Genomic DNA, 57,671 nt, shown 5'->3' on the forward strand with positions numbered 1-57,671 from the left:
CCCCAATTCAGTTGCATCACGTTCTGCTAGATATTCGTTTACTGTTGAAACAATAACACCTTTTGAAGAAAGGGCATTTAAATATATTGGAGCGATAGATGTAATAGTTTTACCTTCACCTGTTTTCATTTCTGCTACTGACCCAAGATCAAGCAAAACTCCACCTATCATTTGAACATCAAAAGGCGTTTTATTTAAGACTCTTTTTGTAGCTTCTTTAGATACTGCAAAAACTTCAGCCCTCATTGATTCAAGTTTTTCTCCATGTTTATGACGCTCTTTGAACTCTAGTGTTTTATTTTTAAGTTCTTCATCACTTAAAAGCGATATCTTTGCTCATTCTTTGTTAATTTGTTCAAGCGTTTTTTCAGCAATTCGCATGTCGGTTGATTTAAATAATTTATTAAAGAAAGATTTTATACTCATATTATTTAATTTTATATGATTTTACCTTTTTTCTACAAATATACATATATTAAACTGTTAATATCTTTGTATATTTTATTTAAAAAATAAAAAAAATTCAACCGATAAACTAATAAAGTTTTATCAAATTGAATATTAAAAAAATTAATCTATTTTAATTTTAACACTTGGTCCCATTGTTGCTGAAACTGTTAAATTTTGGATATATGTTCCTTTTACAGCAGCTGGTTTAAGTTTTTTAATTAAAGTAATTAAAGTTTTGGCATTCTCTGTTAATTGCTCGACGCTCATTGTTGATTTACCAATTAATGAATGAACAATACCATTTTTATCAGTTCTATAATTTGCTTTACCTTTTTTAAGCTCTTCAACAGCTTTTTGAGGCATTGGAGTAACTGTACCTGTTTTAGGGTTTGGCATTAAACCTTTAGGCCCTAATTTTTTACCATATTTTCCTAATAAAGGCATCATTTTAGGTTCTGCTACCATAACATCGAAGTTGAATTTATCTTCTTTAATAATTGCTTCCAATTCTAATGAATCAACAACAATGTCAGCGCCTGAAGCAATTGAAGCTTCTTTAAGGGCTGGATTATCTGTCGCAACTAACACACGAACATTTTTTCCTGTACCATTTGGAAGTGTAACTGCTCCTCTTAATTGTTGATCTGCTTTACGAGTATCTAAATTTAATTTAAATGCTAAATCAATTGATCCTGCAAATTTTGTATATGAAGATTTAATTGCTAGTTCAATAGCTTCTGAAAGGTCGTAAATTCTATCTTTATCAACTAATTTACGAGCCGCTTCTAATTTTTTACCAATGTGACGCATAATTATTTAGCTCCTTCTATTTTGCATTTTGCTGAGCCATCAAATCCTTCAATAGCAATACCCATATTTTTTGCTGTACCAGCAATTGTTTTCATAGCAGCATAAACACAATCTGTGTTTAAATCTTGTAATTTGTATTGTGCAATTTCTTTCAATTGTTCTTCTGAAATTGTAGCAACGATATTTGTTTTAGCATTAGCGCTACCTGATTTTAATTTAGCAGCTTGTAATAATTTAAAACTAGCTGGTGCAGTAAATAATCTAAAATCAAATGTTTTATCTTTATAAACTGTAATTTCAACAGGAACTGGTTCTCCAGTTCTTTCTCTAGTCGCATCATTAAATGCTCTTGTAAACTCAGGCATATTAACTCCAACACCGGCAAGTGCAGGGCCTGGTTTCGCTTGTCCTGCTAAGAATTGTAATTTAGCAACACGGACAACTTCTTTTTTAGCCATTATTTTCCTTTCAATACCGTGGTCATATTGATTTCTCTCCCACGCTATATTGCAATAAAAATTGCATTTAAATTATATATAAAAGCAATAAAATTGTTTTAAATAATTTTGGCTAAAATTTTTAAGTTATTTTTATTTAAAAATAATTAATTAAAATAAAAAAATAAGCCTGAAGCTTATTTTCTTTCAGTGTATACTGATGCATATTTACGTTTTCTTTTAACTTCGTATTTTACATATCCATCGATTACAGCAAATAAAGTATCATCTCTACCCTTTTTAACGTTAACACCAGGAAAAATTTTTGTACCTCTTTGACGGTAAATAATTGATCCTGCTGTTGCAAATTGTCCATCACCTAATTTAGCGCCTAAACGACGCCCCGCACTATCACGACCGTTGCTTGTACTACCACCGGCTTTAACGTGTGCCATCTAATTTCACCTACCCTTTAATTTCTGTAATTCTTACTCTAGTATATGGTTGACGGTGACCTAATTTACGTTTGTGTGTTGATTTGGCATTGTGTCTATAAACAATGATTTTCTTTTGTTTTCCTTGTTTTTCAATAATGCCCGTTACTGTTGCTGCTTCTACATAAGGAGTTCCAAATTTATCTCCAACAAGTAAAACCTTGTCAAAAACTACACTTTCTCCTTCGTTACCCTCGATTTTTTCAATGTAAATAATTGCATCTTGTTCAACTAGTAGTTGTTTACCACCAGTAACAATAATTGCTTTCATATACTTCCTTTTCGTGGCTCATCCTTAAGGTGACTATGCTTTAAACCTGTTCGGAATGGTTACTTAAAAATAACATTGTTATTATAACAAAAGGATTAAAAAATTTTAATAAAAAACAAGAATTTAATTCTTGCTCTTAATTATATTTAAATTAGTAATCCTTGATCATCTTTTTGAGCACCAAAAATAGCAAGAATAAAATCTATAATTCATCAAATTCCTAATCCGCCAAATGTGAATAATTTAATTAATCCCAAAATATATCTTCCAGAATAAAATCTATCAATACCTAATTGTCCAAAAAATAATGATAAAAGAATAAGAACAATTCTACTTTTATTGCTTATTTGATTCATATTTGCCTCCGCTTTATGCGTAAATTATTTAAATTATATTTTAATGTTTATCCTTGAATAATTTGTTCAATAAAATCATTCCTTTTATTTGCTCATACTACTTGATCAATTAAAAAAATATTGTAACCTTTTGCTCTTAAAAATAAATTATTATCTCTTAAAGTAATGAATTCTTCTTTATCTTTCAGTTGAGAATAATCAATATTAAAACCAATTATTAACTTAGACTCTTTCAAAATAGCTAGATCTACTTTTTGAAGACCTATTCTATAATCAATCTCTATTCTCATCCCTTTTGGTAAGCGAGGAATAGATTGATGGATGCTGTCAATAATTTTTGTTTTCATTTTTTCTTTTAAATCAAAAATTCGATCAATATTTGGTTCTGGAATTTCATTGTTTTCAGCTTTAAGAAATTCATATCTTTCTTCATCATTCATATCTAAAAATCTTAATCAATTTCTAAATGTTGTTACTTCTTTACTTGTTTCGTGAGTAATTTTAATATGATTTGCTTTTATCGATTTAACAACAATCATCTTGTCAATTGCTCTAGTTATTGCAACATTTAATGAGTGATCACCATTTTTAATACCTACATAGGTAGAACTTATTCTGCTTTGTTCATTATAAACTACAGAGATAATAACTAAATTAGCCTCTTCGCCTTGAATATTTTCAATGTTTTTTATCATTATTTTATTATTAATAACTGCATCACCTAATTCAGGTTCATAACTAAAAATATAATCTCTAATTTTATCTGCTTGTGGGGCATTAAAAGCTAAAAGAATGATTGTGCTATATTTTTTTAAATTTTCTTTTGCTTTCTGAACAACAATTTCAACTTCCTTTAAGTTATAATTAGTTTCATTTACAACATCATCAATATTTACTACCTCAATAGCTTGTTCATGGTGATTCATATTTGAATCGATAATATTTAATTTTGATTCATAAAAAATTTTATTACTAAATCCCATTAAAAGTGATTTATTTGAACGATAGTTTTTTTCAAGATGTATTTTGCAAACCCCTTTTGTAATAGCAAAATCAAGTAATGAATCATTATTTCCTCAATATGCATTATTTGTATTTTTTGATTTAAATCATGTTGAAGGTCTCATTTGTTGTTGATCACCAGATAAAATTTTAATTTTAGCTAAATAAAGTGCTGGTAAACCATTTTGGGTTTTCACCTGTGAACACTCATCAACAATACAATAATCAAATTCTTGCTCTTTTCAATTACTTAAATCAACATCTGGAGTTGTAATAATAATTGGAAATAAAATTTTAATAATATCAATATATTTTTTTAAAAAATGAAATGGGTTTAAATTTTTTAATTTAGCCGATGTTGTAAATTCTTTATATTTTTCTTTTAAGTTATTTGGCAATTCTTCTATTTTATCAAGAATCTTAGAAGTTAAAATCTTTTCAATTTCATAGTCAGTGCTAATTGGTTTGGCTTGATCTATTTTATATCTACTTCTAGAAAGGGCAATAACCTGATTCAATATATCAGTATCTTCAACTTGTGCTATTAAATCGATAAGAAAATTTAAATTATCATATTTTTCTGCTAGTTCACTAATGTTTTTTAATAATGGAATTATTTTAGCTTTTTTCTCTCTAGCTGCTTTACTTCAAGAATGAGAATTTAAAGAATTTAGTTTGTTAAACTTTAAAACATTTTTAATAAAATTGTTATCAAAAATAATATCGTTAGGAAATTTGAGTTTGTAAGGAACTAAATCTTGAAGATTCTTAAAAGTAGATTTAGTAAAATTAGCATTATTTTTCATTACTGATTCAATAATGTCAAAAATTAAATCAGATTGAGATGAAAACGATGCTTTTTTCATTATTTGATAATAATTCTTTTCATCAGTTGAAAAAACACTAACTGCATTAACATCTTCAGCTTCATCAGCCGTTTCTATATTGTCAATATATTTAATAATTGGATCATAAAAAATATCAACATTTTTATTAGTTAAAAGAAATAAAGCAAATTTACTTAATCTGCCCAATCTTTTTCTTAACACATCGAGCGCAGCACGTTTTTCTGACACTACAAGTGCTGTTTTTTCATAATAAAGAATATTAGCAAGAATATTTCCAATTGTTTGTGATTTACCTGTGCCTGGCGGTCCTCAAATAATTGTATGTTGATTTAATGCTGATATTGTTGCGCGATCTTGAGAATAGTTAGTTGGCGTTACCTTAATAAGCCCTCCCTGTTCTTCTTCGTCATTACTATTATTAAAAATAACGCTATCAATTCTTTTTGTATATTTTTTCTTATTAATTGTTACATCAATAATTCCATCAATTTTATTATTTTTAATAATTTCATTCATTCTATCACGAATATAACCTCCCATAGGCTCAAATAAACCTAAAAGCATTCCTGGGTGGAATTTTATTGTTTTATTTTTAATATCTTCATATGACCGTCTTGGTGTTTTTTCAAGTATGTCTTCAGGCATAACATGAGCATATCTTGCAGATCATAATTTTTTTGTTTTTTCAAATACATTTTTAATCGATGCTTTAGTAAAATCTTCATTAATTTCCAAATCAAATCCACTTGATTTTAAAATTAAAAATATTTTTTCATTTTTCTTGATTGGGCCATCAGCTTTTAAAACTGCTCGACCATTTTCAACAGTAACAGTCGCCTCTTTTAAAAATAAAGGTGCAAAAAACTGCTTTGTATTACTTGTTTCATTAATTAAAAAACTAATAAACATAAAACCTATATAAATTGTTCATGTATTAGTTTCAACTAACTTATCATCAGCTTGAGAAACAAACTCTTTCCAAGTTTTATTTGATTTTTGCATTTGCAATGATAATTCTTCAATAATAGCTTTTTTTGCATTATTAAAATTATCTATTAAAAGATCTTTATATTTAATATTAAGACTTTTTATGATCGGGTTTTTTAAAAACTCCTCATGACTGGTTGTTTTTTCTACTTGATCAATTTGTTGAAGCAAATCATCTTCAGTAATAACAACTTCAAAACTTTCTTTAGTGTAAATTTCATTAGCTGAAATTTTTCCAAATTTAGTTACTATATCAAAAACTTTTTGATTATCATGACGAACAAATAATGAAGTGTCTTTACTATTATTAATATCAATTAAATCTTCTAATATTAGATTGCCATTATTTTCGTTTAGTATTTGTTTTAAACGTTGTTCTTTCGTTGTTTTATTGCTCACTTATAACCTCATTTATTTTTTGTTGTATTAAAGTAGAATCTCTACCAACAATTAATGTTACACAAGAACTTTGTTTCATTATTCCTGATATTCTTTTTTCTTTTTGAATGGCATCTATATTAACTAAATTAATATCATAAACCCCTATTTTAATTCTTGACATATTAGCTTCAGCAAAACTAATATTTTGTTTTGAACCTAAATTTTCAATTAATTTATTAATTTTTATTGAAATATTATTATTTATTTTTTTGCTTTTTTTAGGTGCTTTTTTTAACATTATAATATGAAAAATACCTAAAGTAATTATTGAATAAAATACATATAGTATCTTATGTTTTTTATGCATTTTCTACCTCAATCATCTATATTAATATTTATATTATATAGATATAGAAATTAAATAAAAAAAATAAGCTCATAAACTAGAGCTTAACCTTTTATATTATAGGTATTTTTCAACAAGTGATTTTAATTGATCTACTGTTTGGAAACCTTGAAACTTATCAACAATTTGTCCGTCCTTGTAAACAAAACCAGTAGGAATTGATTGAACTCCATGATCTGTTGCAAATTGTTTATCAACATCAATATCTACTCTAAAAATTGGCAATAAATCTAATTTGTCTAATTGTTCCAATTCTCCTTTAAGCATTTTACATGGCGGACATCATACAGCGTGAAAAACTAGTAATTTTGTGCCTGTTTCTAATGTGTTTCCTAATTGTGATTTTGTTGTTTCTAATAACATAGGAACATCCTTTCTTTTTAAATATTATTAAAATTATAAATTAATTTTTGATAAATAAAAATCAATAATAATATAATTTTAACAATTTAAACAAAAATAAAAGAGGTATATGTGATTAATGTTAATGAATTTAAACCAGGAATAACATTTGAAGAAGATGGTGCAATTTTTGTTGTTTTAGAAGCTCAACATTCTAAACAAGGAAGAGGGCAAGCTAATGTTAAAGCAAAGGTTAAAAATTTAAGAACTGGCTCAACTACAATTAAAACATGAACAGGTGGAGATAGAGTTAAAAAGGCTCGTATTGATAAAAAAAGTATGACTTATCTTTACAATGATGGAGGTTCAATTGTTTTAATGGAGGATGAAACTTATGAACAAATTTATATTGATTTATCTAAAGTAGAATGAGAATTAAACTTCCTTAAAGAAAATTCAAAAGTTGTAGTAAGAATGTACCATGATGAAGTTTTGGATATAGAATTGCCGGCAAATGTTGATCTAGTTGTTACAGAAGCTCCTGATGCTGTTAAAGGAAATACAACAACAAATCCACAAAAAAGAATTATTGTTGAAACCGGATTTGAATTAGAAGCTCCTATGTTTATTAAAGAAAATGATATTATTAGCATTTCAACTGAGAGCGGAAAATATATGGGGAAAGCTAATAAATAATGGAATGTGTCATTAAAACAATCGGTGTAAATGAATCATATTGTGTTTACAAAGATATATTTATTCAGAAAATTAAAAAAATGATGGATTGAACAAAAGGTGTTGAATTAGCAAAAACTCCTGTTGTTGAAATTAATGAAGATAGATCTAATATTGCTATTAAAGTTGATTTTTATATAGAAGATTTTTCTCAATTAAATAATGTTGTTAATTATGCTAATAAAGAAATTGAAAATATAGTTGAAGCTTTAATTTCAACAAAACCAAGTAATATTCAATTATTCTGCCTTGGCGAAAAAAATAATTAAGATAGATGCATCTAAAGGGTGCTTTTTTTATTTATTTTATTTTAAATAAGATGAATAAAATTTCGTTTTTAATAAAATTTTTGTTTTTGTCAAAAATATTATTATTTAATGATTATTTTATGATATTTGTTACTATATAGTGAGTGTTAATTATTTATTAATATTATTAATAATTAATAAAGGAATCTGCATGAATAGGTTAACAAAATTTATATCTGTTGCTATGGTATTTCCAGGCGTAGGCATTTTAATTAGTTGTACAAAAATTAATAAAAATGCTAAAAAAGAAGAAAATTTTAATCAGAATAAAAATATTAAAAATTCAAATAAAACAAAAATTAATAATGATAATAATTCGCCCCAAAATCCTTATAAGACAAATAAACAAAAAGATAATAAATTGCCAGTAGTTGAATCAACAATAGGAATTGAAAAACATGTAGAACCATATGAAGATGTTATTGATGAAGGAAACACTGATATTTTAATAACAAATAATATAAAAAATAAAAAGCGCTCTTCGAACTGATTTTCAAATTTATTTGCTAATAAAAATAAAATTTTTCCTATTACAATAGGTGGTATTTTGGGTGGTGCTTCATTAATACTTGGATTTGTAGGTTTAGGATTTTTGTTTGAAAAGGTTGTTCCACAAACTAAGTATGGAATATGGTCGTATAGTTTTCCTTCTAAAGTTGAAGAATTATTAAAATCAATTTTTGATAACGATTATAATCCTGAAGCAAAAAATGCTGCTAGCAACTTATTATTAGATATTCTTAGAATTTCTGACAAAAAATTAAAAGAAACTAGCAAAGACCTTAGACATCAAATAAAACATTTTTTTAAAAATAAAAAGGATGTTCAATCTATTAAAAATAGTTTTGAAAATCATAATTTTATTACTGAATATTTTAATAATAATGAGAAACAAAATAACAGTTTTATCTCCATTATATTAGAAGCTATTAAAAATGATAATAGCGGAAAGACTGCAAAAGATTTTATTGAGTTGATTTATAGTTTAAAAATTTCTAAAGAAGAGCAGTTCAATAAAATGACAAAAGATAATTGACATAAATTTATTTTTACAGATAACTTGAATGCATGACAAAGAATAGAAACTGTTCAGTTGTTACAAAATAATATAAAAAAAACAAGAAGAAAACGTTATATTTTAGAACCTAATAATGTAAATAATTCAGATATCTTTTTTGTTTTCGAAGATATTAAAACTAAAATAAAAAATTTACAAAATGAAATTAATTTATTGAATTTTTTAAATAAATTAATTGAAATTTCAGAAATAGATGGGCAAGAAAAAACTGAAGTTATGAAATTTATTATAAAATTTGAAACAATATTAAATGACATTAATAATGGGTTGTCAAAACTTTCTAATAGACAAAAAAATAAAGAATTAAAACAAACTTTTTCTTTTTTTATTGAAATGTTGCTTTACATTATTAATAAATTAACAAAAAATAGGGGTATTGATCATATACGAAATCCATTAAGTATTAGCATGAAAGAGCTTTCAGAAATGATTACTAAATTTTTAACTAAAAATTGATAATATTTTTTTACTGTTATATAACATCTTATTAATTGTAAAAACTATTTTTTAATTTCAATTATTCATTTATTAGTATTATTCATATATGAAAAATATAATGAGAATTGAAAAATACTTGTCTAACTATCACGGAATTTCTAGAACAAATACAAAAAAGCTAATTAGAAAGAAAAAAATTAGCGTTAATGATATCATCATTAAAACATCAATTGATATAGATATTGAAAATGATGTAATTCAAATTCAAGAATTTGAATTTAACCAAATAAAGGATAAATATATTTATATTTTACTTAATAAACCGTTTGGTTATGTTTGCGCTAATAAAGACTCAAAAAATCCAACGGTATTTGAACTATTGGATCCTGAACTTCAATATATAAAAAATCTTCATACTGTTGGTAGATTAGATATCGATACTGAGGGCGTATTAATAATTACTAATGATGGAAATTTAACTCACGAATTAACTTCGCCAAAAAATCATATTTTAAAGATTTATTATGTTGAAGTTGATAATGAAATTCCTTATGAATTAATTGCAAAATTTGCAAAAGGAATTAAATTTAATGATTTCACCACTAAACCAGCATTACTTCAATTATTAGAACATGATAAAGCTCTACTTACTATTTCTGAAGGCAAATTTCATCAAGTAAAAAGAATGTTTGCTCATTTTGGGTTAAATGTAACTTATTTAAATAGAGTTAAATTTGGCGATATTTCTGCTAAAGGTCTTACTGAAGGTGAATATCGTCTTATTGATAAAAAAGATATATTAAGTAATCTAGAGTAATTTACTTTATAATATTTAATATTTAATTAAGGAGATTCATATGGCTATTGCATTTATTTCATTTTTAATAATTTTAAGTATATTTATTTTAATAATTAGTTTAATAATGTCGCCTGATTCTAATGCTTTTTCAGGAGCTTTAGTGGGTAGCGGTGATTTAGAACTATTTAAATTTTCAAAAGAAAGGGGATTTAAAAAATGAATTAAGTGAAGTATGTTTGCATTTGGAATTCTTCTATTTATATTAACATTATCACTTAGAATCATTACAAAATAATAATGATATTAGAACTTAACAGAGACAATTTACAAAAATATTTAGAAGAACAGGGGCCAAAAGATTTTATTTCAATAGCTCGTTTTTTTAGAATTGACAAAAAGAATAATAAACTTTTATCTGAGTTTTTATCGAATTTAACGATAAACCATTATATATTTCATAATAGAAAAAGTGATGAATATTATTTTATGAAATATTTAAAAACTATTAATGGAGAATTTAAAAAGAATAAAGATCATTTTGGATTTATTTATGATGACGCCTCAGATGAAAGCTATTTTGTTGCAAAAGAGCATTTTAAAAATGCTTATGATGGCGATAATGTAATGGCAAATATTTACCAATATGGTGATAAACAAAATGCTGTAATAATTGCTTTAAATAAAAGATCACATAAGAAAATCGTGTGTAAATTACTAACTGTTGATGGCATAAAAACATTGCAGGGTTTTTATGATACATATCGTTTTAGTAAGTTTAAAATTTCAAATTTAGAACAATATAAAGATTTAAATAATGTTCTTGTATTAGTAAAAATTATTGGATATGAAAAAGATTTTTTAATAGCAGAAATTAATGATGTTATTGCAAAACTTGATTCTCCTACATTAAATGCTCAGGCAAAATTATTTTCACTAAATACAAATAATTCATTTAGTAAAGAAGTACTTGAAGAGGCTGCATTAATTCCTGATTTTATTTCTGAAGATGAAACTAGAAAAGATTTTAGAAATGAATTAATAGTTACAATTGATGGTGATGATACTAAAGATTTTGATGACGCTATTAGTGTATCAAAACAAGATAATTTTTACATATTAGGCGTTCACATTGCCGATGTTTCATTTTATGTTAAAAAAGATAGCAAAATAGATAAAGAGGCGCTTAAGCGTGGGACATCAATTTATACCGCTGATAAAGTAATTCCAATGTTGCCTGAAAAATTATCAAATGGTATTTGTTCACTTAATCCTAATGAAGATCGTTATGCTCTTAGCGTAATTATGAAAATAGATCAAGAAGGTAATACAAGGGAAGTAAAAATTTATCCTTCTATTATTAAATCAAAATACCGCCTAACATATAATCAAGTTAACAAATATATTGAAAAGCAAAAATCAATAAATGCTGAAGTTGATGCATTAATTAACGTTTCATATGAATTAGCTAAAATTATTAGAAAGTATAAAGAAGATGAAGGCTATGTTAATTTTGAAATTATTGAGCCTAAAATTATTCTTAATGAAAATGGTACAGTTAAAAATATTTTAACTAAACAGGGTGGAATTAGCGAAAATATGATTGAAGATTTTATGGTTAGAACTAATGAAGAGGTAGCCAAGTTTTTAATTAAAAAGAATCTTCCTGCAGTTTTCAGAGTTCATGAAGAGCCTGAAGAAGAAAAGATTGATAATACAAATAAACAATTAAAAATTTTAGGATTAACTTCAAAAATTGACTTTCCTTCAAATTCACTACTTTTTGCTCAAAATATAAAAGATATTTTTCAAGAATATCATCATGAAAATAACGATATTTTAAAAATTCTTTTCCTTAGAACTATGGCTAAGGCTGTATATAGTTCTTTTAATATTGGTCATTTTGGTTTGGCATCAAAATCATATTGTCATTTTACTTCCCCAATTAGAAGATATCCTGATTTAATTGTTCATAGAATTCTTAGGGACTATTATTTTGCTAATAAAGAATGTAATAATTTAGAGGAAACATTATTAACGCTTGATAAAATTGCAAAACAAAATTCTGAATCAGAACAAAATGCTTTAGTGGTTGAGCGCAATACTAATGATGTAAGATATGCAGAATATTATCATTCTAAGATTGGTGAAACATTTAAAGGAATTGTTACAACAGTAAGTAAATTTGGTATGTTTATTGAATTAAATACAAAAGTGTCAGTACTTTGCCATATTAAAAATATGTTAAATGCCACTTATGAATATAATGAAGAAAAAGAAATACTACAAGCACCTGGAGCTAGAGCTTTTAAAATTGGTGATGAAGTCGAAATAACGATTGTTCAAACTAACTTAAGAGATGGAAAAATAGATTGTGTTCTTAAAGATGATTATTTAAAATATATTAATTTTATGAATAAATTAAAAAGAGGATCAATTAGATTAAACAAAGCAAATTTTAAATAAAGTAAAACTTATTTTGTTTAAAAATAAAAACATTTATTTATTTTTAATTGAATAAGATAATAAAATTTTTAAAACTTTTATGTCTATAATTAAAATATGAATTTAAAAAAAATATTTGAAAAACAGTTAATTTTAGATGAAGCTATATTTAATAGATCAAAAAAAATTCATAATATTCACTCTTTTGATGAAATAAAAAGACTTACAATTATTGCTTTAATTATCGAATTAGGTGAATTTATGAATGAAATTGAAACATTTAAGTATTGAAAAAAAACAAGAAAAGATAATAAATCTAAAATTCTTGATGAGCTTGCTGATGTTTTACATTTTGCTACTAGTTGGGCAATAAGAAAAAATATAGATTCAAATATAAAACCTGTAATTTATTCAGAAGATCCAAATGAACAATTTATTGAAATTATGAAATGAGTAAATAAATGGTTTGATGAAGATACTAAAGAAAATATTAAATATACAATAGAATTAATTTTTGGATTAGCATCTATGGTTGGATTTAATGACGAAGAAATAGAAGATTCATATATGAAAAAAAATCAAATAAATTTTAAAAGAATAATTGAAAACTATTAATAAAAGGCCAGAAATTGTATCTGGCCTTTTATTAATACAATATCTTAAAAAATATAATGTTTTTATTTTTTAAGATTACAAATAAAAACTAAAAAATTCATATTTTATTAGTTTCGTTTTTAAATGAATCAAATTTATAAATTTATTTTATTTTTTTATTAATTTATTTTATTAGTACTATTAATTTTTGTTTGTCTACTTGTTTAATATAGTTAAATTAAATATAAATAACTTTAGCGAGTTTTTAAATAACTCTTATTTTTAATATTAAAATGCTATTTTTAATTATAAAAATAATTAATTAAGTTAATAATAAAATATATTTTTATCTTAATTTTATTAAAAAAAACAAATTTTATGATAATATTTTAAATAACAAACAATGACAAAATTTTAATAAAAAATTTATGCATATATTGCTAATAATCATAATTTTGCGTGTAGAAAATTTTTACTAACTTATTTTTATAATATATATTATTAAATAAAATTGAATTGAAATATTTAATTAAATGTAAATATATTATTAAATAATTAATTATGAAATATAAAGATATTTTTAATATTAAAGGAGATCATGAAGAAAAAACAGTTATTGCTTATTTTAAGTGCAAGTTTTTTGGTATTTTCTACTTTTTCTGTTTCTTGTAATAATAAAATAAAAGGAAAACGTAATAGCGATACTAGATTAGAAAATAATTCTTTAAGAACTGAAATAGAAAATTATATAGCTTCAACAATTCAGCTAAATACAGAAGATATTACAGTTTATGATGCATTAGGCGGAATTACAAATTTGCAACTTAAAATAGTTAATGAAAAAAAATTTAAAGAAAAAGGCATTAGATTAGGATTTTCTAAACAGGTTATTGATTATGAAAAAGAACAACTTGCTGTTCAAATAACATATAGACAAAATGGAAAAATTGGTAAAAATCCAATTACTTTTAATATTCCATTTGCGGATTTTAAATGAATTGATGGAAATGACTGAAGTAGAATATTTGCCGGATTAACAAAATATACAAAAATTGAACTACATGGCAAAAATGCTGATGGCAAATGAAATATTAAAATTAAAAATGCATTTGGTAAAGCTGCTGAAATTGTACAAAGTCCATATGAAGGAGAAATTCCATCAGTAGATAGGATTTCTTATAGATTAACAGTTACAAACAGTTCAAAAGTAACAGGCAATTTTGAAGATATTACTTCAAATTACTTATTAACGGGCGGAACAATTACTAGAAATGATGTTATTAATATTACTATTGATGATACAAATGGCAATATTAAAACTATAAAATCAGATGAAGGCATCATTCAAAAACCTGAAGATCCAAAATGGAAAGAAAATCACAAGTTTTTAGGTTGAAGTACTCAAGAAAATGCTACAAAACCAAACATATTTATTAATGGCGAAAAAGAGCATAAATTTGTTAAACCAACAACTATTTATGCTGTATTTGCAAAATATCCAACGCTTTTGGTTAAATTGCCTAAACTAAATTATCAAAAAGATACTATAAAAACATTGGTGTTAGGCGAAAATGGTGAAGTGACTAAAGAAAGAATTACTAAATTAATTCAAGATGGCATAGATTCTGTGAAAGATGCTAATAAATGATCATTTGATAGTGAAACATTAAAATATACAGATTCAAGCAAAAATGAATATCCGTTTTTATTTGATGAAGATGGCGAATCAATAGTTAAATTTGAAATTGGTAAAGAATATACTTTGAATGTAAATTACATGCATGAACCTGTTTATATCTTTAAAAAGCAAGAAACAGATGAATTTATTGGTCATATTTGAGCAAACAAAATAATTGATGAGGAGGAAATTTTATTTACTTCTCCAGTATTTAGCATTGATTTATCTAAGCAAGAAATGAAAGGCCAATATCTATTTAAAAAATTCTTTTTAGATGGCACAGAATATAAAGCAGATAAATTATTTGATTCACAAAATAAAGATAACGAAGAAATAGTAGAATTACAATTCGAATCAACAAAACAAATTAAAATTGAAAGATCAACATTGGAATCAAATAAAGAAGTTTCAGACCAATTTTTAACACTTGATGGCAGATTAAAAGAGACATATCTTCCAAAAATTGATTTCAGTTGATATAAAGGTGAATCACCAAGAAAATTTGATGAATCAGATGTTCAAAATAATGAAGCTTTTGATAAAAGAAGTAAAGAAGAAAAAGAAAAAGGTGTTGTTTTTGCTGGATGATATTCTGATCCTGAATTTAGAAATAAAATTATATTTAAAGACGGTTTATCAAAATACCCAATTAGAACAAATAAAATTTATCCTAAATTTACAGCTGATAAATGAGATAAAATTCGTGATATAAGAGAAATTTTTGAAATTATATTTGAAATTGCTGAAAAATCTGCATCTACAGCTGCTAATTTTGAAGAAATTAAAAAATATGCCGATATTACAAAAGATGCTATTAGTTTTGTAAGATGAGTAACTTATTTATTAATGGGCGGAAAAAGAACTAGCGAAGAATTCTGAAAAGGTTATGAATCTATTAATAGAATAGTTGATAAGGCATTTAATTGAAATGAAAATGATGACAATAATAATAGTGAATTTTTAAAATTAAATGGAGATAATCCTTTTAAAGGTTCTTCTTCAGTAATAGTTAATTCTATTACAAAATTTATAGAAGAAATTGCAAAAGCTGTTGTTGCTATTAATTCTACCTATGGCAATGGCGAATTTAAAGATAGTGTATTTACTGATAAAGTGAAAAAATGAGATTTTAGCAAATTTTTAAATTCAGATAACAGCGCTAAAAAACAAAGAATTGAATTTATTAAAGTTATGGTATTAAACGGATTGATAGAGGGAGAAAAAAATAAAAAGCTTAACATTAGTCAGGCTTTAAATTTAGATTCAGAAGGAAAGCCGGCTAAAAATAAAAAAGATTTACACTTCTTTTTAGTGGCGCTAAATAATTTTGCTGATGCAATTGCGGGAGAGGGTGGAATTCAAGATATTATGGTAACGGCTTTTCAATTAATTAAAGACACTAAAAAGGAAAAAGCTTTTCAAATTGCTAAAACAACAATTAAGTTGGCAGGTGATATTTCTAACTTTATTACAAAATTATATACTTCAATAGAGGTTTTATTAAATCCAGATAAATATGAAAAACAAACAAATTAAAAAAGCAAGCACTTATTTATTTTTTGTAACTAATTTGCATATGATTTTATTTTTTTAAAAGATATCAATTTTTTATAATTTATTTTTAAGTTAAATAGTCATTTAAAAAGCTAGAAATAACTTCTAGCTTTTTATTAGTCCAATATCTCAAGAGAAATTGTAATATTGCCCATTTTTCTTTCTCCATCAAAAAGCGTATAAGAAAAGCTTTTATGTTTTTCTGTAATATTTAAAGATGTTAAATGTGTATGCAAGTAGGCTTTAAACTTATTTTTCCCATCATAAATAGTATATTCATTTGCAATTTTCTGATTTAATTCAAATAATAGGGTACTAACGCCAGCAATTAAATTTACTTTAGTTGCAGAAAATTCAAATCTGTTAATTAATTTAGATTTAGGATCAATAAATTCATAAACTTCAAATTCAATGTCCTTATCAATAAACGTATCTTGTGTGTAAGGTACATTAAATTCAATTTTTGCCCTTTCATCTTGAAACATGTCATTTATACTTTTAAATTTTAAAGTCATTTTTTTAATCTTTCGAATATTATTTCTTTTCCAAATAAGTAGATTGCCTTAGCTAATTCAGGACCATGCTCTTGTTTTGTGCTTGCTAGTCTAATAGGCATAAATAGATTTTTTCCTTTAATTTCAGTAATTTTTTGCGTTTCTTTAATTAATTGCGATATATTTTCAACACTAAATTCAGAATTTAATAATAGTTCAGCAAATGTTTTTACAACAATCGCATCAAATTCTTTAATATCAGCTTTTTCAGTAGAAATATCATCATAAATTGCTAAAGATTCTTTAAGAGTTTGAATATTGTAACTGCTATCTTTATAAGTGGAAACAAACATTTCTAATCATGATTTATCTTTAGAAGAATTTAATTTAGAAATTATTAAATCATTATCTAAATTTTTAAAATACTGTTTAGAAAATCATTGCATTTTTACAATGTCAAATTTTGATGGCGATTTTGAAAGACGTTCATAATCAAAATTTTTAATTAATTCTTCATGAGAAAGTAATTCTCTAGAAGAAGCATCGGTTCAACCTAATAGTGCTAGAAAGTTGAAAATAGCTTCTGGTACATAACCTTCATTTTTATAATCCTCAATAAATTGTTTCATTGTAGTATCGCGTTTAGAAAGTTTTTTTCCTTCCATATTAGTAATAATTGTTAAATGGCCAAATTCTGGTATTTTTCAATTAAGAGCCCGATAAATTGCTATTTGTTTTGGAGTATTAGCAATGTGTTCTTCTCCCCTTAAAATATGCGTAATTTGCATATCATGATCATCAACAACAACTGCAAAGTTATATGTTGGAAAGCCATCGCTTTTTCTAATTACAAAATCTCCTATTTCTTCAGAAGCTCATTCAATATGTCCCCTAACTAAATCTTCTCAACCAAGAATCTGGTTTTTAGTCATTCTAAAACGAACTGAATATTCGCCTCTTGAAAATCTAATTCTTTTTTCTTCATCAGAAATTTTAAGTCAATTAGGATCATATTTAAATGATGTTATTCCCTTAGCTGCTTGTTCTTCTTTCTGCATAGATAATTCATTGGAATTTTCATAAGCGATATATGCAATATCATCTTTAATCATTTCATTGATTACTTCATTGTAACGATCTAATTTTTCTGATTGACGATACTTTCCATATTTAGAATTTGGATTAATAGGCGATTCATCAGGAATTATTCCTAATCAAGCTAAATTTTCAAGTTGTGATCTTTCACCATCTTTAACATCTCTCTTTTGATCAGTATCTTCAATTCTTAAAATAAAATCTCCATTAAAATGTTTAGCAAAAAGATATGAAAATAGTGCTGTTCTGGCTCCACCAATATGTAAATATCCTGTTGGACTAGGAGCATATCTTGTTCTAATTTTTTTATTTAACATATAAATATTTTACTTTATTTGTAATTTTTTAAACATAAAACAAAAAGAAACCTATATGGCTTCTTCAAGTGAAGTTTGAACAACTTCTACATATTTTTTAATTCTTTTCTTATAATTTGATTTATCTTTTTTAAAATCTTTATTTATAGTAAAGTAAACTTCATATTTTTCAAAAATAAAATTATAAGCAATCAAAATTGTTGAATTTTCATTAGGAATTCTTATTAATATTAATTGATCATGAAAAGCTGATGTAATATTTTGAACTTCAATAATATATTCACACTCATAAGCTGAAAAATTATTTTTAATACTATCAAGCAACTTATCAATTTCTCTAAATTTAATATTAAAAACTTTAACTAATTCATAATAATTTCCATATAATTTTGTTAAATTTTTTCATTTAAAAAACATGCTTATATTTTGGTTTTTTAAATAATTAATATATAAAATATATTTAAAAATAAATGCAACTATATCATTTTTATATTGTTTAATTCCTATATTAGCAAAATCTTTAACTAAAAATAGTTTAGAATCATCAAGATTTGAAACTTGTTTTATTTTAGGAAATCTTAAAAATAATTTATCAAAATATGCATTAAATGAGGGATCTAAAAATAAATAAGACATATCTTCCGCTTTTAACTCATTTATATAATAATCAAGATAAGAAATAACTAAAAAGTTTGGATCAATTTTGGCATATGAGTCATCAATATTTAGTTTTAAACTAATTTGATTAAAATTATTATTTAATTTTAAAATAATATCTGGTTTTTTAATTCAGTAAATATAAATATAATTAATAAATTTTTTCAAAAAATTGCTTCCATTTGAAGGGGTAAATAAAATTTTATATTTACTAAGTTTTAATAATTTTTTTAAGGTGTCATCAAAGTGTTCATTATTTCTTTCTATAACAATATTAATTAATGGTTCGTCATATAAAAAGCTTCCTGAAAGATTTTTTATAGAATTTTCAATATAATCTTCTTCAATTAAATTTTGATTAATATGAACAAAACGTTCATCACTAATTACTGCTTGAACAGTTTGCGCTTTATTATATTCATTCAATGTATTAATAAGAATGCTTTTAGCAATTGGCTTGCCATTTTCAAAAATTCTTATATATGTGTAATCTTTTTCAGTAGAGGCATGAATAATATAATCCGCTCTAATTCTTTTTATATACGTATTTAAAAAAATAATTGATGTACGTTTTTTATTTTCAGCAATATATGCAAACCCTTTATTTTGTGTAATTTTCGAACAAGTTAAATCGTAATAGAAAGATGGGTTTTTTAAATTTTGTAATACAATAATATTTTTATTTGTTAAATCAATATTTTTAAAAAAATTATCAATAAAAATTGTATAAGTTAACTTATTAAAATTGCCAAAACCATGCGTTTGATTAAAAATTACTAAATTATTATTCGAAATAACAAATGATTTAAAAAAGAATGATAAAAATTTAGGATTATTAACTTGTTTGGCTATAGAATTTTTTTTCGCTTCTGTTCAATAATTTAACCAAAAATCAGTTAAATTTTCTTCTCTTTGGAAATCCATAATTAATAAATCCCATCTTTTAATTTATCTAAATCATTTTCATTAGTTAAAAGCGTTTTAGAATCTATATTATAAATTGATTTCTCTCCTAAAAGCATTGCTTCAGAAAATAATCCAGCAATCGTTCCCTCTTGTAAGATACTGCCATCATAAAGTAATGCTCCTGGCAAACCAATTCAATATGTATTGTTTATTTCTACATCTTCTCTATTTGTTACAAGTTGATAAATTTTATTCTTACTTTGAACTTTTATTTCATATAAATTCTTTTTGTTCTCATTTTGAACTTTAGAAATTAAAATTCCAAAATCATAAAATATTGAACTAGATAAATCATAGTTTTCTAATTGTTTTATTATAATATCTGGAAGTTTATCTATCAACTGAAATCTAATATTTTCATTTGAATTTAAATCAATAATACTATAAACCTTATGTTCATAATGTTGAACAATTAAGTTATTAATTTTACTAGTTTCTAATTGTAAAATGCCTTTACTATTATTTAAAATATATACTAAAGTATTGCTAAAATTGTTACAAACGTTTAATTTAATTATCATTATTTAATTATAAATTAATTAAATTTATATAAAATAATATTATATGAAAATAGCGATAATAGTAGATTCTTCTTCTAACCTAAGTTTGAATGAGGCTAAAAAATTAGGATGATATTTGCTTCCAATGACAATAACAATAGATGGAAAAGAATATATTGATGGAGTTGATATAAATTCTTCAATGTTCAATCAAATTTATAAAAATTCTTCAATAGCTAAAACAAGCGCAACTAACATTCAAGAAATTAAAAATATGTATGACAAATTATCAAAAGAATATGATAAAATTGTTGTTTATCCAATTTCAAAACATCTTTCTTCTCAATATGCTAATTTTAAACTTTTATCAAATGATTATGATAATGTTTATGTTGTTGAATCACATAATATTTGTGAACACATAGTTTTTGATCTTCTTGCTTTTCAAGATAAGAAAATTGAAACAGAAAAACAATTTATTGAAGAATTTAATAAATTAGGTACTTATAAGTCTAATGATTTAACTCTTTTGATCCCCAAATCAAATGAACCTCTTGTTAAAGGCGGTAGACTTTCGCCAGCTGCTGCAGCACTTGCAAAAGTTTTAAAGATTGTTCCTGTAATTTCATTTGATGGTGAATTAAAAAAATATGATAAAAGTAGAATATTTGATAAAACTGTTTCAAAATATATTAAATTGAATTTAAATAAAAGTAAAAGTGAGAGAACAAAAATTATTTTACTGCATTCACATAATAACAATATTGAAAAGGTGCGCGATGAATTTATAGGGCAAATTAATCATGAATATTTCATTCCTTGTACAGTGGCAATTCACACTGGTATTGAAGCTATTGCTATAATAAATACTAATGTTGATGAAAAATATATTAACATATTAAATAAATTAAGACAAAATAATTTTTAATATATTTATTGATTAAAAAATAACTTTATTTCAAAGCATTCTTTAGTTTTTTTTATAAAATTTATACTTATTTATTTTTATATTATTGTCTGCTATAGCTATATTTTGAAAATTTTGTTTTTGGTAAAATTATTAACTAAATTTTAGTTATTTTTTTTGTTTTTAAGAATTATATATAATAAATTTATTGTAAATATTTTTACTATATTTTATGTATAGCATTTTAAGGTAATTTTTTTTCAACCGTTTTTATTTAATGTAATTTTTTTAAAGCGCTCTTGTGCAGCAAAAAATAATAAAATTAATATCATTTGCTTTTAAAATTTGATATCTTATTAATTAAGATATTATGTGCTTAGTATAAAATTATTTAAAGCAAATATGCTTTTTCAAATTGTATATTTTATTTATTCTTTTCTTATTGTAATTTCTGCATATTTATAATATATAAAAATTTATATTTCATATATTTATATATTTAACAAAATTAAGGAGTAAAAAATGAAAAACAAAAAAGTAAAAAATTTTATTAATATTTTAACTGTTTCATTAATTTCCTTTGTACCGTTATGTTCGTTATTATTGAGTATTAATTATCAAAATAATTCAGCAATTAAAACTAAACAACAAAATATAAAAAATATTAAAACTAATAATTTAATTAATAAAAATATTTATGTTGAAAATTCCTTATTACAAAATAGTCAGCCTGAAATAAATTTACAAATCTCACAAGGGCATGTATTTCATAAATTTGATACTTTATTACAAATTGTTAATATTAAAAAGAAGACCATTGCAAATAAAATTGATGGTTCATTGTTAAGTAATTTGTTTGGCTTTTTTTCAAATAATAGTACACTTTTTTTGAGCGCTTTATATAGCGCTGTTGGTTTGGCTGCACTTTCAGGATTAGGTTATAGTGTTTATAAAAGTATTAAAGATGAAAATGATAGAAAGGATGCGGCTAAAGAACTTGAAGAAGATCTAAATGCTGGTATTACATACACTTTTAAATTTAAACCATATGATGGAAATAAAACTGGAGGAAAATGAAAAGTGTATAAATATTTTGAAAGTGACAAAGCAAATTTAAATCAAAATTTAGAAATTAAAGAATTGACTTCACTTTCAGATGACAAAAATGATACTTTTTTTGAATTTGAATACAAAGCAAATGGTAAAAACGAAAATAATAAACTTATAATTTTATTTGAAAAAGATGAAAAAATAAAAAGAGAACAGGGAAAAGAAGAGCCGGTATTTGATGGATATTCTTTGGATGTTTATTTATGAAATTTTTATAATAAGAAAAATAAAAATAGCATCGATCTTTATGAAAGATTTGAAAAGGGTAAAAAGGTTGGAACTCTTGTACTAAAAGAAAAAGAAAAAACAAATAAAAATAATGGTATTTCTATTAAAATTCCTTCAAGATAATATAAAAGAGTTTAATTAATAAATTTACATAATAAATATAATTATGTTTTAGATATTGCAGCTAATATTAAAATAAAATCAATTACTTAATTTAGTTTTTTACAAAACTTTTTATAGACTAATAATTAGTAGGAAAATTACTTTATATAATAGAATTTACTTAAAAGTAAAAAACAATTTATAAATTTTGGAAAGTAAAAAACCAATGCATGTTTAAATTTGCATTGGTTTTTATTTATTATATTTTAATCTTATGTAGTTTTTTTAATAAATGAGTTTTCGTTTTTATTTATTAATCTAACTATATTTGAGCGATGAGCAAGCATAACAATTCCGGCCGCTATTATATATATTGATGCAACAGATGCAAATATTAATCAAGCATTATTAATATTAATATTGTTTAAAAAGTAAGTATATTTATATAATGAAAGTGTTATCTGTGGAATCATTAAAACAAAAGTTAATGGTGTACAAAATACAGTTACAATAATTACAGCTAAAGAAACAATTTTTTTTCATTTCATCATAACAACAAAAATAATTACACTAAAAATTAATAATAATATATTAATAGAAAAAATTAAAACTACTGAACAAGAAACACCTTTTCCGCCTTTAAATTCATGAAATATAGGCCATATATGACCAATTATTACACCTAATGTTATAGATTGAGTTATTATTAAAAATGGTATTTTATCTTCAAAAAAATAAATTAAAAGGCCTAATGTCAATGTTGGAATCAGTGCTTTTAAAAAATCTAAAACAAAAATAATAATTCCAAATTTTTTCCCATATACTCTTGTTGAGTTTGTAGCACCAGCATTATTTGAACCATTATTTCTAATGTCGCCTTTTTCCTTTTTCTTAGAAAAAATAATTGCAAAATTTACTGAACCAATAAAATATCCTAATGATAAAATTGCTAAATTTATTAGTATTGATAAAAATATCTCCATAAAACCTCTTTAATAATAATTTTATATTAAAATAATTTATTTATAATAATAACGTTATGATTTATATTTTTTCTGATATTGATGGGACAATGTACCCATTTAAAGGTAATCCAACTAAAGAAACAATTGATTACATCTCACAGTTAAGAAAAGGCAATGAAAATGCTAAAAAAGTTTGTTTAACACTCAATACAGGTAATCCAATGGTACCAAAAATTAAAAGAATTAGCCAATTATTAAATCTTAGATATTTAATTGGGTCAGGTGGAGCAGCAATTTATGATTTTGATATTAATGATTTTATTTACATTAAAATTATTGATCATGAAAGTGTTAAAAAAATGTTTGATTTGGCTCTTAAGTATAATCTTTCTATTTATTATGCTTCAAGGTGAAAATTATTTCGTTATAACGTAAGCGATAAATTTAAAGAGTTTATTAATGAGCATACCGATACAACAAATGAAGATTGAGATGAAAGTGGAAATATTGATATTGAAATTGATAAGTTTGAAATTTGGGGCGAAAATAGAAAAACAGTAGAAGCATATTCAAAGGAGATGCAAGCCTTAAACTTGCCAATTAATTTTGTTGATATGGGTGCAACTCATATAGAGGTTACTGCTTTAGGAACTAATAAGGGTGAGGCAATCAAATGAATGTGTGAACATGTATTTAATGTTTCAACAGAAGATGTTATGGGTATTGGCGATAGTAATAATGATATAGATATGTTAAAAACTGTTGGATATTCATATGCTATGGATAATGCTAATGATAATGTGAAAAACATTGCTAAATATTATACTTGCGATGTATTACAAGAAGGACTTGTTATGGCAATAAAAGATTTTAGATTAAGAAGAATGCCATATATAGAACAAGAAATTGCTAATAGAAAATAGTTAAATTGAAGTAAATTATTATATAATAATATTACTTAATTTAAAGCCATCTTAGCTCAGTAGGTAGAGCACATCCATGGTAAGGATGGGGTCGCAGGTTCAATTCCTGTAGTTGGCACCATATGGCTCAAAAAAGGGCCTATATAACAAGCAAAAAACTTCAGCCTAAAAAGCTGTTGTTTTATTTTCTTTAAAAAATGCAAGTTACAATGTGCTAATTTATAAAGTAAATTTTTTAAATTAGTTAACATGAATATTATTAATTTAAAGACTAATAATATAAAATTAATAATATGAATAATAAAATGGTTAAAAATTCGCTCGGATATAATACAAATTTATATGTTTATCAAGATAAAAATATGTTTAATTATTCGGTTGATAGTATTTTGTTGGGTAATTTTACTTATATTGGAAAAGGTACAAAAAGAATGTTAGAAATCGGCGCTAATAATGGCGCTCTTTCAATATTTATGGCTGATAGATATTCAAAATTACACATTGATGCTGTTGAAATTCAAAAAAAAGCAGCATTGCTTGCTATTAAAAATGTTGAAATGAATAATAAACAAGAACAAATTAAAATTATTAATCAAGACTTTAATTTATTTTGAAAAGAACATATTAAAAATAGTCAAAAAAAATATCAAGCAATTGTATGTAATCCACCATTTTATAGGGTTGAAAAATCACAACTTAAAACTAAAAATATTACAAAAGAAAAGTTAATTGCAACTCATGAAATAGAAATTAATCTTGAACAAATTATTGAGGGATCTTCAAAAATTATTGAGCAAAAAGGATATTTAACTATTGTTCTTCCAGTTGAAAGAATTGTTGATTTAATGCAATTATTAAGGCAGTACAAATTTGAACCAAAAAGGATTCAATTTGTTTGTCCAAGAATTAATGAAAAACCAAAATTTGTTTTGCTTGAATCAAGATTTATGTCTGGATGAGGAATTCATTTTCAAGAAAATTTATACCTTCACCCTAATGATAAATCTACTCACATTTATAATGAAGAGATAATTAAACTATATAAACCTATTAAGATAAAGGAATAATTTATGAATAAAAAAATATTAATTACTACTCCGCTTTATTATGCTTCTGGAAATTTGCATATTGGTCATTTATTTTCAACTAATTTGGCATGAGTTTTAAGAAACTTAAAGCGTATTCAAGGATACGATGCAAAATTATTAAGTGGTATTGATGAGCATGGTTCAAAAATTCAACAAAAAGCAAAAGAAGAAGAATATCAGCCACAAGATTTTGTAAATTATATTAATAATAAATTTTTACATTTATGAGACGCTTATAAAATTGATATTGATTTTTATGAAAGAACAACTAATGTTCATCATATAAATATTGTGGCTAATATTTTTGAAAAGATGCTAAAACAAGGTGATATTGAATTTAAAAATTATACATCATGATACTCAACCAGTGATGAGGAATTTGTTACATTAACAAACGCCATTCAAAAGGAAGATGGTTATTATCATCCTGTAAGTTATAATAAGCTTATTAAATTAGATGAAAATAATTACTTTTTTTTAATGAAAAAATATCAAAAATGATTAGAAAGTTTTTTAAATAATAATGTAAAAATTTATCCTATTAAGGTTCTTAATGAAATTACTAATAACTTTTTAAATGAAGGTCTTGAAGATTTATCTGTAACAAGAGAAAATGTGGAATGAGGAATTAAAACACTTAGTAATAAATCACAGACAATTTATGTTTGACTAGATGCGCTTTTTGGCTATTTAACTGGCTTAAATTATAAATCAGATAATGATAATAATTTTAGTGATTATTGAAAAAATTCTTATAAAAGAATTCAAGTAATGGGAAAAGAAATTTCGAGATTTCACTTAATTTATTGGCCAATTTTTCTTCAATCATTAAACTTAACATTACCAACAGATTTTTTAGTTCATGGATGACTGCTTTCAAAAGGTATGAAAATGTCTAAATCAATCGGCAATGTAATTGATCCGTATCAATTGCTAAAAAAATATGATCCTGAAATGATTAAATATTACTTTGTAGCAAAAATTGATCCAAAAAATGATGGCAATGTTGATGATGAATTAATTATGAATACTGTAAATTCGGAACTTATAAATAATTATGGCAATCTTATTTCAAGAACTCTAAAAATGAAAAGTAATTCATTTACTGCTCCTGTTAAATATTCAACACCTACAACTGAACAAGAAATAGAAATTGAAAATAAGTTAAAAGAATTTTCAATACATGCTGATAAATTTATTGAAGAATACAGAATTAATGAATTATTTGAATTTATAATTAGATTTTCAAGTGAGCTTAATTTATATATTGAAAATACTAAACCTTGAACTTTAAAAGAAGATTTACCTAGATTAGAAAAAATTCTTAATTTACTACTAAATGGAATTTATGCAATTTCATGTTATTTAAAGGCAGTTATGCCTAATAAAATAAAAGAGCTTGAGCAAGCACTAGGCATTAAATTTAATGCTAAAAATATAGCAAATTTTAATAAATTTGATAATATAAATCCAGTTTCAAGTTTTATGCTTTGAAATAGAATTAAATAAAGGAAGTTAATATGGAACAAGAAATATTAAAAGAAATACAGGCTTTTACTAAAGAAAAAGTAACAATTTCTTCAAATATAAGAGATTTAAAAATTGATTCACTAGATCTTGTAGAATTAGTTGTAAAAGCTGAAGAAAAATTCAATATATCTATTTCAGATGAAGAAATTACAAAACTAATTAGCGTTAGTGATTTTATTGAATTAGTTAAACAAAGGTCTAACAAATAATAAAAATAAACTTAATTATAATATAATAATAAATACATAGAGAGTTGTATAGCATAGCAGCGTTGATACATGCCAACCTGTATTTTTATAAGGTGGATAGCAAGGGGATTTTATCCCAACATGTGTTGTGATTAAAAGTACAAACTTTTCTGCGTAAGAAAAGTTTTTTTATATTAAAATGGAGGAAAAATGAATAAATTAAACAATAAAATTTTGTTTACATCTGAAAGCGTAGGTAAAGGTCACCCTGATAAAATTTGTGATCAAATTAGCGATAGAATTTTGGATAAAGTTTTAAAAAAAGATAAAAACTCTAGAGTTGCTATTGAAACAATGGCAAGTAATAGATTAATTGTTATTGGAGGAGAACTTACAACTACTGCTTATGTTGATGTTATAAAAGCTGCTTGAGAAGTGCTTTTCAGTATTGGTTATACTGAAAATGATTTTACAATTATATCTAATGTAAATTCACAAAGTCTTGACATTAATCAAGGTGTTGATAAGGAAAATGGCGAATTAGGAGCTGGTGATCAAGGTATTATGTTTGGTTATGCTACTAATGAAACAGCAAATTATATGCCGTTAGCAATTTCTCTTGCTCACGAAATTCTTAAAATGATTACTAAAATTAGAGAATCACTATTAAATTCAAACAAAGAACTTAATGAATTGGAGCTTGTTTTAGCTTCAACAAGCAAATTATTTGATATGAAATCTCAAGTTACTATTGATTATACTAATGAAAATCCTCTTTTAGATACTATTTTAATCTCCATGCAACATCGCGAAAATACTGATATCTTTCTTTTAAAAAAAGCTATTAAACAATTAGTTTTATTTCCATTAACAAAAAAATATAAATTAAATAATGATTTTAAATTTTTGTTTAATCCTACAGGTAAATTTGTAATTGGTGGACCATTTGGCGATACTGGATTAACTGGTAGAAAAATTATTGTAGATACATATGGCGGTAGTGCACATCATGGTGGCGGGGCATTTAGCGGAAAAGATTATACAAAAGTAGATAGATCAGCTGCCTATGCTGCTAGATATGTTGCTAAAAATATTGTTGCAGCAAATATTGCTTCAGAAATTGAAATACAGCTTTCTTATGCAATTGGTGTTAGCCAACCTGTTTCAATTTCTATTATTAAAATAAAAGATTCAAAATATTCAAAAACAGAAATTATTCAAATGATAAATCAATTATTTGATTTATCTCCTTCAGGAATTGTAGAAAAGCTTAATTTAAAAAATGTTGAATACTATAAAACATCTTACTTTGGTCATTTTGGTAAAGAGGGTGAAAACTTTACTTGAGAAAAACTAGATATGGTTGATCAAATTAAAGAATATTTTGAGGGAAAAGAATAAATGAATTATATTGCCTATGATGAGTATATTGAAAAAAAGTCAAAATTTATAGGATTAAAATATATTATTAAATCTAAAGATAATGTTGAATATATAATTAAAAAACTTTGAGAAGAACATAAAAAAGCGCGCCATATTGTGTATGCATATATTATTGGAAATGAACAAAATTATACTGGCTCATATAATGAAGATCGAGAGCCAAATGGAACTGCTGCTAAACCTATGTATAATTTACTTTTAAAAAAGAAAATGTTTAATACATTAGTAGTAGTTGTTCGTTATTTTGGTGGCACAAAATTAGGGGCTGGCAAATTGCTCCGAGCATATATTAAAGCATATAAATCATTTATATAAAAACCAAAGATCAACTTCGTGGTCTTTGGTTTTATTTTATAAACATTTATTCTTAATACTTTAACAATATTTTAATAAATAAATTTAATGCTTTAAAGGCTTTTAAATTTAATTTATTAATTGCTTGTTTAAACAACTAGCTGATATAACGCTAACTAAAACTAATAATGCCATCTAAAATAATTATTTAAGAAATTCTTTAACTATTTGAGAAATGTTTTCAGGACAAAAACCTTTTTCTTTATAAACAATTGGTCCATCTGCTGAATAGCCATAACCATTAGCTAAAAATGCATCAAATTTAGTATATTTTGACAATCTAAATCACATTGAATCACTTGTGGCTTCAATTGCAAATGCAGGAGCTAATGCTAGATTTAGTTCAGCTATTAATTTATCATTATTTACTAGATCTTGTAAAATAGGGACTGAAATAACTTGTGCTGTAATTCCGTCTTTTTTTAATAAATCAGCAACTTGAAATGCTAATTCTACTTCAGAACCTGATGCCAATAATGAAATATCAAATTTAAAAGAGGTTGAAATTACATAAGCTGGCTTTAAATTTTTAATGCATGATAAATCAAATGATTTGACAGCTTGTCTACAAGCAATAATTGAATATTGTTCTTTATTTTGATTTAATGCCTTTTGAAATGCGCCTAACATTTCTTTACCATCTGCTGGACGAATAACTTTCATATTACTCATAGCTCTCAACATAGGAATTTGATCAAATGGTTGATGTGTAGGGCCATCTCCCCCAACTTGATAGCTATCATGAGTAAATACATGAATAGAAGGGATTTCCATTAAACTGCCTAATCTAAGTGCTCCTTTAGCATAATCGGCAAAAGCAAGGAATGTAGAATCAATAGTTCTTAATTTACTACTTAAATAAATACCATTATTAATAGCTACCATGGCATGTTCTCTAATCCCATATTTAATATATTTGCCACCTTCTTGTAAAGATGCATTAAATTTAACATTTGTTGCTGCAGCTAAATCTGCTGAACCAGCTAATATATTGGCGCTTGACTCTAATTTTTTCATTACAGGAACAATATAATTTCTTGTCGGAACATTAGTTTCTTTAAGTTCAATATCACTAAAATCATAAGTGAATTCACCTTTAAAAATAGATAATAGCTCTTTTGCTAATTCTGGATATTTAACACTGTAATTTTTTCATTGTTTTGTTCATTTATTGAAGTTTTTCTTTTTATTTACTCAAGATTGTTGAACAAAATCATAAACATCTTGATCATATTCAAAAGGAATGGTATTTTCTAAGCCGATTTTTTTCTTGAATTCAAGAGTATTAGTTTCATCTAATGTTCCATTGTGACCTTTTGGAGTATCAGCATTTGGTGTATTTTGTGCAATAATTGTATGAATTTGAATATAGGTAGGAAGTTGCGATTTTTTTGCTTTATTTATAGCGTTTAAAATATTTTCGTGTGTCGGCTCTTTGACTACTATAGTATTAAAATTTTGTGATCTAAAAAATTTTATAAAATCAATATTATTAACTTCCGAAGCTCTTGAATCAATTTGCACATTATTAAAATCATGAATTAAAACTAATTTATTTAATTTTAATGTTCCCGCTAACTGAATTGCTTCAAGAGCAACACCTTCTTGTAAACAGCCATCGCCATGAAGAGCAAATACATTATGGTTAATCACTTTGAAACCAAGCTTATTATATCTACTTGCTAAATATTTTTCAGCTATAGCCATTCCAACTGCCATAGCAATACCTTGTCCTAATGGACCAGTTGTTGCTTCAACATATTCTAAAGCATCAATTTCAGGGTGGCTTGGTGTTTTAGAGTGTAATGTTTTGTGACTTTGCATATCTTCTTTAGATAATAAACCTAAAAAATGCATAATTGAATACATTGACATTGAACCATGTCCTGCACTTAAAATAAATCTATCTCTATTAATTCATTTAGGTTCTTCTTTTGAAATATTAAGAATATCTTTAAATAAAGTATAGGTAATTGGTGCAGCCCCTATTGCCATACCAATATGTCCTCCCTTTGCTTTATTTATTGAATCTAAAGCAATACCGCGCATTGATGATATTGCTTTTTTTGTTAAATTTTGTTCCATTTTTTAACCACCTTTATTAGTTTTTTGTATTTTAATTATACTATTTTATTAAAGTTTTTTAATAGTTTAAAAACTAATAATAAATATAATAATAATTATGAAAATTAACAATCTTACAATAACAGAACAAACTTATGAAGGATATGGAGGCACTAGACAAAATAATAAATTAATCTTAGTTGAAAATGCTTTAGTAGGCGAAAATGTAAATGTTTTTATTTATAAAAAAACTAAAAATATTTACTATGCTAATGTAATTAAGTTTAATATTAAATCGCCTGATAGAATCATTGAGAATAGTGTGTTACTTCAAAGCGGTGCTGCATTAATTTCAAATATTTCATATGAAAAACAACTAGAATTTAAAAATAATTATGTTTCTTACTTATTTAATAGAAATTTAAATATAAATCCTAATCCCATAATTAAAAGCGCCAAAATATGAAATTATCGAAATAAAATTACACTTTTTACTAAAATTATTAATAATAAAATTAATTATTATTTGAAAAAGAAAAATTCAAATGAGTTAATTTTAGTTAATGAGTTTAAATTAGCATATGAACAAATAAGTAATATACTTTATAAAATTCAAAAAAATAAATGAAATTTTAATGAAAATTCAATTATATCAATAATGGTAAGGAGTAATGAAAGACAGGATCAATTTCAAATTTTGTTTGAAATTGAAAATTATAATAAGCTTTTAATTAAACAATTAAGTGAAATTAAATTACTCGATTCTAGAATAAAAAATATATCATATAAACTAAATGAAAAGATAGTAAATATTTTAAACTATGGTTTTTCAATTAATATTGAAAATAAAGAATTTGTAATGGACGTTAATTCATTTTTTCAAATTAATCTTTTGCAAGCGACTTTAATTTATAATCAAATTAAAGATTTTATTAAAAACACAAATTCATATAATATTATTGATGTATTTTGTGGTGTTGGTTCAATTGGTATTTTTGCTTCTAATAATAATTTAGTGGGAATTGAAATTGTAAAGCAAGCTATTGAAAATGCTAAAATTAATGCACAAAAAAATAATATAAAAAATTATAAATTTATTGCCGCTAATGAAAGCAATTTAAATATTAATTTTAATATGTTTGATTTTGTAATTTTAGATCCGCCGCGCGCTGGTGTTAGTGCTAAAAATATACAAAAAATAAATGAAAGTAGTGTTAATTATATAGCATATTTAAGTTGTGACGTACGAACACAAGTTCGCGATCTTAAATTATTAAATACTTATAAAATATTAAGTGTAACTCCATATGATATGTTTCCTCAAACTCCGCATATAGAATCGCTTTGCTTTTTAAAAAAAATAAAATAATATATTTATAATTTAAATATAATTAAATAACGAATAATTGAAAGGAATTAAATGAGAAAAACAAGTGTATTAGTCATATCAATTTTTATTATATTTTTCAGTTTAGTCTTAAATTTCATTCCTTTTCAGACTTATAATTTAAGTAACAATTTATCACAATCTCAATTTAAAAGTGTTAGTGTTTTTGTAATGGGAATGTTAGGGGTTTTATCAATAATTAATTTTAAATCTCTTGGTAATATTGATGAATTTTGAAATGACTTATTAAGTGGTTTTTTTGATATTAATATTACAACTGGATCTACATCATTTGAAGTTCAAGATTTAAAAATTTTTATTGCTGGAGTAGTTATAGGGTCATTATTATTAATTTGATTAATTACGGGGATGATTTCAACGTTTATTTGAATATTTATAGCATTACTTAGAAGAAGAATTACTACAATGATTTTTATGATTCTTGCCTTTGTTTGTTTTATGGCCTTAATAATAACTTTTAATATTAGTGAATTTGACATTATGAAAGAACATAAATTTGTAACTTATCGTGATACATCAATAATTTTTAGTTTATCAACAATGGGTGGCTTTTCAATGTTTTTATCGGCTTGATTTATTAAAACTAAAAAGAAAAAGGGAAAATAGCATTTAATTGTACTATTTGATATTTGAAATCTTAGGCACTGCATATTTAATTTCTTTGAAGTTGAATATGCAGTGCCCGATTTTTTTTGTTTTACAAAATAAAAAAAGATTGCAAATTTATTATTAGAATGTAGTTATATAAATTGTTTTAAGTATCTGACTTTAAACAATATTGTAATTTATTTAAAGCTTATAAAGTAATAATATAAAAAAATTAATGTTTTTTAATTTAAAATTTTTTTGTCGCATAAATAATTTTGCTTATTTATTTTTTAAAATATCTGTTTAACATAAATTAAAAAATAAAATATAACTTAGATGTATATATTAAAGTATATTGTTATTAAATTTAGTTTGTAACAAATATTATATTATAATTATTCGTAATATATTTATTAAGAGGCATGTGTGAAGAAAAAGGCATTATTTTTTTAGTATGTTCTTTGTTTACAATTGTTCCTAGTATAGCAATTTCATGTAATAAAGAAAATATTAAAAAAGCTGTAGTAGAAAATACTTTTAAGCAAAAGACAAAAGCTGAAAATGATAAGAAGCGACAAGAAGAAATTAAAAAACAACAAGAAGAACTAGCAAAAAAAGAGCAAAAAGCTAAAGAAGAGTTGCAAAATGCTAAAAAAAGTTAGAAGAGGCAACCAAAAAAGAGAAACAAGCTCAAGAAAAATTAAAAGAGGCTGAAGAGGCTGAAGAAAAAGCAAAATTAGAATTAGAAAAACAAACTCAAAAAAGTAAGTTATACAAAAAAAGTGTAGGAAATAAAAATTATAATTTATTTAAAAATATTGGCGATAAAATGAGTAGAAATCCTTGAAATACTATAGGGGTTGGAATAGGAATAGGTTTTGGAATTCAATTAATCTTTTTTGCTACATTAGTAGTTTATGGTCATATAAAAGATTTGTTTGGGTGATAAAAGTGATGAAACTAAAAAAAATACTATTATTAATTAGCACTTTTATTTCTGTAAGTTTATTGTCTACAATTATAATTTCGTGTCAAAAAATTAAAAATAATCAACAGGAAAATAAAAAAGAAATTAATAATAAAATTGCAAAATTATCAACACAATACAATCAGAATTTACAATCAATTAAATTAAAAAACAGTTTCACTTCAGCTATAGAAAATATTAAATTAAAAAATAGTGTAAAAGAAAATGTTCAGGTCTTAAAAATTAGCGCGCGCACTCAAAATAAAGAAACTGTTCATCAAAAAAATACCAAATGAATATCAAATCACCCTTGAATTTCATTAGGAATTGCAATTGGTTCTACTTTTGTTTTTATGCCGTTTGTTTATGCGGCAGCATTAGCTGCTATTAATAGCTGAACAACTAAAAGTTAATCTTTTTATATTAAAAATGCTAAAGCTAAAAATAAAATAATAATAATAATAATAATAATATGTATAAAGGGTATATCTGAACTTGCATTTATCAAATTTAAATTTAGCTTGAATAAAATAAATATATTAATATTTGATCTGTAAGAACTATAATGGTGATTCTTGCCTATTCTGTAATTTTTAATGTCACTCGTTTTTTTGCTCTGGGGTTAAATGGTCTCACATAGATCATCATATCCCATACCCAATTCCTGCAAGAGCTCCAATTCCTAATAAAGAAAGAAATCCATAAAGTAAGAATATTTTTGTTTTTTGTTTGATTAAAGTTTTTGACAAGTGAGACTTAGGTGCCATTAATAATTGTAATTTTACTTCTGAAAGTGTCTCTTTATTAGAAACGAGTCTTTGTTGATGTCTTTTAATATCTTCAACAAAATATTCGGATTTTAAGTCAAAATTTTCAATTGTATTTTCTTTATTTAATTCATTATTAAAATGAAATATAAATTTTTTTTGCAATTTTAATTTTTCAATATTTTTTATTGAAACCAAGGAAATGGAAATGCTTATAACACCAAATAATGTAAGAAATTTTATTATTGATTTATTTTTTTTAACCATGTTGCTCTTTTAATATTCTAATTTTTATATTTATTATATAAAATATAAAAATAAATATTCAATAATTTTTAAATTAAAACTAAAAATTATTTGATAATTTAAATTAATATGACTCAAATTATCATAAGTGTTATTTAAAATAAAAAAAAGTAGTCCTACATAGACATTTAGGAGACCAAATAAATTATACAATAAAAAAGTATCATCATTTAACAAAAGAAGAAAGATTCTTTATTCAAAATTCATTAAAAAATAATATGAGCATACGCGCAATTGATAAACAAATTAAAAAAGGTTCATCAACAATATCTAGAGAAATTAAAAGAAATTCAAATTATTTTGGCTAATATCAGTTTGAAAATGCAAATAGAAAAATCGCAAAACGGCACATTGTTTTATTATTCAGTCAATTTCGAATTCGAGTCTTTTAGTAAACTATTTAAAAACAAATACGATAAAAAGTATTTTAGAATTAAAACAACTTATAATGAACTTAAAAAAGTTGACAATCTAAAAACACCCTTTTTAAGGACAATTTTCAATTGAATCAAAACAAATGCTTAAATCTTAACAAGAAAAAATAGATTAAGAAGTTATTACAAAAAAGGCAGAAAACGATATACATCTGTTATATAAAGGTTGATTAAAAACGCTGATTATGTACTTACTATTTGAACAAGACCTAAAAAAGTTGATTTAAGAAAAGAATATGATCATTGGGAAGCAGATTTAGTGCTTGTAAGGGAAAGCGACTGGCTACAGAAACGTATTAACACTTACTGAAAGAAAAACAAGAGTTGGGGTTGCAGCTTTTGTTACTTCAAAGTCACCACATGAAATCAACTCAAAATTAAAAGAAATTATTACAAATTATAATCTTATTGTCAAATCAATAACAATTGATAACGAAATAGAATTTGAAAAAATAGGAATACTGGCAAAATGATTAGGAATAACAATATATAGAGTAGAACTATATGCATCGTTTCAACAAGGTTCAAATGAAAATTGGAATGAGCTAATTAAAAAAATTTAAAAAAAGATATAACTTCAATTTAATCACTGGATTCGAACTATTAGAAGTTGTAAATAAATTAATAATGTACCTCGAGAGATTTTTAATTGAAAATCATTTCAAAAGCTATTTTCATTAAAAAACAAAAAATAAGTAAATTTAATATTTCTTAATTTATCAAATATATTAAAAATCTTGATTTATGGTAGTCTCGATTTGTTTTGAGACATTTTTTGTTATTCCTTATTCATGTTATAAGAAATTTTTTTGAAGTTGCAAATTAAAAGATAAAATAAAAAAATATCAAACGCGTATGTGTTGCACTTGATATTTCTCTTTAGCAATTAACATCTGCTAATGCAGATGTTAATTTTTTTATTCTAGTTTTGATTTCTTATTACTTTTACTTTAATTATTAAACAAGTTCAATAATTGCCATTCTACTATTGTCACCTTGACGACGAGGCAATTTAATTATTCTTGTATATCCACCATTACGATCAGCATATTTAGGACCAATTTTGTTAAATAAATTTTGTAAAACTGTTTCTTTTTCAGATACTGAAATATTTCTTAAGAATGCAGCCGCTTGTCTTCTGCTTGCTAAAGTATTCATTTTAGCTTTAGTAATCATTCTTTCTACATAACCACGTAGTTCTTTTGCTCTTGTTAATGTTGTTGTAATTTTTCCATATCTAAGTACATCAGTTGTTAATGAACGCATAACACCTTGTCTTCACTTGGTATCTCTGCTATATAATTGTGTTGGATTTGCCATATTAATTATCTCCTTCCGCTAATTTAAAACCATGTGCTTCAAGTTTTTCTTTAATTTCCACAACAGTTTTTTCACCTAAATTTTTAACTTGTTTAAGTTCTTCATAGTTCATTTTTACTAATTCATTGATGTATTCAATACCCTTACGTCTTAGTCCATTATTTCCTCTAACACTAAGTCCTAATGCAGAAATTGGCACTAATTTATTTTCATTGTCTTTTTTAATAATTTCTTCTTCTTCAAAAATTTCTTTTTCATCTAAGTTTGTAATATCACCAATTACATTTAAGTGAGCTACTAAAATTTTTGCAGCTTGAGACATTACATCTTTAGCTAAAACTGTATTATTTGTAACTAAGTCAATAATTAGTTCTTCTTCAATTTTTGATGAAGCTGAGTTAAGTTCTTTAACAATAATATTAACTTTTCTAACTGGTGAGAAGTCACTATCTAATGCAATAAGTCTTGAATTTTCAAAAACTTTATCTCTAACTAAAAGCGCTTCTTCATTTTTAAGAGCTTCAATTTTTTCTTTATTTTCTTCAAATGATTTAAATCCTCTACCTGGCATTAAAAACAATTCAAATTCAAGAGCATCTGTTTCTGCAGTAGCAATAACAACGTCTTTACTTACAACTTCAACACCATTAGCATTACTCATATCTAAGTAAGCTGCTGTATATTGTTTAACACCTGGCTCATCTGCTTTGAATTTTACTTTAATAATTTCGTTATCACTTACTAATTCAGAATCAAATGAAAAATCTATTTGTCTAAGGTTAAGAATAATTTTCGCAACATCTTCCACTACACCTTTAATTGTAGAAAATTCATGCTCTGCATTTTTGATACGGATTGCAAATGGAGCAACACCCGTAATTGATGAAAGCATAACTCTTCTTAAAGCTACACCTAATGTTTGACCTAAACCTCTTTCTAAAGGTTTAACTGTGAATTGAGTTTCATAAAATGATTTAGCTTTTTGTTCTACTTCACGGTACTTAACTTTTGCATATTTTTCCATTAATTACCTTCTTATTTAGATTGTCTTTTTAGAACTTTTTTAGGTGGTCTTGTTCCGTTATGTGGAACAGGAGTAACATCTTTAATTTCATTAACTTTAATACCTGATACTTCAATTTGTTTTCTAGCCATATCTTTACCAGATCCTAGACCTTTTAATTCAACATTAACTTCTTTTATTCCATGTTCTTTAGCTTTTTCTGCTGCTGCTGCTGCTGCTAGTCCTGCTGCATATGGAGTTTTCTTTTTAGAACCTTTGTATCCAATAGCGCCTGATGAGCTTCATGCAATTACATTACCTTTTAAATCTGTAAATGTAACAATTGTGTTTTGATGTGATGAGTGAATGTGTGCAATACCTGAGGTAATATTTTTACGTTTAATTTTTTTAGTAACTTTTGAGTTTTTAACCGCCATAATTATTTACCTTTCTTTCCAGCTACAGTTTTTCTTGGGCCTTTTCTTGTACGAGCATTTTTCTGTGTTACTTGTCCACGTACAGGTAATCCTTTTCTGTGTCTAATTCCTCTGTATGATTTAATTTCCATTAAACGTTTAATATTTAATGAAACCTCTCTACGTAAATCACCTTCTGTTGTATATTTTTTAGCAACTTCACGAATTGCTGATAATTGTTCTTCTGTAAGATCTTTAACACGAATGTTTTCATCAATGTTTGTTTCTTTAAGAATATCTTGTGCTAATGATCTACCAATCCCATAAATGTATGTTAATGAAATAACTACACGTTTATTGTTTGGAATTTCAACGTTTAAAATACGTGCCATTTTTTACCTCTATCCTTGTCTTTGTTTATGTTTTGGATTAGAACTACAAATTATTCTAATCACTCCATTACGTTTAATTTGTTTACAGTCCTTGCAAATTCTTTTAACACTTGCTCTTACTTTCATAATTTCTCCTTATTTATGTCTATAGGTTATACGACCTTTTGAAAGATCATATGGGCTTATTTCTATATCGACTGTATCACCTGGTAAAATACGAATGTGGAATTGGCGAATTTTTCCTGAAATATGACAGTCTACTTTCATTCCGTTCTCTATTTCTACTTGAAAATTGTCATTATTAAACATTTCAATAACTTTTCCAGTCATTTTGATTGCATCTCTTGCCATCTTAAATTCCTTTCGTTAATATAACAGGTTTCCCGTTTTTGATTAAAATGGTGTGTTCATAGTGGGCAGCATTTTTATTTGCAACACTAATAACAGTTCATCCATCTTTTGCGATTTTGATTTTTGGAGAATCTTGTAAAATCATTGGTTCTATACAAATTACCATTCCATCCTTAAGTTTTGGGCCTGCGCCTTTTATACCATAATTAGGTATATTAGGGTCTTCATGAAGTGAAGTTCCTATTCCATGGCCAGTAAACTCAAGTGGGGTAAAATAACCTTGCTTACGAATATATCTTCCTATTGCATAAGATATATCTCCAATTGTAGCACCAGGCTTAATTGCTTTAATTCCTTGATTAAAAGCTCCCTTTGCTACTTCTACTAATTTAATGTCTTGAGGGGCACCAACTCCAACAATTTTTGTGAATGCACTATCAGAATGATATCCCTGATATTTGCATCCTGCATCAATTTTTAGTACATCACCTTCTTTTAAAACATATTCAGAAGGAATTCCATGAATAAGTTCTTCATTTACTGATGCACATATTGAAGCAGGGAACCCATGATAATTTAGAAAATTAGGTTCTGCTCCTCTTTTTTTGATTTCTTCAAAAGCAATCGCGTCAAGTGCTTTTAAAGAAACCCCTGGTCTTATGTTCTCAAACAAAATTTGTTTTACTTCAGCCAGGATTTCACATGCTTTTGAAATTAATTTAATTTCATTTTCATTCTTAATATATGCCATTAAATATCCAAAACCTTTCTAATGTTTTTTATCACATCAGTAACTGGTTGATTTGAATCAATTGTAACTAATTTATTATTATTTTTATAATACTCAACTAATGGCAAAGTTAACTCTTTATATATTTGTAATCTTGTTTTAATAGCATCAACACTATCATCACTTCTTTGGATTAATTTAGTATTATCTTTTTCACATAATTCACCATTTTTAGAAGGTGAAAATTCTATATGATAGCTTCTTCCGCATTTAGGACAAGTTCTTCTTCCGCTTAAGCGATTTAATATCACATCGTCAGGAGCTATAAGGAGAATAACAAAATTAATATTAATCCCGTGTTGTTCCAATGAAGAAAGATATACCGATTGATTTAAAGTTCTAGGGTAACCATCAAGAATAAAGCTTTTTTTATTCTTGGTTAATTGAAATGTTTTTTTAAAAACAACTTCATTAGTAATATCATCAGAAACATAATCTCCAGTTTCTACAATTTGTTTAATTGCTAAACCCAATTGTGAATTTGAAGCTATTTCTTGTCTAAATAAGTTACCTGTAGAAAGGTGAACAGCATCAATTTCTTGAGCTAATAAATTAGCCGCCGTTCCTTTTCCAACTCCAGGAGCTCCTAAAAATATTAAATTTATCATAATAACCCTTCATGATTGTTTGAATTTTTGATATTTGAGCTAAAGTTGGCCATTTTTTGAGCTTTATATCTAGCTTTAATTTGATTAACTGTTTCAATAGAAACTGAAACTAAAATCATTAAACCCGTTCCGCCAAAGGCAATTGCTGGCGGAATATTATACTTCATAAATATAATTTGCATAACAAATTGCATTGAAGCAATAATTGCTAAATAAATCGAACTAAAGATAGAAAGTCTAAATACAATGCCAAGTAAATAAGATTCAGTATCTTCGCCAGGTCTAATTCCTGGAATAAAAGTTCCACTCTTTACAAAATCTTCAGAAATTTTATCAACCTTTGATTGTTGAATTCCCATTAATATTGTAAATATAATTGTAACTCCCACTAATAAAGATAAACCGATTGGGGCTGTAAATACTAAATTTTTAGTAATTCAAGCCTTGCTTATTGATTCATGAGGAAGAAGATTTGAAATTTGAACTGGGAACGATAAAACCATAAATGCAAAAATAATTGGCATAATTCCGGCAGGATTAACTTTAATAGGCAATTTACCCATTTCCTTTATGCCGCTGCTTCTACCCGCTCCAACTTGTTGAATAGGTATTCATCTTTCTGCTTCATAAAAATAAGCAATAATAAATAATAATAATAAATATCCAATAACATATGTTGCTGTTTTTATAATTCCAGCAAATAAAGCTCCATCACCTAGTAATGCGTTAAATGCATTTGTGAATTGGGATGGGATACCTAATGATATCCCTGTAAAAATAATTAAACTTGTACCGTTCCCTATTCCTTTGTTTGTAATTTCTTCTGAAAGAAATAAAGCAAATAAAGAACCACCAATTAAGATTAAAGGAATAAATCCAAATTTAATAAAATTATTTGCTTCTGTTGCAAATGCAATTAATGGAAAATCACCACTAGCCATTGATTGACTAAGCAAAATTGCTTGAGGAATAGCAACTACTAAAGTTAATACTCTAGTAATAATATTAATTTTTTTACGGCCATGAGGACCTGATTGTGTCAATTTATATACAGGAGGAAATAATCTTGTTTGTAAAAGTGACATAATTAAACTTGCTGTAATAAATGGGCTTATTCCTAATGCCATTAATGAAAATTGTCTTAATCCCCCACCAGAAACTATGTTAAGTGTTGTAAAAAAGTTGTTGTCAGCATTAAGCTGAATAATATTTACATATGGGATTGTTATTTGAGTTCCTACTATATATATAAATAATAATAAAAAAGTAAATAAAAGTTTCTTAATAAGCGTGTGTTTAGATCAAAAATTTATATGAAAATGTTTGATCTTGTAGAAAACTTTTGAAAATCAGAAACCTAATTTATCGAAAAAGTTTTTAAGGGATCTCATTAGATAACCTCTACTACTCCTCCAATTTCTTCAATAGCTTTTTGAGCTGATGAAGAAACTGCGTTAACTTGTACTTGTAGTTTCTTTGTTAGTTTTCCATTACCTAATAATTTAATTGGTAATGTATTTTTTGTAGCTAATCTTATTGATCTTAAGCTTTCGATTGTAACAACATCGCCTTCGTTAAATCTTTCTTCAAGATCACTTAAATTAATCACTTGAAATTCAACATGGTTAACATTGTTAAATCCACGTTTTCCAATACGACGGAATCAAGGAGTTTGTCCCCCTTCAAAACCTAATCTATGTCCTTTACGTTTGTTTTGACCTGACTGACCTTTACCTGCTTGTTTACCTTTACCAGCAGCATGCCCTCTACCTTTACGATGTTTTTCTGGACGTGAATTTGCTGAATATTTTAAATTATGTAATTCCATGTATTTCTCCTTAGATTATATCGCTTACTTTTTTATCTCTTAAAGCAGCAATTTCTTCTGGTGTTCTTAACTCTCTTAGAGCTTTAAGTGTTGCTTTAACAACATTAGCTTTTGTACGTGAACCATATGTTTTTGTAACGATATCGTGATATCCTGCTAATTCAATTACAGCACGAACACTTCCTGAAGCAATAATCCCTTTTCCTTTTGGAGCAGGCTTTAAAATAACTTTAGAAGCTAGGAATTTTTCGGTAATTTCATGAGGAATTGTAGTTGAGTCTTTAATTAAAGGAACATCAACAAGGTGGTTTTTAGCATCTTTAACTGCTTTTTTAATTGCATCTGGTACTTCTTTAGCTTTACCATGTCCATACCCTACTTTACCTTTTTTGTTACCTACAACAACAAAGGCTGAGAATGAGAAGTTACGTCCACCCTTAACAACTTTAACAACTCTAGCAATATCAATTACTTTTTCGTCAAATTCATCTTTAACAGGTTTTGTGTTACGAGATGAACCTTTTCTTGCTCTTTGTTGTTTATTATTTGTATTTTGAGATGATTTTTTCTCTGTTTTTACTTCTACAACTTTTGTTGCTGATGCTGAAGAAGCTTTTGTTTCTTCTAATTTTGTTTCTTGTGCTTTTTTATTTACTTTATCCATTAGAATTTCACTCCTTCTTTTCTTATTGCATCAGCAAAAGCTTTCACTTTACCATGGAAAATGTAACCTGAACGGTCAAAAACAACTTTTGTAATATTGTTTTTTAGTAATAATTTCCCAAAATCTGATCCAAGTTTTTCTGCTGCTTGAATATTTCCTGAAAATTCTTTATTACCTTTTGTATTTAAAGAACATAATGTATGCCCTTTAATGTCATCAATAGCTTGTGCATAAAAGTTAGTGTGTGATTTAAATACTGAGATACGTGGCACTTCATGAGTTCCAGAAATTGATCTTCTAATTTTAACGTGTTTAATTTTACGTGCTTCATTTCTTGTTTTCATATTGTCACCAAGCTACTATTTAGCAGCTGTTTTCCCTTCTTTTCTTCTAATAACTTCACCTTTATAAGCCATACCTTTTCCTGAATAAGGATTTGGTTTTCTAACTTCTCTTACATTTGCAGCAAATTGACCGACTAATTGCTTGTTAATACCTGAAATTTTAGCCTCTAAAGGTTTTGGTAGCTCAACTGAAATACCTTCAGGTATATCTAATAATACAGGGTGTGAATAACCAGCTAAAACTTCTAATTGATTTCCTTTAAGAGTCATTTTGTAACCAACCCCTGTAAGTTTTAATTCTTTAACAAAACCTTCTGAAACACCAATTAACATTCCTGAAAGCAATGAATTTGTTGTTCCATGTAATTGTTTTGTCATTTTTTGTTCATTTGCACGAACTGTTGTAATTTGATTATTTTCAACATTAATTGTTATTAATGGGCTAAATTGTCTTGACAATTCACCTTTAGGACCTTTAATTGTTATTAAGTTATTTATATTTATAAGTTCAACTCCAGCAGGAATTGTTAATATACGATTTCCAACACGAGACATTAAATAATCCTATCAAATGTAGGCGATAACTTCACCGCCAACATTTTCCTTTCTTGCTTCTTTGTCTGTTAGTAATTTTTTAGATGTTGAAATAATTGCAACACCATATCCTGAAAGTACTGAAGGAACTTCATTGTGTTTTACATAAACACGTAGTCCTGGTTTTGAAATTCTTTTAAATCCCTTAATAACTGATTTATTTTCTTTATATTTTAATGTAATAACTATTTTTTTATCTGCTACATTTCCTTCAACATCATATCCGCTAATGTAACCTTGTTCTTTAACAATATCAAGTATTTTTATTTTTTTTGATGAGTAAGGAATAGAAACTGTTTTGTGTTTACGTTGAGATGCGTTTTTAATGCGCACTATCATATCTGATATTGGGTCTGTAATAAATGCCATATATTATCAACTCGCTTTCTTTACGCCTGGAATTTTTCCTTCGTGTGCTAAATTTCTAAAACAGATTCTGCATAATTTAAATTTACGCAATACTGAATGGTTACGACCACATAATTCACAACGTGTATAAGCGCGCGTTGAGAATTTTGGATGTTTCTTAGCTTTTGCTTTTAATGATGACTTTGCCATATTCCTATTTCTCTCTTCCTGCAAAAGGCATTCCTAAATTTTCTAATAATGCTTTTGCTTCTTCACTTGATTTTGCTGATGTAACAATTATTATGTCTAATCCTTTAATTTTACGGATTTTGTCGAATTCAATTTCTGGGAAAATAATTTGTTCTTTAATACCAATTGCAAAGTTTCCAAATGAATCGAAAGCTTTAGGATTTACACCTCTAAAGTCACGAACACGTGGTAATGCAACATGAATTAATTTTTCTAGGAAATCTCACATTTTTTGGCGTCTTAATGTAACTTTCCCTCCCATTGGCATACCTTCACGTAATTTTCATGAAGCCAATGATTTTTTAGCTACTGTTTGGTAAGGTTTTTGGCCTGATATTAATGTTAATTCATTTAATACTTCCTCAATAGCTTTTGAGTTTGTAACTTCTCTACCTGCAGTCATGTTTAAAACAATTTTTTCAATGCGAGGTATTTCCATTGAAGATGAGTAGTTAAATTCTTTTTGAAGTTTTGCTTTAACTTCATTTAAATATTTATCTTTAAGCTTCATCATCCTACACCTCTTTTCCTGTTTTTTTAACTACACGTACTTTTTTGCCGTCTTTATTTACTTTAAATCCTATTCTTGATTTTTCAACTTTGCCTTCTTTATTTGCTTTTTTAACAACATAAGCAATATTTGAAATATGAATAGGTGCTTCTATTGAAGTAATAGAACCTTCTGTATTTTGTTGTGATGGTTTATTGTGTTTTGTTTTTTTGTTTAATCCTTCAAGAATAACTGTACTTTTATCGTAGTTAATTGATAGTATTCTGGCAACTTTTCCTTTTTCTTTTCCTGAAATTACTACTACTTCATCGTCTTTTCTAAATTTCATTTTCATAATAACTCCTATCAAACTTCTGGTGCCAATGACACAATTTTTAAAAATCCTAAATCACGTAATTCACGAGCAACTGGGCCAAATACCCTTGTCCCTCTTAGTGATTTATCATCTTTAATAATAACTACAGCATTATCATCAAATCTTATGTATGAACCATTTTTACGACGAATACCAAATTTTGAACGAACTACTACCGCTTTAACTACTTGCCCTTCTTTAACTAAACCTTCAGGTGATGCTTTAATAACTGAACATGTAACAATATCTCCTATATTTGAAGATTTCTTAACGCTGCCTCCAACATTACGAATAACTCTTATTTTTTTAGCTCCTGAGTTATCAGCCACATTAGCTGTCGATAATTCTCTAATCATTAATTATCCCCTTGAATTGCTTTTTCTTTAATAGCAACTAATCTAAAGTGTTTAGTTCTTGATAGTGGACGAGTTTCCATAATTGAAACTACATCATTCGTTGAAGCTAATTGATTTTCATCGTGTACTGCAAAACGTTTTGTTACTTTATAACGTTTTTGATATGTAGGGTGCTTTTTATATGTGTCAACGGCAACAATAATTGTTTTATCATTTTTTGTTGAAACAACACTACCTACTAATGTTTTTCTTGTTGTAGCACGCATTATTTTTCTCCTTTTCTAAGAGCATTTAAAGCTGTAAGAGCTCTAGCAATGTCTTTCTTAATTGCTCTAATGTGGTGTGTTTTTTCTACAGTTCCAGTTTGGTTTTTAAATCTTAGTGTAAATAATTTTGCTTTATATTCTTCGATTAAATCTAAAAGTTCTTTTTCACTTTTATCTGAAAAAACTTTGTAATCCATTATTTACCTTCTCTTTCTACTATTTTTCATTTAACAGGCAATTTGTGTCCACCTAATCTTAAAGCATCTCTTGCAACTTCTTCTTTAACACCTGATACTTCAAACATCATAGTATCAACCTTAACAACAGCTACTCATTTTTCAGGAGCACCTTTACCTTTTCCCATACGAACACCAATTGGTTTTGATGTCAATGAAAGATGAGGGAAGATTCTAATAAACACTTGTCCTTCACGACCCATACGACGTGTAATAGCAATACGGGCTGATTCTATTTGACGGGCTGTTACTCATGCACTTGTTTGAGCTTGTAAACCAAACTCACCAAATGAAACTTTATTACCTTTTGAAGCTACTGTTTTATCATGAGGAATTCTAAAGGTACGTCTATGCTTTGTTTTTTTCGGTTGCAGCATCACTTCCTCCTTTAGTTTTTGTTAAAATTTCTCCTAATGAGATTCATACTTTAACACCTATAGCCCCATATGTTGTACGCGCTGTAGCAGTTGCGTAATCAACTTTTTGTCTAAGAGTATGTAGTTTCATTTCACCTTTACTATACCCTTCAGTTCTAGCCATGTCAACACCGTTTAAACGACCAGATACTGCTGTTTTTATACCTTTTGCTCCGCCTCTTAATGCATTATTAATAACAAATTTTTGAGCATTTCTGAAGCTTTCACGATTTTCTAATTTCATTGCAATTAACTCAGCTGCTAATTTAGCATTTAATTCTGGTTTAGCAATATTAACTACATCAATAACAATTTCCAGTTTTCTATCTTTAATTGTTTTTTGTAATTTTGAACTTATTAATTTAATGTTTTCACCATTTTGTCCTAGTAAAACACCTGATTTTGCACTATGAATTCTAACAAGCACTTTATTTTCTTTATTACGTTTGATTTCAACATTACCAATTTGGTATTGACGAATTAATTTTTCGAAGAATTTATATATTTTTTGATCTTGTAATAATTTTTGAGCAAAATTATCTTTTTCTTCGAATCATTGTGAGTTATGAGCTTTTGTTATTCCGTAACGAAACCCATTTGGATTTACTTTTTGTCCCATATTCTTATACCTCTTTTTCTTTTACACCAATTGAAATATGTGATGTTCTTTTTAAAATTGGTTTTGCTGTACCACGAGCACGTGGCTGAAATCTTTTTAATGTTGGACCTTCATTAACTAATACTGTAGAAACGAATAATTTACTTGCATCTAATGCATGATTGTTTGTTGCATTAGCAATAGCTGAGTTTAATACACCTAAAAATAATACTGAAGCTTTTTTATATGTGTTATTTAATATATTAATAGCTTGAGCTACTGTTTGACCACGAAATAAATCAGCAACTAATCTAGCTTTTCTTGCTGAGATTCTTTGCATTTTTATATGTGCGAATACTTCTTTATTCATTATTTTTTACCTTTATCTGAACCATGTCCCGTGTATGTTCTTGTTGGAGAGAATTCTCCTAATTTGTGTCCCACCATATCATCTGTTACATATACATCAATAAATTTTTTACCATTGTGTACTTGAAAAGTTAATCCTACAAATTTTGGAAAGATTGTTGAACGACGTGATCATGTTTTAATTGGTTTTTTAGGTGCTTTTTTTTCTAATATTGCATCAACTTTTTTTAATAAGTGATCGTCCGCAAATGGACCTTTAGCTAAACTTCTTGCCATTATTTAGTTTCCTTTCTTCTTCTAATAATTAATTTAGTTGAAGATTTTTTAGTTTTTCTTGTTTTAATTCCTAGTGCTTTTTTACCTCATGGTGTTAAAGGCGCTTTACGTCCAATAGGTTGTTTTCCTTCACCACCACCATGTGGGTGATCTACTGGATTCATTACTGAACCACGAACTGTTGGTCTAATACCTTTATGACGATTAATTCCAGCCTTACCTACATTAACTAATAAGTGTTCTTCATTACCTACAACACCAATTGTTGCTCTACATCTTGCTAAAATACGACGAGTTTCGCCTGATTTTAATTTTAGAACAACATATTTTCCGTTGTCATCTTTACCAAGAATTTGAGCACTTATACCTGCTGAACGAGCTATAACTCCTCCGCCTCCTGGTTGCATTTCAATGTTATGTACAAATGTACCTTCAGGAATATTTGCGAGTGGTAATGAATTACCTACTAAAATATCAACATTTTCTCCTGATTCAATTTTTGCACCCAACTGAATTCCTTTAGGTGTCAAAATATATCTTTTCTCTCCATCAGCATAAGTAACTAAACTTATATTAGCTGAACGGTTTGGGTCATATTCAATTGTCTTTACAGTTGCAATGATGTTGTCTTTATTTCTTTTAAAGTCTACTAAACGGTAGAATCTTTTAACTCTACCTCCTTTGTGACGAACTGTAATCTTACCTTGATTATTACGTCCTGCATTATTTTTTAATAATACAAGTAATGACTTTTCTGGTGCATGACCTGAAAGGTTTTTTGAATAATCTAATTGAGACATATTTCTACGACCATTTGTAGTTGGCTTATAATATTTAATTGCCATTTTTGTCTCCTTTGCTTAAAAATAATTGCGGATTTTTCTTTTAAGCAGTTATATTCCGCTTATTAATTGTTTTCTTGTTTTGCTAATTTTGCTGCAATTTTTTCTTCTACAGAATCTAATTTTTCTTTAGTTTCTTTTGCATCACTAGCTTTTTCTATTTTTTGTTGAACATCTTCTTTTGCTTCAGTTTGTTCTTCTGAAAAGCTAATTGAATGTCCTGGTGCTAATTTAACAATAGCTTTTTTATATCTTTTTGTAAAACCTTTGCTTCTACCTAATTGTGTAGGTTCTTTTTCAAGACGAATAATGTTTACTCTTTCTACTTTAACTTGATAAATTAGTTCAATAACTTTTTTCACTTCAATTTTGTTTGTTCTAATATCTACTTTAAAAACAAATTCGTTATTAGTTTGAGCTAAAATATTAGTTTTTTCAGTAATAATAGGTGCTTTAATAACTTGTGTATAATGCATTTTATTTTACCAACCCTTCTAAGTATTTAACTGCGCAATTTGTAATAACTAATGTGTCTGCTCATAAAATATTTTCAACTGATAATGAAGTTACTTTTGTTACATAAACATTTTGTACATTTTTAGCACTAAAAAATATATTTGAATCTGAAGTTACAATAACAGTTTTTTTACCAACATTTAATTCTTTTAATTGTGAAAGTAATAATTTTGTTGAAATTTTACTTAATGATAAATCTGCTACTATAACGCCATTTTTTCTTGCTAATAATGTTAATGCTGAAACTAAGGCATTTTTACGCACTTTTTTGTTTACTTTAATTTTGTAATTTCTTTCGGTTGTAGGCCCAAATGCTCTACCACCGCCTACAAATACAGGAGTTCTTAAAGAACCAGTTCTAGCTTTACCTGTACCTTTTTGTTGTCAAGGTTTTTTACCTGTACCAGATACTTCACCTCTATTTTTAACTTTATGTGTTCCTTGTCTTAAAGCTGCTCTATCAGCAATAACAACATCAAACATTGCTTGATTGTAAATTTTTTCTGAGTTAAATAATACTGATGATAAAACATCTGTTGATCTAATTACTTTTTCAGTTTTTTCAACAACTTCAATAACTTCTTCAAATTCTTCAATTTCTTCAGCTATTTTTTTATCACTAGCCATCATTTCTTCAGTAATAATTCGATTCTTTTCAATGAATTCTATAGCTTCTTCACCTTCGCTTGCTTCTTGAACTTTTTCTAAAACAACATCTGTATATTTTTTAACAAATGATCCTCTAAATGCTCCATCTTTATGTAATCATACTTTTGAGTAATTAGCAGCATTTTCTTTATAGAAATTTAAAGCTTCTGTAAATTCAGCAAAATCTTTTGAATCATCTCCAAATTTAAGTCTATAAGTGATAAGTTCAGGGCGAGTTTTTGTTGCTTTTTGATGTTTACGTGATAAATATCATTTTTGCAATAGTGGCCCTTTAGCTTTAGGAGCTTTTTTAACTTCTTTTGCCATTATTTATCTCCTTCTTTAATTAAATTTACTAATTCAATAGATTCTTTTGATTTAATAGCTGGTTTAATAGCTTCTTTAATTATTACTAATGATTTTTTAGGTCCTGGAATTGACCCTTTAACTACAACTAAGTTATTTTGTGCATCTACACTAATAACTTCAAGATTTTGGATTGTTGTTTTTTCAGCACCTAAATGTCCTGGCATTGTCATACCTTTAACAACTTTGTTACCTGAAATATCTCCAATTGATCCCGTTTGTCTTACTGGCTGTGATCCTCCACCTCCACCATGTGATTTAGGTCCGATTGATTGATTTCAACGTTTAATTGTACCAGCAAAACCTTTTCCTTTTGATGTGCCTGTAACATCTACGAAATCTCCTGATGCGAATAATGTGGCATCAATTGTTTGGCCTAATTCGTATCCTGACATATTACGTATTTCTCTAATGTAGCGCTTAGGTGTTGTATTAACTTTTTTGAATTTACCTAAATTTGGTTTTGCCACTCTGTATTCTTTTTGTTCAAAAGCTGCAAGTTGAGTAGAAACATAACCATCTTTATCTTGTGTAAAAACGTTAGTTACAACATTTGGTTGAACTTCAATTACTGTTACAGCTATTGACTTACCATCAGCAGCAAATAATTGAGTCATCCCAACTTTACGTCCTAAGATTCCTTTCATATTATTCTCCTTAAAAATTAAATTTAATTATTTAATTGTTAACTTAACACCATATGGTATTTCAGTTAATTTTAATGTTTCTAAAAGATTTTTACTTGGATTAATTAATGTAATTAATCTTTGGTGTGTTCTTTGTTCAAATTGTTCACGAGATTTTTTGTTAACGTGTACTGAACGAAGAATTGTAAATACTTCTCTTTTTGTAGGTAATGGAACTGGTCCGGTATATTGTTCTTTTTTAGCCTTAACTAATGAAACAATTTTCTTTGCAGTCATATCTACAATTTCGTGTTCAAATCCTTTAATTTTGATTTGTACTTTTTCCATGTTTGTTGTCTCCTTTGTTCTTTAATGAACTAACTCCACATAAAAACCCGAATTACACCCTCAACAACTATTCATGGTGTATCGACAACCTTATGCTTCTAAGTTTAGTTACGTTTAAAATTATAATACAATTTACTTTTTAAAAAAATATAAATTTTTGATAATTTAAAAAGCTAAAAATGTCTTTAAAATAAAGCTAAAAATGTCTTTTTTGCTATTTTGTGTTTTAAATTATAATTTTAAATATTTATTAATAATTAAGTTTTTTTCAATTATTAAATTAATTTTTAAAACTATTATTAATTAGTTATTTTTATTTTTTTTGTTTACAATTTAAACCACTATAATAAAAAGCATGATTAATAAAAATAGAAAATTTGACATAATAGTAATTGGGGCGGGGCATGCAGGATTAGAAGCTGCTTTTATATCTTCAAAAATGGGCGCTAAAACTGCATTAATAACGCTTGATATAACAAAAATGGGAATGATGCCTTGTAATCCATCAATTGGTGGGCCTGCCAAAGGTATCATAACACGCGAAATTGATGCCCTTGGTGGAATGCAAGGGAAATGAGCTGATGAGTGTATGATTCAAATTAAAATGCTTAATGATTCTAAAGGTCCGGCCGTTAGAGCACTTAGAGCACAAATAGATAAAGATAAGTATATGCAGGTGATTCAGAAATATGCTAAAAAGCAAGATAATCTAGAAGTTATTGAAGGGTTAGTAGAAGATTTAATAATAAAAAATAATAAAGTTCAAGGAGTAATACTAGAAAATAAAGAGGCAATTATTTCTGATGCAGTTATTATAACGACCGGTACATATATGTCTTCTACTATTTTAAGAGGAAACGAAAAAATAGTATCAGGGCCCGATAATCAAAAAACATCAACTAAACTTAGTGATTCATTAAAAAAAATAGGCTTAATTATTCAAAGATTAAAAACAGGAACGCCACCAAGAATTTATTCAGACAGTATTGATTTTTCTAAAGTAGAAAAAGAAAAACTTGAAATTAATGGATTTACATTTTCTTTTGAAAATAATACTTCAATTGATTTTCAAACTCCTTGTTATTTAACTTATACTACACCACTAACTCATAAAATAATTAATGATAATTTAGAGAAATCAGCAATGTATTCAGGAATGATTGAGGGGATTGGACCTAGATATTGTCCTTCAATAGAAGATAAAATTGTTAAATTTTCAGACAAACCTAGACATCAAATTTTCTTTGAGCCCGAAACTGAAAAGGGTGATGTGATGTATATCAATGGGCTTTCAACGTCAATGCCTATTGAAGTACAAAAAGAAATAATTAAAAGTATTCCGGGGCTTGAAAATGCTAAAGTTCAAAAATGGGCATATGCAATTGAATATGATGCTATTGATCCTTTAGAATTGAAAAAAACGCTCGAGCTTAAAAAAATTGAGAACTTATTTTTAGCCGGGCAAATTAATGGTACTTCAGGGTATGAAGAGGCTGCTTGTCAAGGTTTGATTGCTGGTATAAATGCCGTACTGAAAATAAGAAATCAAGAATCATTAATTTTAGAACGTAGTTCTTCATATATTGGTGTTTTAATTGATGATTTAACCACTAGAGGAACTAATGAGCCATATAGAATGTTAACCTCAAGAGCTGAATATCGTTTATTACTAAGAAATGATAATGCTGATATTAGATTATTGGATTATTCAAAAAAATTTAATTTATTATCGCCAGAAAGAATTGAATACATCGAAAATAAATATAAATTAATTGATGAAAAAATAAAAGAATTAAAATCAACTTATATTTCTACTAAATCAAATTTAGCTATTAAATATGGAATTACTAATGCTGTAAGTTTTGATAAAATTTTAACAAGAGCAAATGTAGATTATATTGATGTTTTAAATGATTTTCCTTTTGCTTATGAATTAATGGTTAAAGTCAAGCTAATGGGTTATATTGAAAAACAAGTTAAAGAAGCAGCCAAAATGAAAAAACTTGAAAATATTAAAATTCCTTCAAATATTAATTATGATGAAGTTGAAAATGTTGCTTTTGAAGCTAAAAGTAAACTAAAACAAGTACAACCATTAACAATAGCACAAGCCTCAAGAATTAGTGGCGTTAATCCTGCAGATATTCAAATGCTATTATTTTATTTAAAACAAAAAGGTTTAATTCATGACAATTAATATTATTTGTTTTGGTAAATTGTCATCTGAATGACAAAATATTTTTAATCAATATGCTAGGAAAATTCATAATGTTGATATTAATGTTATTGAATTGAAAGAAATTATTGTAAAAAATATTGAACACAAGAAAGATGAAGAAACGAAATTATTAATTTCAAAACTGCCTAAAAATTGTAAAAATTATTTATTAGATATTCAAGGAGAATCTATTGATTCTATTAAATTTAGTAATAAAATTTCATATTCTAATATTAATTTTATTATTGGCGGAAGCAATGGAGTTAATAAAAATTTATTTAAAAATGTTGAATTAATTTCATTCTCTAAATTAACTTTTCCACATGAACTTTTTAGAGTAATGCTAATTGAACAAATATATCGCGGAATTAAGATAAAAGAAAATTCAAACTATCATAAGTAACATTTTAAGTGTTGCTTTTTATTTTTATTAAGCAACTTTTTAAAGTTAAAAATGTTATTTAATATAAAATATTAATATATATGAAAAAACGAGAAGGAAAAACAGCAATTTTAGATGAAAAAGATTTGCCTAGAATTGAGAAATTTAGATTTTGAACAATTAGAAAAATATCATTTACTTCAATTTTAATTGCTATTGGAGTTATTTTTGTTATTATTGGAACGCAATTATTATTTTTAGCTTCAATCCCAACATTTAAAATTAGTGTTATAGGTCTTCCTATTAAAATTACAGGATTTATTTTTGGACCTATTGTAGGGGTGTTGGTTGGCTTAATATCCGATTTAATTTCTTTTATGATGTTTCCTATTTTTTTTGAACCATTATATATTTTAAGTACAATGATGAACGGTTTTATCTCAGGCATTGTTGGATGATTTTTTCTGTCATTTTTAGATTATTATTTTGGTTTTAAAGTAAGAATTGATTACAACAGAAAAAAAATAAGGTATATTAAATTAAAAATTGAAAAACTAAATGAATTATTTAAAGATACTCAAGATTTTAAAATTCAAAAATTAATAACTGAATGTCAGATTAAAATTCTATATATAAAAGCAAAAATTAGAAAATGAGAGTTAAGAAAATCTTCTAATTTACTTCTTAATACTAATATGATTGTTTCAATTTCAATTCTTTTAACAATTATTCTCGCATTAATAATAATTTTTACTCATCAGATTTCTCCTGGGATTTATTTATTACCAGAAAATGTTATTAAAAGTTCTTTTATCCCTAATCGTTGAGCATTAATGATTCTTTTAATTTTAGGGTTCTCAACAATGATATTTTTTATTATTGTTGCAAGATTCAGAATTAATCCTAAAAAATATACAATTTTTGTGCCTATTGTGATTTTTTCAGCATTACTTGAAATTATTAATGTTCCGCTTCTTTCTTTAGCTGATACAAAATTGGCTACTGGAGCATATGATTTATCTGCTGTTTCAACAACTATGTTTGCACACATTCTTCTTTCGCCAGTAAAAATTTGAGTTAACTTAACAGTTATTTTCTATACGCACCAAATTATTTCAAGATTAATTTATAAAAATCAAGAAATTGTCTATTAAATTATGAATAAAAAAATAAAATTAATGATTGAAAATTTTTCTATTGAACAAACTAGAAAATTTTCTACGCCACTTCCTATTTATCAAGATTCTTTATATTACTTAATTCAAAATCATGGATACTATTCCACTTTGAGTTTGTCTAGTCTTATTAATGAGAAAAAAAGAAGTATTGAAAATAATGATAATGGTAAACTTTTTAAAAAAAGAAAAAGAAATATACAAATTCCTTTTTTTGAAAATAAAAATGTTAGCCTTAATTATAATAATACTTTTGGATATATCTTTAGTTTTTTTAAAAAAACTAAAGTAGACAAAAATTTGATTTCTCGTTTTAAAGAAGATTTATTTGAAATCAGCAATGATGTTATTAAACTTTGAAATAACTTAAAATCAGAATTGAATGATAAAGTTCGTGAAGAATTAAATATTATATCTTCAGTAATTTCTAATCAAAAATATTTGAATCTTAATGAAATGTTAAGCTCTATAGTTCAGCATTTAAATACTATTAATACAAATTTTAAACAAAAACAGGCAACTATATTGATACAATTATCAAATTTAATTAGTGACAAATTAAGTAATGATACAAAAAAACTTAAACATCTTCTTGATCAAGTTGCAAGTGTCAAAAAAGAACTATCATTATTAACTTATGCTAAAAATAATAGAACGTATACATTGGATGAATTAACTGTTATTAAAGAAAACGTTTTAAAAAGTAAAAATTGTAAAACTCTTATTAAAGAGTTAAAAAACACGAACATCGCTAAATTTAAAGATTTTATTCTTGAATTTAGCAATATTTTTAATTCAAATTTTATAAAAAATGAATCAATATCTAGATATAAATCTGATTTTAATATTTTTATAAATAAAATTATTAAGCGTGGAAAACGTTCAATATTTTATTTAAGTGAGGACGAGTTTGAAGAGTTTAAAAATCAAATTAATAGTGAAATTTACCATCAATTAATTTCTAACTATTCATTTGATTTATGAACTAAAAATCGTTGATATTTATTTGATAATATTTTAATTTCATTTCAAAAGCATTTTGATAAATATTTGCAAATAGGAAAAATGAGAATTAAAAAAATTAATACTACGCTAAATAATTCAAAAGAAACAATAAATAAAATTAAAAACAACTCAAGATATATTTGAGTTAAAAATAATTTAACAAAAGAAATGGCAAATGCCGCTGCTCGATTCGAAGATCTTAAATATGAAACTAATTGATATTTAAACAATAATAATAAAAAAATTAATAATGAAATTATAGTGAATAAGCTTTTTTTTCAACAAAATGAAAAGAAAATGCTAAATAATAATGTTCGTCTTTGAGACTTTATTAAGCAAATAAATAGAATAATTAAGCCAGAAATTGATATTATTAATCCAGAACTTTTAAGAGAATTTAATAATGTTATTTGTAATTTAAAAACCAAAACAGTATTCGAAACTAAAAAAAATTTATTTAAAGTTTTACTTAGAAATTCATTTTGAATTACTTCGTCACACATTAAAAAATTCATTTCAATAGCTAACTTTATTAAAAAGATTGATGTTTTTGGATTAACTCCTAGTATATTGGCTGATAATTACAACAAAATTAATCGATTTAATAAGTTAAAATTAAATTTATTAACTATGTTATTAAGTTCTAATGGCATTGTTCAAATTGATCTTACTTCATTTTTAAATAATAATCTATTCTATCAATGAATAAATGAAAAGAAATCTGAAATTATATCAACATTTAAAACTACTTTAATTCTTTCAATTGATAAAAATAAAGTGGATATTGAATCTATTGATTATAAAAAAGAAGGCGGAGACTTCTTAGGATTATTATGTAATAATATTCTTTTTAAATTTATAGACTTAAAAGAATGTAAAAACTTAAAACAAGTTTTAAGAGCAACTAATTTTGATTTCCACTTTGAATATGCAAATGCAATAAAGATTAATGGTTTGAGTATTGATAATTCTACTAATTTGTCAATGTATCTAGTAAATAAGAAGACTAAAATATTCACGAATTTAGATAATTATGAATCAGATGAAAAAATAAATGAGTATGATAGATATGTAAAAGGAGAATAATAATGTATAGAATAAAAGAAAGTTGAACACTAAAATCGTATACAACTGTGTTTAAAGGAGCATTTTCAAAAAATCTTGAGGAACATGAATATCCTCTGCAAATGATGATTGAAGATTTAGCAGATAAAGCATATGAATTAAAAACTTATAGTGTTAAATATAATGTAATTGATAAATCTATTGAAGTGATGGTTTCAGTAATACCAGCAGGAAAAGGTAACGATGCTGTTGAAATTGATGCTGAAGAAATTGGTTCAATTGTATATAATGCAATTTCAACACTAAAAAGAAAATATTCAACAACATCTGTTGAAGTAGAATTAGATAATGAGTAAATATGTAAAGTTGCTACAAATTG

General features: G+C 25.9%; 72 protein-coding genes and 1 tRNA gene (1 of these 73 only partly in view). 27 read left to right on the forward strand and 46 right to left on the reverse strand.

Features of this window, described 5'->3' with window-relative positions; genetic code table 4:
• The 9 genes from secA to QMA87_RS01860 form a co-directional block, all read right to left on the reverse strand.
• Positions 1-426 carry the 5' end (the start) of a preprotein translocase subunit SecA gene (gene secA / locus QMA87_RS01820; protein WP_347276982.1) on the reverse strand. The gene continues 2,754 nt to the left of window position 1, outside the view, so the window shows 426 of its 3,180 coding nt (coding positions 1-426); it begins with the start codon at positions 424-426; its stop codon lies beyond the left edge, outside the window.
• 144 nt (positions 427-570) lie between these two features.
• The gene (rplA, locus tag QMA87_RS01825; protein ID WP_283823692.1) at positions 571-1,260 is read right to left on the reverse strand and encodes a 50S ribosomal protein L1; all 690 of its coding nucleotides are present in this window, start codon (positions 1,258-1,260) and stop codon (positions 571-573) included.
• Positions 1,261-1,262: 2 nt separating this feature from the next.
• Complete coding sequence (gene rplK / locus QMA87_RS01830; RefSeq protein WP_336619110.1) at positions 1,263-1,718, reverse strand: 50S ribosomal protein L11; 456 nt, start codon at positions 1,716-1,718, stop codon at positions 1,263-1,265.
• 176 nt (positions 1,719-1,894) lie between these two features.
• Entirely contained in the window at positions 1,895-2,152 is a 258-nt protein-coding gene (gene rpmA / locus QMA87_RS01835) for a 50S ribosomal protein L27 (RefSeq protein WP_283833747.1), read from the reverse strand.
• Between the two features lie 10 nt (positions 2,153-2,162).
• Complete coding sequence (gene rplU / locus QMA87_RS01840) at positions 2,163-2,462, reverse strand: 50S ribosomal protein L21 (RefSeq protein WP_283827269.1); 300 nt, start codon at positions 2,460-2,462, stop codon at positions 2,163-2,165.
• A 146-nt stretch (positions 2,463-2,608) separates the two neighbouring features.
• Positions 2,609-2,818 carry a TM2 domain-containing protein gene (locus QMA87_RS01845; protein ID WP_283823689.1) on the reverse strand — a complete coding sequence of 70 codons (210 nt, stop codon included), beginning with the start codon at positions 2,816-2,818 and terminating at the stop codon, positions 2,609-2,611.
• A gap of 47 nt (positions 2,819-2,865) precedes the next feature.
• Positions 2,866-6,054, reverse strand: a complete 3,189-nt coding sequence (locus tag QMA87_RS01850; RefSeq protein ID WP_283833748.1) for a DEAD/DEAH box helicase — start codon at positions 6,052-6,054, stop codon at positions 2,866-2,868.
• The gene (locus QMA87_RS01855) at positions 6,044-6,403 is read right to left on the reverse strand and encodes a PTS transporter subunit EIIB (RefSeq protein WP_283823687.1); all 360 of its coding nucleotides are present in this window, start codon (positions 6,401-6,403) and stop codon (positions 6,044-6,046) included. The genes QMA87_RS01850 and QMA87_RS01855 overlap by 11 nt, the downstream gene beginning before the upstream one ends.
• 96 nt (positions 6,404-6,499) lie before the next feature.
• Positions 6,500-6,805: a thioredoxin family protein gene (locus QMA87_RS01860; RefSeq protein ID WP_283823686.1), complete on the reverse strand. Its 306-nt coding sequence runs from the start codon at positions 6,803-6,805 to the stop codon at positions 6,500-6,502.
• Positions 6,806-6,916: 111 nt separating this feature from the next.
• Between QMA87_RS01860 and efp the strand changes: the two genes are divergently transcribed.
• The 4 genes from efp (at position 6,917) to QMA87_RS01880 (ending at position 10,160) form a co-directional block, all read left to right on the forward strand.
• Positions 6,917-7,480, forward strand: coding sequence for an elongation factor P (efp, locus tag QMA87_RS01865; RefSeq protein ID WP_283823685.1), 564 nt, complete (start codon positions 6,917-6,919; stop codon positions 7,478-7,480).
• A complete protein-coding gene (locus QMA87_RS01870) occupies positions 7,480-7,788 on the forward strand; it encodes an MMB_0454 family protein (protein WP_283823684.1) in 309 nt (102 codons plus the stop codon). The genes efp and QMA87_RS01870 overlap by 1 nt, the downstream gene beginning before the upstream one ends.
• 190 nt (positions 7,789-7,978) lie before the next feature.
• Positions 7,979-9,364, forward strand: coding sequence for a hypothetical protein (locus QMA87_RS01875; RefSeq protein WP_283833749.1), 1,386 nt, complete (start codon positions 7,979-7,981; stop codon positions 9,362-9,364).
• Between the two features lie 85 nt (positions 9,365-9,449).
• Positions 9,450-10,160 (forward strand): pseudouridine synthase, encoded by a 711-nt coding sequence (locus tag QMA87_RS01880; protein ID WP_283833750.1) that lies wholly within the window; start codon positions 9,450-9,452, stop codon positions 10,158-10,160.
• A 15-nt stretch (positions 10,161-10,175) separates the two neighbouring features.
• Here QMA87_RS01880 and QMA87_RS03215 read toward each other — a convergent pair whose 3' ends face one another.
• On the reverse strand, positions 10,176-10,427 hold the full coding sequence (locus QMA87_RS03215) for a hypothetical protein (RefSeq protein WP_336619109.1): 252 nt from the start codon (positions 10,425-10,427) through the stop codon (positions 10,176-10,178).
• Positions 10,428-10,439: 12 nt separating this feature from the next.
• Between QMA87_RS03215 and rnr the strand changes: the two genes are divergently transcribed.
• From rnr to QMA87_RS01900, 3 genes are all read left to right on the forward strand, one after another.
• The gene (gene rnr / locus QMA87_RS01890) at positions 10,440-12,605 is read left to right on the forward strand and encodes a ribonuclease R (RefSeq protein WP_283833751.1); all 2,166 of its coding nucleotides are present in this window, start codon (positions 10,440-10,442) and stop codon (positions 12,603-12,605) included.
• A 96-nt stretch (positions 12,606-12,701) separates the two neighbouring features.
• The gene (locus QMA87_RS01895; RefSeq protein WP_283823679.1) at positions 12,702-13,199 is read left to right on the forward strand and encodes a dUTP diphosphatase; all 498 of its coding nucleotides are present in this window, start codon (positions 12,702-12,704) and stop codon (positions 13,197-13,199) included.
• A 577-nt stretch (positions 13,200-13,776) separates the two neighbouring features.
• The gene (locus QMA87_RS01900; RefSeq protein WP_283833752.1) at positions 13,777-16,392 is read left to right on the forward strand and encodes an InlB B-repeat-containing protein; all 2,616 of its coding nucleotides are present in this window, start codon (positions 13,777-13,779) and stop codon (positions 16,390-16,392) included.
• A gap of 134 nt (positions 16,393-16,526) precedes the next feature.
• Here the strand turns inward: QMA87_RS01900 and QMA87_RS01905 are convergent, their stop codons facing one another.
• Genes QMA87_RS01905 through QMA87_RS01920 form a run of 4 tightly spaced genes read right to left on the reverse strand, consistent with a single transcriptional unit; the run spans position 16,527 to position 20,460 of the window.
• Positions 16,527-16,895 carry a hypothetical protein gene (locus QMA87_RS01905; protein WP_283823677.1) on the reverse strand — a complete coding sequence of 123 codons (369 nt, stop codon included), beginning with the start codon at positions 16,893-16,895 and terminating at the stop codon, positions 16,527-16,529.
• 20 nt (positions 16,896-16,915) lie between these two features.
• On the reverse strand, positions 16,916-18,316 hold the full coding sequence (gltX, locus tag QMA87_RS01910; protein ID WP_283833753.1) for a glutamate--tRNA ligase: 1,401 nt from the start codon (positions 18,314-18,316) through the stop codon (positions 16,916-16,918).
• Positions 18,317-18,367: 51 nt separating this feature from the next.
• Positions 18,368-19,897, reverse strand: coding sequence for a hypothetical protein (locus tag QMA87_RS01915; protein WP_283833754.1), 1,530 nt, complete (start codon positions 19,895-19,897; stop codon positions 18,368-18,370).
• A gap of 2 nt (positions 19,898-19,899) precedes the next feature.
• Positions 19,900-20,460, reverse strand: coding sequence for a hypothetical protein (locus tag QMA87_RS01920; RefSeq protein WP_283827069.1), 561 nt, complete (start codon positions 20,458-20,460; stop codon positions 19,900-19,902).
• 43 nt (positions 20,461-20,503) lie between these two features.
• Between QMA87_RS01920 and QMA87_RS01925 the strand changes: the two genes are divergently transcribed.
• The gene (locus tag QMA87_RS01925) at positions 20,504-21,367 is read left to right on the forward strand and encodes a DegV family protein (protein WP_283830331.1); all 864 of its coding nucleotides are present in this window, start codon (positions 20,504-20,506) and stop codon (positions 21,365-21,367) included.
• Between the two features lie 501 nt (positions 21,368-21,868).
• A complete protein-coding gene (locus QMA87_RS01930; protein WP_283830332.1) occupies positions 21,869-22,807 on the forward strand; it encodes a hypothetical protein in 939 nt (312 codons plus the stop codon).
• A 251-nt stretch (positions 22,808-23,058) separates the two neighbouring features.
• Here QMA87_RS01930 and QMA87_RS01935 read toward each other — a convergent pair whose 3' ends face one another.
• Positions 23,059-23,769: a glycerol-3-phosphate acyltransferase gene (locus tag QMA87_RS01935; protein ID WP_283833755.1), complete on the reverse strand. Its 711-nt coding sequence runs from the start codon at positions 23,767-23,769 to the stop codon at positions 23,059-23,061.
• 56 nt (positions 23,770-23,825) lie between these two features.
• On the opposite strand from QMA87_RS01935, the gene QMA87_RS01940 reads away from it, so the two are divergent.
• The 7 genes from QMA87_RS01940 (at position 23,826) to QMA87_RS01970 (ending at position 29,238) form a co-directional block, all read left to right on the forward strand.
• On the forward strand, positions 23,826-24,674 hold the full coding sequence (locus QMA87_RS01940; protein ID WP_283823670.1) for an HAD-IIB family hydrolase: 849 nt from the start codon (positions 23,826-23,828) through the stop codon (positions 24,672-24,674).
• Between the two features lie 45 nt (positions 24,675-24,719).
• Positions 24,720-24,795, forward strand: a tRNA-Thr gene (locus tag QMA87_RS01945).
• 172 nt (positions 24,796-24,967) lie between these two features.
• The gene (locus QMA87_RS01950) at positions 24,968-25,741 is read left to right on the forward strand and encodes a tRNA1(Val) (adenine(37)-N6)-methyltransferase (protein ID WP_283833756.1); all 774 of its coding nucleotides are present in this window, start codon (positions 24,968-24,970) and stop codon (positions 25,739-25,741) included.
• 3 nt (positions 25,742-25,744) lie between these two features.
• Positions 25,745-27,271: a methionine--tRNA ligase gene (metG, locus tag QMA87_RS01955; protein WP_283823668.1), complete on the forward strand. Its 1,527-nt coding sequence runs from the start codon at positions 25,745-25,747 to the stop codon at positions 27,269-27,271.
• 11 nt (positions 27,272-27,282) lie between these two features.
• A complete protein-coding gene (locus tag QMA87_RS01960) occupies positions 27,283-27,501 on the forward strand; it encodes a phosphopantetheine-binding protein (RefSeq protein WP_283823667.1) in 219 nt (72 codons plus the stop codon).
• 189 nt (positions 27,502-27,690) lie between these two features.
• Positions 27,691-28,881, forward strand: coding sequence for a methionine adenosyltransferase (gene metK / locus QMA87_RS01965; protein WP_283823666.1), 1,191 nt, complete (start codon positions 27,691-27,693; stop codon positions 28,879-28,881).
• A complete protein-coding gene (locus tag QMA87_RS01970) occupies positions 28,882-29,238 on the forward strand; it encodes an IMPACT family protein (RefSeq protein WP_283823665.1) in 357 nt (118 codons plus the stop codon).
• Positions 29,239-29,421: 183 nt separating this feature from the next.
• Here QMA87_RS01970 and QMA87_RS01975 read toward each other — a convergent pair whose 3' ends face one another.
• A complete protein-coding gene (locus tag QMA87_RS01975) occupies positions 29,422-31,362 on the reverse strand; it encodes a transketolase-like TK C-terminal-containing protein (protein WP_283830338.1) in 1,941 nt (646 codons plus the stop codon).
• A 97-nt stretch (positions 31,363-31,459) separates the two neighbouring features.
• On the opposite strand from QMA87_RS01975, the gene rlmD reads away from it, so the two are divergent.
• The 5 genes from rlmD to QMA87_RS02000 all read left to right on the forward strand — a co-directional run bounded on the left by rlmD (position 31,460) and on the right by QMA87_RS02000 (position 34,717).
• Positions 31,460-32,710, forward strand: a complete 1,251-nt coding sequence (gene rlmD / locus QMA87_RS01980) for a 23S rRNA (uracil(1939)-C(5))-methyltransferase RlmD (protein WP_283830339.1) — start codon at positions 31,460-31,462, stop codon at positions 32,708-32,710.
• 51 nt (positions 32,711-32,761) lie between these two features.
• Positions 32,762-33,355, forward strand: a complete 594-nt coding sequence (locus QMA87_RS01985; RefSeq protein WP_283823662.1) for a hypothetical protein — start codon at positions 32,762-32,764, stop codon at positions 33,353-33,355.
• A 404-nt stretch (positions 33,356-33,759) separates the two neighbouring features.
• Positions 33,760-33,999 (forward strand): hypothetical protein, encoded by a 240-nt coding sequence (locus QMA87_RS01990; RefSeq protein ID WP_283830340.1) that lies wholly within the window; start codon positions 33,760-33,762, stop codon positions 33,997-33,999.
• The gene (locus QMA87_RS01995; protein ID WP_283830341.1) at positions 33,983-34,105 is read left to right on the forward strand and encodes a hypothetical protein; all 123 of its coding nucleotides are present in this window, start codon (positions 33,983-33,985) and stop codon (positions 34,103-34,105) included. Before QMA87_RS01990 ends, QMA87_RS01995 begins: the two co-directional genes overlap by 17 nt.
• 186 nt (positions 34,106-34,291) lie before the next feature.
• Positions 34,292-34,717: a hypothetical protein gene (locus QMA87_RS02000; RefSeq protein ID WP_283830342.1), complete on the forward strand. Its 426-nt coding sequence runs from the start codon at positions 34,292-34,294 to the stop codon at positions 34,715-34,717.
• 180 nt (positions 34,718-34,897) lie between these two features.
• Here QMA87_RS02000 and QMA87_RS02005 read toward each other — a convergent pair whose 3' ends face one another.
• Positions 34,898-35,338, reverse strand: coding sequence for a hypothetical protein (locus tag QMA87_RS02005; RefSeq protein WP_283830343.1), 441 nt, complete (start codon positions 35,336-35,338; stop codon positions 34,898-34,900).
• 257 nt (positions 35,339-35,595) lie between these two features.
• On the opposite strand from QMA87_RS02005, the gene QMA87_RS02010 reads away from it, so the two are divergent.
• On the forward strand, positions 35,596-35,685 hold the full coding sequence (locus tag QMA87_RS02010; RefSeq protein WP_283830344.1) for a hypothetical protein: 90 nt from the start codon (positions 35,596-35,598) through the stop codon (positions 35,683-35,685).
• A 1,083-nt stretch (positions 35,686-36,768) separates the two neighbouring features.
• Here the strand turns inward: QMA87_RS02010 and rplQ are convergent.
• The 29 genes from rplQ to rpsJ form a co-directional block, all read right to left on the reverse strand.
• Entirely contained in the window at positions 36,769-37,131 is a 363-nt protein-coding gene (rplQ, locus tag QMA87_RS02015) for a 50S ribosomal protein L17 (RefSeq protein ID WP_283823659.1), read from the reverse strand.
• 1 nt (position 37,132) lies between these two features.
• Positions 37,133-38,155, reverse strand: coding sequence for a DNA-directed RNA polymerase subunit alpha (locus tag QMA87_RS02020; protein ID WP_283823658.1), 1,023 nt, complete (start codon positions 38,153-38,155; stop codon positions 37,133-37,135).
• Positions 38,156-38,166: 11 nt separating this feature from the next.
• A complete protein-coding gene (gene rpsK, locus QMA87_RS02025) occupies positions 38,167-38,571 on the reverse strand; it encodes a 30S ribosomal protein S11 (protein ID WP_283823657.1) in 405 nt (134 codons plus the stop codon).
• Between the two features lie 2 nt (positions 38,572-38,573).
• Positions 38,574-38,942 (reverse strand): 30S ribosomal protein S13, encoded by a 369-nt coding sequence (rpsM, locus tag QMA87_RS02030; RefSeq protein ID WP_283823656.1) that lies wholly within the window; start codon positions 38,940-38,942, stop codon positions 38,574-38,576.
• A gap of 9 nt (positions 38,943-38,951) precedes the next feature.
• Complete coding sequence (gene rpmJ / locus QMA87_RS02035; protein WP_283823655.1) at positions 38,952-39,068, reverse strand: 50S ribosomal protein L36; 117 nt, start codon at positions 39,066-39,068, stop codon at positions 38,952-38,954.
• A gap of 9 nt (positions 39,069-39,077) precedes the next feature.
• Positions 39,078-39,293, reverse strand: coding sequence for a translation initiation factor IF-1 (gene infA / locus QMA87_RS02040; protein ID WP_283823654.1), 216 nt, complete (start codon positions 39,291-39,293; stop codon positions 39,078-39,080).
• 1 nt (position 39,294) lies between these two features.
• Positions 39,295-40,044 (reverse strand): type I methionyl aminopeptidase, encoded by a 750-nt coding sequence (map, locus tag QMA87_RS02045; RefSeq protein WP_283830345.1) that lies wholly within the window; start codon positions 40,042-40,044, stop codon positions 39,295-39,297.
• Positions 40,044-40,691 (reverse strand): adenylate kinase family protein, encoded by a 648-nt coding sequence (locus QMA87_RS02050; protein ID WP_283823652.1) that lies wholly within the window; start codon positions 40,689-40,691, stop codon positions 40,044-40,046. The genes map and QMA87_RS02050 overlap by 1 nt, the downstream gene beginning before the upstream one ends.
• A complete protein-coding gene (gene secY, locus QMA87_RS02055; protein ID WP_283827252.1) occupies positions 40,685-42,082 on the reverse strand; it encodes a preprotein translocase subunit SecY in 1,398 nt (465 codons plus the stop codon). Before secY ends, QMA87_RS02050 begins: the two co-directional genes overlap by 7 nt.
• A complete protein-coding gene (rplO, locus tag QMA87_RS02060; RefSeq protein WP_283823650.1) occupies positions 42,082-42,519 on the reverse strand; it encodes a 50S ribosomal protein L15 in 438 nt (145 codons plus the stop codon). Before rplO ends, secY begins: the two co-directional genes overlap by 1 nt.
• Before the next feature lie 10 nt (positions 42,520-42,529).
• Positions 42,530-43,183: a 30S ribosomal protein S5 gene (rpsE, locus tag QMA87_RS02065; protein ID WP_430623763.1), complete on the reverse strand. Its 654-nt coding sequence runs from the start codon at positions 43,181-43,183 to the stop codon at positions 42,530-42,532.
• Positions 43,183-43,527, reverse strand: a complete 345-nt coding sequence (gene rplR / locus QMA87_RS02070) for a 50S ribosomal protein L18 (RefSeq protein WP_283823649.1) — start codon at positions 43,525-43,527, stop codon at positions 43,183-43,185. Before rplR ends, rpsE begins: the two co-directional genes overlap by 1 nt.
• A 15-nt stretch (positions 43,528-43,542) precedes the next feature.
• On the reverse strand, positions 43,543-44,082 hold the full coding sequence (rplF, locus tag QMA87_RS02075; RefSeq protein ID WP_283833295.1) for a 50S ribosomal protein L6: 540 nt from the start codon (positions 44,080-44,082) through the stop codon (positions 43,543-43,545).
• A gap of 9 nt (positions 44,083-44,091) precedes the next feature.
• On the reverse strand, positions 44,092-44,490 hold the full coding sequence (gene rpsH, locus QMA87_RS02080) for a 30S ribosomal protein S8 (RefSeq protein ID WP_283833294.1): 399 nt from the start codon (positions 44,488-44,490) through the stop codon (positions 44,092-44,094).
• A gap of 3 nt (positions 44,491-44,493) precedes the next feature.
• A complete protein-coding gene (locus QMA87_RS02085; protein ID WP_283823646.1) occupies positions 44,494-44,679 on the reverse strand; it encodes a type Z 30S ribosomal protein S14 in 186 nt (61 codons plus the stop codon).
• 4 nt (positions 44,680-44,683) lie between these two features.
• Positions 44,684-45,229, reverse strand: coding sequence for a 50S ribosomal protein L5 (gene rplE, locus QMA87_RS02090; protein ID WP_283823781.1), 546 nt, complete (start codon positions 45,227-45,229; stop codon positions 44,684-44,686).
• Between the two features lie 4 nt (positions 45,230-45,233).
• Positions 45,234-45,563, reverse strand: coding sequence for a 50S ribosomal protein L24 (gene rplX, locus QMA87_RS02095; protein WP_336619107.1), 330 nt, complete (start codon positions 45,561-45,563; stop codon positions 45,234-45,236).
• A gap of 8 nt (positions 45,564-45,571) precedes the next feature.
• Entirely contained in the window at positions 45,572-45,940 is a 369-nt protein-coding gene (rplN, locus tag QMA87_RS02100) for a 50S ribosomal protein L14 (RefSeq protein WP_283823645.1), read from the reverse strand.
• Complete coding sequence (gene rpsQ / locus QMA87_RS02105; RefSeq protein ID WP_283833757.1) at positions 45,940-46,206, reverse strand: 30S ribosomal protein S17; 267 nt, start codon at positions 46,204-46,206, stop codon at positions 45,940-45,942. Before rpsQ ends, rplN begins: the two co-directional genes overlap by 1 nt.
• Complete coding sequence (rpmC, locus tag QMA87_RS02110) at positions 46,206-46,403, reverse strand: 50S ribosomal protein L29 (RefSeq protein WP_283823643.1); 198 nt, start codon at positions 46,401-46,403, stop codon at positions 46,206-46,208. Before rpmC ends, rpsQ begins: the two co-directional genes overlap by 1 nt.
• Positions 46,403-46,819 (reverse strand): 50S ribosomal protein L16, encoded by a 417-nt coding sequence (gene rplP / locus QMA87_RS02115; RefSeq protein ID WP_283823642.1) that lies wholly within the window; start codon positions 46,817-46,819, stop codon positions 46,403-46,405. The genes rpmC and rplP overlap by 1 nt, the downstream gene beginning before the upstream one ends.
• Positions 46,791-47,477 (reverse strand): 30S ribosomal protein S3, encoded by a 687-nt coding sequence (rpsC, locus tag QMA87_RS02120; RefSeq protein WP_283823641.1) that lies wholly within the window; start codon positions 47,475-47,477, stop codon positions 46,791-46,793. Before rpsC ends, rplP begins: the two co-directional genes overlap by 29 nt.
• 4 nt (positions 47,478-47,481) lie before the next feature.
• Positions 47,482-47,826: a 50S ribosomal protein L22 gene (rplV, locus tag QMA87_RS02125; RefSeq protein WP_283823640.1), complete on the reverse strand. Its 345-nt coding sequence runs from the start codon at positions 47,824-47,826 to the stop codon at positions 47,482-47,484.
• On the reverse strand, positions 47,826-48,101 hold the full coding sequence (gene rpsS / locus QMA87_RS02130; RefSeq protein WP_283823639.1) for a 30S ribosomal protein S19: 276 nt from the start codon (positions 48,099-48,101) through the stop codon (positions 47,826-47,828). Before rpsS ends, rplV begins: the two co-directional genes overlap by 1 nt.
• A complete protein-coding gene (gene rplB, locus QMA87_RS02135) occupies positions 48,101-48,946 on the reverse strand; it encodes a 50S ribosomal protein L2 (RefSeq protein WP_283823638.1) in 846 nt (281 codons plus the stop codon). The genes rpsS and rplB overlap by 1 nt, the downstream gene beginning before the upstream one ends.
• Before the next feature lie 62 nt (positions 48,947-49,008).
• A complete protein-coding gene (gene rplW / locus QMA87_RS02140; RefSeq protein WP_283823637.1) occupies positions 49,009-49,419 on the reverse strand; it encodes a 50S ribosomal protein L23 in 411 nt (136 codons plus the stop codon).
• Between the two features lies 1 nt (position 49,420).
• Entirely contained in the window at positions 49,421-50,434 is a 1,014-nt protein-coding gene (gene rplD / locus QMA87_RS02145) for a 50S ribosomal protein L4 (protein ID WP_283823636.1), read from the reverse strand.
• Positions 50,434-51,120, reverse strand: coding sequence for a 50S ribosomal protein L3 (gene rplC / locus QMA87_RS02150; protein WP_283830347.1), 687 nt, complete (start codon positions 51,118-51,120; stop codon positions 50,434-50,436). The genes rplD and rplC overlap by 1 nt, the downstream gene beginning before the upstream one ends.
• A 27-nt stretch (positions 51,121-51,147) precedes the next feature.
• Complete coding sequence (gene rpsJ / locus QMA87_RS02155; RefSeq protein WP_283823634.1) at positions 51,148-51,447, reverse strand: 30S ribosomal protein S10; 300 nt, start codon at positions 51,445-51,447, stop codon at positions 51,148-51,150.
• 355 nt (positions 51,448-51,802) lie between these two features.
• Between rpsJ and mnmG the strand changes: the two genes are divergently transcribed.
• The 5 genes from mnmG (at position 51,803) to QMA87_RS02180 (ending at position 57,648) form a co-directional block, all read left to right on the forward strand.
• A complete protein-coding gene (gene mnmG / locus QMA87_RS02160) occupies positions 51,803-53,644 on the forward strand; it encodes a tRNA uridine-5-carboxymethylaminomethyl(34) synthesis enzyme MnmG (protein WP_283833758.1) in 1,842 nt (613 codons plus the stop codon).
• Positions 53,634-54,068, forward strand: coding sequence for a 23S rRNA (pseudouridine(1915)-N(3))-methyltransferase RlmH (locus QMA87_RS02165; protein ID WP_283823631.1), 435 nt, complete (start codon positions 53,634-53,636; stop codon positions 54,066-54,068). The genes mnmG and QMA87_RS02165 overlap by 11 nt, the downstream gene beginning before the upstream one ends.
• 80 nt (positions 54,069-54,148) lie before the next feature.
• Positions 54,149-55,201 (forward strand): ECF transporter S component, encoded by a 1,053-nt coding sequence (locus QMA87_RS02170; RefSeq protein WP_283823630.1) that lies wholly within the window; start codon positions 54,149-54,151, stop codon positions 55,199-55,201.
• A 3-nt stretch (positions 55,202-55,204) separates the two neighbouring features.
• Positions 55,205-57,313: a hypothetical protein gene (locus QMA87_RS02175; RefSeq protein WP_283827180.1), complete on the forward strand. Its 2,109-nt coding sequence runs from the start codon at positions 55,205-55,207 to the stop codon at positions 57,311-57,313.
• A 2-nt stretch (positions 57,314-57,315) separates the two neighbouring features.
• The gene (locus QMA87_RS02180) at positions 57,316-57,648 is read left to right on the forward strand and encodes a hypothetical protein (protein WP_283823628.1); all 333 of its coding nucleotides are present in this window, start codon (positions 57,316-57,318) and stop codon (positions 57,646-57,648) included.
• The last annotated feature ends 23 nt before the right edge of the window (positions 57,649-57,671 follow it).

The organism is Mycoplasma phocimorsus, assembly GCF_030077875.1.
Classification (GTDB): Bacteria; Bacillota_I; Bacilli_A; order Mycoplasmatales; family Metamycoplasmataceae; genus Mycoplasma_H; species Mycoplasma_H phocimorsus.